The sequence below is a fragment of the Streptomyces sp. NBC_01241 genome, assembly GCF_041435435.1.
GTDB lineage: Bacteria > Actinomycetota > Actinomycetes > Streptomycetales > Streptomycetaceae > Streptomyces.
On the sequence record NZ_CP108494.1, the window covers coordinates 8,775,307 to 8,832,977 of the forward strand.

34 protein-coding genes and 7 pseudogenes (1 of these 41 running past the window's edge) are annotated in these 57,671 nt (G+C 68.7%); 27 read left to right on the forward strand and 14 right to left on the reverse strand.

The window, feature by feature from the left end; translation table 11 throughout:
- The 6 genes in view from OG306_RS39840 to OG306_RS39865 are tightly spaced (at most 56 nt apart) and all read left to right on the forward strand, a layout consistent with a single transcriptional unit that may run on beyond the window.
- A protein-coding gene (locus OG306_RS39840; protein ID WP_266751791.1) for an enoyl-CoA hydratase/isomerase family protein crosses the window boundary here: on the forward strand, window positions 1-711 show its 3' portion. Its footprint begins 60 nt before the window's first position; 711 of the gene's 771 nt are visible here — the last part of the coding sequence; the start codon falls outside the window, past its left edge; its stop codon occupies window positions 709-711.
- Complete coding sequence (locus OG306_RS39845) at window positions 708-1,913, forward strand: CaiB/BaiF CoA transferase family protein (RefSeq protein ID WP_266751793.1); 1,206 nt, start codon at window positions 708-710, stop codon at window positions 1,911-1,913. Before OG306_RS39840 ends, OG306_RS39845 begins: the two co-directional genes overlap by 4 nt.
- 43 nt (window positions 1,914-1,956) lie before the next feature.
- Window positions 1,957-2,727, forward strand: coding sequence for an enoyl-CoA hydratase/isomerase family protein (locus OG306_RS39850; RefSeq protein ID WP_266751795.1), 771 nt, complete (start codon window positions 1,957-1,959; stop codon window positions 2,725-2,727).
- Complete coding sequence (locus OG306_RS39855; protein ID WP_266907957.1) at window positions 2,724-4,343, forward strand: AMP-binding protein; 1,620 nt, start codon at window positions 2,724-2,726, stop codon at window positions 4,341-4,343. Before OG306_RS39850 ends, OG306_RS39855 begins: the two co-directional genes overlap by 4 nt.
- Entirely contained in the window at window positions 4,340-5,365 is a 1,026-nt protein-coding gene (locus tag OG306_RS39860) for an NAD(P)H-dependent flavin oxidoreductase (protein ID WP_266751798.1), read from the forward strand. Before OG306_RS39855 ends, OG306_RS39860 begins: the two co-directional genes overlap by 4 nt.
- A gap of 56 nt (window positions 5,366-5,421) precedes the next feature.
- Window positions 5,422-5,565 (forward strand): hypothetical protein, encoded by a 144-nt coding sequence (locus OG306_RS39865; protein ID WP_266751799.1) that lies wholly within the window; start codon window positions 5,422-5,424, stop codon window positions 5,563-5,565.
- 431 nt (window positions 5,566-5,996) lie between these two features.
- Here the strand turns inward: OG306_RS39865 and OG306_RS39870 are convergent.
- The 3 genes and pseudogenes from OG306_RS39870 to OG306_RS39880 form a co-directional block, all read right to left on the reverse strand.
- Window positions 5,997-6,467, reverse strand: a pseudogene (locus OG306_RS39870) (DUF998 domain-containing protein); the annotation flags it as partial.
- A 7-nt stretch (window positions 6,468-6,474) separates the two neighbouring features.
- Window positions 6,475-6,948, reverse strand: a complete 474-nt coding sequence (locus OG306_RS39875) for a DDE-type integrase/transposase/recombinase (RefSeq protein WP_266908127.1) — start codon at window positions 6,946-6,948, stop codon at window positions 6,475-6,477.
- Window positions 6,949-6,973: 25 nt separating this feature from the next.
- Window positions 6,974-7,600, reverse strand: a pseudogene (locus OG306_RS39880) (transposase); the annotation flags it as partial.
- A 54-nt stretch (window positions 7,601-7,654) separates the two neighbouring features.
- Between OG306_RS39880 and OG306_RS39885 the strand changes: the two are divergent.
- Entirely contained in the window at window positions 7,655-8,311 is a 657-nt protein-coding gene (locus OG306_RS39885) for a transposase (RefSeq protein WP_353963819.1), read from the forward strand.
- Here the strand turns inward: OG306_RS39885 and OG306_RS39890 are convergent.
- A pseudogene (locus OG306_RS39890) lies at window positions 8,221-9,377 on the reverse strand (IS30 family transposase). The gene OG306_RS39885 and the pseudogene OG306_RS39890 sit on opposite strands and share 91 nt — an antisense overlap.
- A 49-nt stretch (window positions 9,378-9,426) precedes the next feature.
- Here OG306_RS39890 and OG306_RS39895 point away from each other — a divergent pair.
- Window positions 9,427-10,161 (forward strand): annotated as a pseudogene (locus OG306_RS39895) (IS256 family transposase); the annotation flags it as partial.
- Here the strand turns inward: OG306_RS39895 and OG306_RS39900 are convergent.
- A complete protein-coding gene (locus OG306_RS39900) occupies window positions 10,047-10,391 on the reverse strand; it encodes a transposase (protein WP_353963846.1) in 345 nt (114 codons plus the stop codon). The pseudogene OG306_RS39895 and the gene OG306_RS39900 sit on opposite strands and share 115 nt — an antisense overlap.
- 196 nt (window positions 10,392-10,587) lie before the next feature.
- Window positions 10,588-11,979 (reverse strand): IS1380 family transposase, encoded by a 1,392-nt coding sequence (locus OG306_RS39905; RefSeq protein ID WP_266745780.1) that lies wholly within the window; start codon window positions 11,977-11,979, stop codon window positions 10,588-10,590.
- 281 nt (window positions 11,980-12,260) lie between these two features.
- Between OG306_RS39905 and OG306_RS39910 the strand changes: the two are divergent.
- The 3 genes and pseudogenes from OG306_RS39910 to OG306_RS39920 all read left to right on the forward strand — a co-directional run.
- Window positions 12,261-13,454 (forward strand): annotated as a pseudogene (locus OG306_RS39910) (IS4 family transposase); the annotation flags it as partial.
- A 2,015-nt stretch (window positions 13,455-15,469) separates the two neighbouring features.
- Window positions 15,470-16,099: a hypothetical protein gene (locus OG306_RS39915; RefSeq protein ID WP_266908923.1), complete on the forward strand. Its 630-nt coding sequence runs from the start codon at window positions 15,470-15,472 to the stop codon at window positions 16,097-16,099.
- A 193-nt stretch (window positions 16,100-16,292) separates the two neighbouring features.
- Window positions 16,293-16,718: a transposase family protein gene (locus tag OG306_RS39920; RefSeq protein WP_266908921.1), complete on the forward strand. Its 426-nt coding sequence runs from the start codon at window positions 16,293-16,295 to the stop codon at window positions 16,716-16,718.
- A gap of 93 nt (window positions 16,719-16,811) precedes the next feature.
- Here OG306_RS39920 and OG306_RS39925 read toward each other — a convergent pair whose 3' ends face one another.
- Genes OG306_RS39925 through OG306_RS39935 form a run of 3 tightly spaced genes read right to left on the reverse strand, consistent with a single transcriptional unit; the run spans window position 16,812 to window position 19,965 of the window.
- Window positions 16,812-17,345, reverse strand: a complete 534-nt coding sequence (locus OG306_RS39925; protein ID WP_266908919.1) for a flavin reductase family protein — start codon at window positions 17,343-17,345, stop codon at window positions 16,812-16,814.
- 5 nt (window positions 17,346-17,350) lie between these two features.
- Window positions 17,351-18,829, reverse strand: a complete 1,479-nt coding sequence (locus OG306_RS39930) for an amino acid adenylation domain-containing protein (protein WP_266908917.1) — start codon at window positions 18,827-18,829, stop codon at window positions 17,351-17,353.
- On the reverse strand, window positions 18,826-19,965 hold the full coding sequence (locus OG306_RS39935; protein WP_371666198.1) for an acyl-CoA dehydrogenase family protein: 1,140 nt from the start codon (window positions 19,963-19,965) through the stop codon (window positions 18,826-18,828). The genes OG306_RS39930 and OG306_RS39935 overlap by 4 nt, the downstream gene beginning before the upstream one ends.
- 225 nt (window positions 19,966-20,190) lie before the next feature.
- Between OG306_RS39935 and OG306_RS39940 the strand changes: the two genes are divergently transcribed.
- A complete protein-coding gene (locus tag OG306_RS39940; RefSeq protein ID WP_432762223.1) occupies window positions 20,191-20,769 on the forward strand; it encodes a TetR family transcriptional regulator in 579 nt (192 codons plus the stop codon).
- A 159-nt stretch (window positions 20,770-20,928) separates the two neighbouring features.
- Window positions 20,929-22,515: an alpha/beta fold hydrolase gene (locus tag OG306_RS39945; RefSeq protein WP_266908915.1), complete on the forward strand. Its 1,587-nt coding sequence runs from the start codon at window positions 20,929-20,931 to the stop codon at window positions 22,513-22,515.
- Here the strand turns inward: OG306_RS39945 and OG306_RS39950 are convergent.
- Entirely contained in the window at window positions 22,499-23,113 is a 615-nt protein-coding gene (locus OG306_RS39950; protein ID WP_266908913.1) for a TetR family transcriptional regulator, read from the reverse strand. The genes OG306_RS39945 and OG306_RS39950 overlap by 17 nt on opposite strands.
- A gap of 215 nt (window positions 23,114-23,328) precedes the next feature.
- On the opposite strand from OG306_RS39950, the gene OG306_RS39955 reads away from it, so the two are divergent.
- Together OG306_RS39955 and OG306_RS39960 are read left to right on the forward strand one after the other, a co-directional pair.
- Window positions 23,329-25,218, forward strand: coding sequence for a 2-oxoacid:acceptor oxidoreductase subunit alpha (locus OG306_RS39955; RefSeq protein ID WP_266908931.1), 1,890 nt, complete (start codon window positions 23,329-23,331; stop codon window positions 25,216-25,218).
- A complete protein-coding gene (locus tag OG306_RS39960; protein ID WP_266908911.1) occupies window positions 25,211-26,263 on the forward strand; it encodes a 2-oxoacid:ferredoxin oxidoreductase subunit beta in 1,053 nt (350 codons plus the stop codon). Before OG306_RS39955 ends, OG306_RS39960 begins: the two co-directional genes overlap by 8 nt.
- Before the next feature lie 95 nt (window positions 26,264-26,358).
- On the opposite strand, the gene OG306_RS39965 is transcribed toward OG306_RS39960, so the two are convergent.
- Window positions 26,359-27,672: a cation:proton antiporter gene (locus OG306_RS39965; RefSeq protein WP_266908909.1), complete on the reverse strand. Its 1,314-nt coding sequence runs from the start codon at window positions 27,670-27,672 to the stop codon at window positions 26,359-26,361.
- 248 nt (window positions 27,673-27,920) lie between these two features.
- Complete coding sequence (locus tag OG306_RS39970; protein ID WP_266908907.1) at window positions 27,921-28,478, reverse strand: TIGR03086 family metal-binding protein; 558 nt, start codon at window positions 28,476-28,478, stop codon at window positions 27,921-27,923.
- A gap of 406 nt (window positions 28,479-28,884) precedes the next feature.
- Between OG306_RS39970 and OG306_RS39975 the strand changes: the two genes are divergently transcribed.
- On the forward strand, window positions 28,885-29,160 hold the full coding sequence (locus OG306_RS39975) for a phosphopantetheine-binding protein (RefSeq protein WP_266908905.1): 276 nt from the start codon (window positions 28,885-28,887) through the stop codon (window positions 29,158-29,160).
- 60 nt (window positions 29,161-29,220) lie between these two features.
- Window positions 29,221-30,564 (forward strand): NAD(P)/FAD-dependent oxidoreductase, encoded by a 1,344-nt coding sequence (locus OG306_RS39980; protein ID WP_266908903.1) that lies wholly within the window; start codon window positions 29,221-29,223, stop codon window positions 30,562-30,564.
- Window positions 30,565-30,857: 293 nt separating this feature from the next.
- Here the strand turns inward: OG306_RS39980 and OG306_RS39985 are convergent, their stop codons facing one another.
- The gene (locus OG306_RS39985; RefSeq protein ID WP_266908901.1) at window positions 30,858-39,317 is read right to left on the reverse strand and encodes a type I polyketide synthase; all 8,460 of its coding nucleotides are present in this window, start codon (window positions 39,315-39,317) and stop codon (window positions 30,858-30,860) included.
- Between the two features lie 259 nt (window positions 39,318-39,576).
- On the opposite strand from OG306_RS39985, the gene OG306_RS39990 reads away from it, so the two are divergent.
- Window positions 39,577-40,326, forward strand: a complete 750-nt coding sequence (locus tag OG306_RS39990; RefSeq protein WP_266908899.1) for a thioesterase II family protein — start codon at window positions 39,577-39,579, stop codon at window positions 40,324-40,326.
- 37 nt (window positions 40,327-40,363) lie between these two features.
- Here the strand turns inward: OG306_RS39990 and OG306_RS39995 are convergent, their stop codons facing one another.
- Window positions 40,364-40,804 (reverse strand): MarR family winged helix-turn-helix transcriptional regulator, encoded by a 441-nt coding sequence (locus tag OG306_RS39995; protein ID WP_266908897.1) that lies wholly within the window; start codon window positions 40,802-40,804, stop codon window positions 40,364-40,366.
- Between the two features lie 174 nt (window positions 40,805-40,978).
- On the opposite strand from OG306_RS39995, the gene OG306_RS40000 reads away from it, so the two are divergent.
- The 9 genes and pseudogenes from OG306_RS40000 (at window position 40,979) to OG306_RS40040 (ending at window position 56,410) form a co-directional block, all read left to right on the forward strand.
- Window positions 40,979-42,511, forward strand: a complete 1,533-nt coding sequence (locus OG306_RS40000; protein WP_266908896.1) for an MFS transporter — start codon at window positions 40,979-40,981, stop codon at window positions 42,509-42,511.
- Between the two features lie 469 nt (window positions 42,512-42,980).
- Entirely contained in the window at window positions 42,981-44,267 is a 1,287-nt protein-coding gene (locus OG306_RS40005; protein ID WP_266908894.1) for a cytochrome P450, read from the forward strand.
- Between the two features lie 228 nt (window positions 44,268-44,495).
- Window positions 44,496-50,072 (forward strand): type I polyketide synthase, encoded by a 5,577-nt coding sequence (locus OG306_RS40010; protein WP_327258289.1) that lies wholly within the window; start codon window positions 44,496-44,498, stop codon window positions 50,070-50,072.
- A 5-nt stretch (window positions 50,073-50,077) separates the two neighbouring features.
- Window positions 50,078-51,760, forward strand: a complete 1,683-nt coding sequence (locus tag OG306_RS40015) for an NAD(P)/FAD-dependent oxidoreductase (protein ID WP_432762222.1) — start codon at window positions 50,078-50,080, stop codon at window positions 51,758-51,760.
- A 54-nt stretch (window positions 51,761-51,814) separates the two neighbouring features.
- A complete protein-coding gene (locus tag OG306_RS40020; protein ID WP_266908888.1) occupies window positions 51,815-53,506 on the forward strand; it encodes an NAD(P)/FAD-dependent oxidoreductase in 1,692 nt (563 codons plus the stop codon).
- Between the two features lie 42 nt (window positions 53,507-53,548).
- On the forward strand, window positions 53,549-55,204 hold the full coding sequence (locus tag OG306_RS40025; protein WP_266908886.1) for an NAD(P)/FAD-dependent oxidoreductase: 1,656 nt from the start codon (window positions 53,549-53,551) through the stop codon (window positions 55,202-55,204).
- 299 nt (window positions 55,205-55,503) lie between these two features.
- Window positions 55,504-55,842, forward strand: a pseudogene (locus OG306_RS40030) (hypothetical protein); the annotation flags it as partial.
- A pseudogene (tpg, locus tag OG306_RS40035) lies at window positions 55,773-56,060 on the forward strand (telomere-protecting terminal protein Tpg); the annotation flags it as partial. The pseudogenes OG306_RS40030 and tpg, both read left to right, overlap by 70 nt.
- Before the next feature lie 86 nt (window positions 56,061-56,146).
- Window positions 56,147-56,410 carry a hypothetical protein gene (locus tag OG306_RS40040; protein WP_371665017.1) on the forward strand — a complete coding sequence of 88 codons (264 nt, stop codon included), beginning with the start codon at window positions 56,147-56,149 and terminating at the stop codon, window positions 56,408-56,410.
- Window positions 56,411-57,671: the final 1,261 nt, after the last annotated feature.

Below are 57,671 nucleotides of genomic sequence, written 5' to 3' on the forward strand. Positions count from 1 at the left end.
CTCGTCGAGGACCGAGGACCCGTCCGCGTCCTCACCCTCAACCGCCCCGACAAGCTCAACGCCCTCGACACCGCGCTCACCCGCGCCCTGAGCACCGCGCTCACCGCGGCCGAGGACGACACCCAGGTACGCGCCGTCGTCCTCACCGGCGCAGGGCGCGCCTTCTGCGCGGGCGCCGACCTCTCGGAGTTCTCGGCCCTCACCCCCGATCAGCCGGAGGCCGTCCTCGAACGGGCGGCACTGACCGCCCACGTACAGACGCAGATGCAGCGGATGGGTACGCCGGTCATCTCCGCCGTGCGCGGTGCCGCCGTGGGCGGCGGCGCCGGACTGGCCATAGGCGCCGACATGACGGTCGTGGGCACGGACCTGAAGTTCGGCTATCCCGAACTGCGGCACTCCATCGTTCCGGCCCTGGTGATGACCGGACTCCAGCGGCATCTGGGCCGCAAGCTCGCCTTCGAGCTCGTCAGTACGGGACGGCTGCTGGCCGCCGCCGAGGCCCTGGAGCACGGCCTGGCCAATCGCGTCGTGGATCCGGACGACGTGGTCGAGTCCGCGCTCGGGACGGCGCAGCAGTGGGCCGCTGTCGAGCCCCGCGCCCTCCGCGCGGCGAAGGACCTGTTCTACCGTGTCGCGGACCTGCCCACCGAGGCGGCGATGCGGGCAGGCCAGGACGTCAACGCGCTGATGCGGGGGTTTCGCCGGTGAACGAGAGCACCACGCCCGGCCCACTCGACGGCATCACCGTCCTCGACTTCTCTCGCGTCCTCGCGGCCCCGATGGCCACCCAGATCCTCGCCGAACAGGGAGCCACGGTCATCAAGGTCGAACGCCCGGGCGGCGGCGACGAGACCCGCAGCTTCGAACCCCGCCTGCCGCACGGCGAGAGCGCCTACTTCTTCGCCTTCAACCGCGGCAAGCGCTCGGTCACCCTGGACCTCAAGGACCCCCGCGGCCGTGACGCCGCCCGCCGGCTTGCCGCCCGGGCCGACATCGTCGTGGAGAACTTCCTCCCCGGTGCCATGGCGCGACTGGGACTGGGATACGACGATCTCAGCGCCGCCAATCCGGGGCTCGTGTACATCTCCGCCACCGGTTTCGGACAGAGCGGCCCCGACCGCCTGCGCAAGGGCTACGACACCGTCTTCCAAGCGCTGTCCGGTGTCATGGCAATGACCGGTGAGCCCGACGGCCCGCCCAGCAAGACGGGGATCCCGGTGGCGGACATGACATCCGGTCTCTGGATCGCCATCGCCGCCCTCACCGGCCTGGCCGGCCGCGGCGTCACCGGACGCGGCCGCCACTTCGACGTCTCCATGATGGACGTACAGCTCAGTCTGCACGCCCTCAACGCGGCCCGGCTGTTCGCCCTCGACGAGGACCCGGTGCGTACCGGCACCCAGCACCCCGGGCGTGTCCCGTCCGCGGCCTTCCGCACCGCTGACGGCGGATGGCTGCACATCAGCGGAAGCGATCAGCACTGGTCGCCGCTGTGCTCCGTGCTCGGCCTGGCCGAACTCGGAGCCGACCCGGACCTGCGGCACAACACGGGACGTGTCGCCCAGCGCGACCGCGTCATGGACGCCCTGCGCACGGCCATCGCCGGACGGGACCGCGAACCGCTCCTGAAGGAACTGCGCGCCGCCGACGTCCCGGCCGGGGAGATCCGCGGCGTCCGCGAGGCCCTGACGGCCCCTCAAGCACAGGCACGGGGCGTGGTCACCGACTTCGAGCACCCCACCGAAGGCACCTTCAAAGCCCTGCGCACGCCGCTGCGAGAGACCGGCGGCGAGCCCGTGCCCGCCGGCACCCCACCACTGCTGGGCGCCGACACCGAAACCGTCCTCGCGCAGTTCGCCGGACTAGACGACCGCGAGATCGAGGGCCTGCGGGCCGCGGGAGTGATCTGAGATGACCACGGCCGACAAATCGTCCCGATCCGACGCACCGCGTGTGAGTTGCGTGGTCGCGGACGGCATCGCCCGCGTCGAACTGGCCCGGCCCGGCGCCCGTAACGCCGTCGACCTGCCGATGTGCCGGGAGCTGCGGTCCGTCTTCGAGGAACTCGACGCGGACGATGACGTACGCGTGGTACTCCTGTCCGCCCAGGGGCCCGCCTTCTGTGCTGGGGCCGACCTCAAGGAACGGTCCGGCCGGGACGCCGCCTGGGTCCGCCGCAGGCGGCTCGCCTCCTTCGCCGCCTACGAGGCCATCGAACAGTGCCGCCACCCGGTCGTCGCCCTCCTGCACGGTGCGGTCGTGGGATCCGGTGGTGAGATCACCCTGGCCGCAGACTTCGCCGTCGCCGCGGAGAGCACCACGTTCCGCTTCCCCGAACCGCACTGGGGCACGGTCGGCGCCACCCAGCGCCTGCAACGGGCCATCGGCAAGCGCCGCGCCAAGGAGCTCCTCTTCACCGGACGTGCCATGGCCGCCGCCGAGGCCCTCGACCTGGGCGTCGTCTCCCGCGTCGTACCCGATGACCTGCTGGCACAGACCGGTGCGGATGTCGCGGCCACCATCGCGAAGGCGCCGCCGCTGGCCATCGCGCTGACCAAGCGAGCCGTCGACCTCGGCGGCGAGACCGATCTCGACCGCGGCATCAGAATCGAGATGGCGGCCATCGAACAGTGCCTGTCCGACGGCGGCTGGCGCGACGGCGTCGACCGGTTCGCCCGCGGCGGCCTTGACAACTCCGTGACCAGCGAGGTGGAGCAGCGATGAACCTCAGGCAGACATGTCCCCTGACCGCCCACGAGGCACTGGAGCGCGCCGCGCTTCTCGCCCCCGACGTGGAGGCCGTGGTCACCGCCGAGGAACGCCTCACCTACGGTGCGCTCGCCGCCGAGGTCACCCGGATCCGGGCCGCTCTCGCCGCCGCCGGCATCGGCCCGGGCGACCGTGTCGGGCTGTGTCTTGGCAACGGCCCCCGCTGGGTCGCCCTGTTCGTCGCCCTGGGATCGGTCGGCGCGGTGACCGTTCCCGTCAACACCCGTTACACCGCCGACGAGGTGGAGCACACCCTCACCCACGCCAAGGTCTCCACCCTGTTCGTCGCCGACCGAGTGCTGCGCGTCGACTTCCTCGCCATCCTGAGCGCTCTCGGCCTCGGCGCGGACGGCACCGCCACCAGCGCCCGCCTGCCCGACCTGAAACGGGTCGTCGTGTGCGGGGAAGAGGTGCCCGGCTGGGCGACGCCATGGCCGCGGTTCCTGTCCGAAGCAACCGGCCAGGTCCCCGCGACCGGTACCCCGGACGACATCCTGCTCGTCCAATACACCTCCGGCACGACCTCCCGACCCAAGGGCGTACTGCTCACCCAGCGCAGTATGTGCGCCGACGCGTTCTTCTCCGGCGCCCGCCTCGGCCTGCGCCCCGGGGACCGCTTCCACAGCGCCCGGCCCTTCTTCCACGTCGCCGGGAGCACCCTGTCCGTGCTGGCGTCCATCCAGCACGCCACCACCCTGGTCACGATGCCGAAGTTCGAGCCGGCCGAGGCGCTGCGGCTGCTGGAGAGCGAACGGTGCACCCACTTCTCCGGCAACGACACCATCGCCCTCATGCTGCTCAACCACCCCGACCGCGCCCACCGCACGCTCCATCTGCGCGGCGCGTGGGTCGCGGCCTCCGCCACCGTCATCCGCAGGGTGATCGATGAGCTGGGCGCGGCCGAGTGCGTCGCCGGATACGGGCTGTCGGAAGCCTCTCCGAACGTCTCCCAGTCCTGCTGGTGGGAGGACGACGAGGTGAGGGCATCCGGCGCGATGCAGGTGCAACCCGGCGTCGAGGTCCGCATCCGCGCCGCGGACGGCACCCGGGACTGCGCTCCGGACGAGCCCGGCTCGATCCTGGTACGCGGATGGAACGTCATGCAGGGCTACCTGGACGCCCCCGAGGAGACCGCGGCGGTCATCGACTCCGACGGCTGGCTGGCCACTGGCGACGTCGGAGCGCTCGACGCCACCGGACGCCTGCACTTCATGGGGCGGACCAAGGACATCATCCGGGTCGGCGGCGAGAACGTCGCACCGGCCGACGTGGAGGACACCCTCCACCGCCATCCGCGTATCCGGCAGGCCGTCGTGGTCGGTGTTCCCGACGAACGGCTGGTCGAGGTGCCGTTCGCGTTCGTCGTCCTTACCGAGCCGGGCACCACCGAGGACGAGCTGATCGCCTGGGCGCGTACCCGCATGGCGGGCTTCAAGGTTCCACGGTATCTGCGCATCGTGGACGGCTTCGAGGACATCGGCATGACCGCCAGCTCCAAGGTCCAGAAGAACCGGCTCGCCGCACACGGCCGCACCCTTCTCGCCCAGCAGGACCACGAGGTATCGGCATGACCAGTATCCCCACCCCGGTCACCGGCCTGCTCGGCGTCCGTCTCCCGGTGATCCAGGCGGGCATGTCCTGGGCCTCGTCCAGCTCGGCCCTGCCCCTCGCGGTCACCCGGGCCGGCGGGCTGGGCGTCGTCGCCGCGGGACCCATGCGTCTGGACGACCTCGCTCGCGTGCTCGACGAGATGGCCGCGGGAACCGACGACCCCTGGGGGGTCAATCTGCCGCTCTACCGGGCGGGGGCCGACGACGTCATCGATCTGCTCCTCGAGCGGCGTCCACCGGTGCTGATCGCGTCCCAGGGCGGACCGCGCCGCTACCTGGAACGGTTCCACGACGTCGGTACCGTCTGTCTGCACGTCGTGGCCGGCGTCGAGCATGCCCGCAAGGCTGCCGACGCGGGAGTCGACGGTCTGGTCGTCGTCGGCGGGGAGGCCGGCGGGCACCCGCCGCCCGCGATGGTGGCCACGCAGGTCCTCGTGCGGGCTGTGGTCTCGGCCGTCGAGGGCCTTCCGGTGGTCGCCTCCGGTGGTGTGGCGGACGGTGCCGGGCTGGCCGCGATGCTGGCCCTGGGAGCGGGCGCCGCCCAGTTCGGCACACGGTTCCTCGCCACCGAGGAAGCGACCGTGCATCCCGAGTACAAGGAGGTGGTCCTCGCTGCCGGGGTGGAGGACACCCGCACGGTCGGACACGGCCTCGGCCTCATCCGCGCTGTCGAGAACGACTTCACCGTCCGCATGCAGCGTCTTGAGGAGTCTGCCGCCGAACTCGGCGTACGGCGCAAGGAGTTCCAGTCCGCCAGTCTCAAGGACGCCGCCCTGCACGGCCGCGTGCGTGAGGGCAAGGTCGAGGCAGGGCAATCCGCGGGTCTGATCGACGCGGTTCTCCCCGCCACCGCCGTCGTCGAGCGCATCGTCGCCGAGTACCGGACCGCGCTCACCCGTCTGCCTCTGCCTGTGGCCACCGAGGTGCGGCCTTTGATAGTCGAGGGAGCCGGGCACGGGCCCGCGCCGGCGTCAAGGGCCTGATCACCCGGGGTCTGTCGCGGGGGTCGAACGGCCGGTGGGGCCGCACTTCAGGGCTGTTGGCTCGTGCGGGTTGCGGCACGTTCCTCTGGTCCAACACCAACCCGCACGACACCTTCCGCCTGGTCACAGGGAAGCGTCTCGACGGTGTCGGCCCCGCAGCTGTGCCCCGCCCCCGCACCCCGGCGGGCGCCGACGACTGAGGCCTCATCTCCACCCAGCGCCGCCGTCGAGCTTCGGCTCGTACCACCAGCCAGGGCCGTCGGGCAGGGTCGGGACCGCTTGGGCCAGCGCCACCTTGATCGGGAACTCCACAGAACCGATCCTGCGAGCCCCGCGCTACAGCAGCGCGCCGAGGGAGGCCAACAGGGACCTGACCAGAGCTCTCAACCAGCGCGGCTGAGACGCTCCGCCGGCATCGCCTCCTGCAGACGAACTGCCCGACGGATGAGGCCACGAACGCCAACAGCGAGCGCCCAGAACAGGAGAGGAAGCGCGGCAACTCGCTCCATACCTCCCATGCCGAGACCGAGGTAGTGGTGGGAGAGGAAGAGCCCAAAAGCCGTGATCGCGGTGACGCCCAGCAGGCTGGTGCCCCACCGCAATGGGGCAGGAACGTGTTCTGCCATGCCGACCCTGCCAGGAAAAGACCGATGTTGCCCATCGCCATGATGAGAAGGGCGCCCAAGACGTGCTGGTTCTCGTTGACGTCCGCGGGAGCCAGCCCGGCCAACACGAATCCCACGCCGGCACCGGCGAGCAGCAGACGAGCCACGGCAGCGGCCGGGCCTCTGCGCCATAGGACACCACCGGTCAGGGCGGCGCCGACAACGAGCAGCGCTCCCAGGGTGAAGAACGAGGCATTCATAAGGCTGTGCTCGGGGGAGCAGATATACCGCGGCTCAGGCTCTGGCTGCAGGGCGCAGTGAGCGTTTCCTAAGTCGCTGATGTTGTTCCGTGCCCAGCTATATGGTCTCGCCCAAGCCGACTCGGCAATCCCGTGGATGACGAAGAACTGCACCACGCCCACGATCCAAGCCGAGTACCCGATCCGGACCCTCACCTGTCCACCTTCCGTCTGAAGTTTCCCCGTGATCCTGGACACGATCCTGTTATGCCGCGAGGGCTTGTTCCCGCTGGTGACGCAGGCGCGTTTCGTGGGGTGTGAGGTATCCCCACACGATGTGCTTGCGGAGCCTGCGGCGGTTGTAGAAGGTCTCGATGAACGCGAAGATCTCGGCGCGGGCGGTGGCCCGGTCCGGCCAGAAGCGAGTGCCGATCTCTTCCTTGAGGACGGCCCAGAAGCTCTCGGCGGCGGCGTTGTCGTAGCAGATTCCAGTCCGCCCCATGCTCTGGCGGCATTCCAACTGGCAGATTTTTGAGCCAAGTTGGGTGGAGGTGTACTCGGATCCGCGGTCCGAGTGGATCACGCAGCCGGGTTCCAGGCGGCCCAGGTTGGCGGCCATGTCCAGGGGGTCGACGACGAGGTCGGCGCGGTGGTGGTCGGCCATCGAGTAGCCGATCACCTCCCGTGTGGCCAGGTCGAGCCAGCCGGCGAGGTAGAGCCAGCCCTCGGCGGTGGGGATGTAGACACCTCAGGCGCGTAACTCGTCAAGCTGCGGCGGCAAGTTCGACGGGGAAGGCGGTGTGTTCGTCGAACAGCTCTTCGTGCTGGAGGCAGTGGTAGAGCTGGCCGATCATGCGGTTGAAGAGGTTGCGCTGGGCGGCGGCGTGCCAGTCTCCGTGGTCGTCGCGGCGCCGTCGGTAATGGGCTTTGGCGCCGGGCGAAGAGGTGAGGGAGGCGAAGGCCCAGAGGTAGCCGGCGTGGTTGAGGCGGTCGTTCTTGACCCACCTGCGGGTGATGCTGGATTTCTTCCCGGAGGCCCTGGTGATGGGCGAGGCGCCGGCGTATGCCTTCAGGCCGCGGGCATCGGCGAACCGTTTGCGGTCGTCGCCGATCTCGGCGAGCACCCGGGCGCCGAGCTGGGTGCCGAGGCCGGGGAAGCTGAGGATGATCTCAGCGTCCGGGTGTCGAGGGAACGTCTCCTCCACCGCCTTGGCGAGGTCGTCGGCTGCTGTGCAGGCGGCTTCCAGCTGGACCAGGAGGGCGAGCATCTGCTTGCCGAGCGCGTCTTCGACCAGCGGCGGCTGGTGGGCCCAGTCGGCCCGGAAGACCTCCCGGAGCCGTTCGGTCTCGGCGTCGATGCCGCGCTGGCGGCCGGCCCGCTTGAGTGCGGCTGCAGCGGGTCTGTACGGTAACCGGTGTAACTCCCGAGCTGGAAGCGACAGTTGATGACTGACGTGATGAGTGACATCAAGGCCGGGGAGGCCGCCGTGGGTGCGCTGGATGCTGTGGATGACAGTCTGGTTGCCGAACTGGTGGCCCGGGCCCAGGCCGGCGGAGTGAAGCTGACCGGCGAGGGCGGCCTTCTGGCGGAGCTGACGCGCAAGGTGCTGGAGTCCGCGCTGGAGGGTGAGCTGACCGACCACCTCGGACACGAGCCCGGTGAACGGGTCGAGGGCGGCCGGGAGAATTACCGCAACGGCCACCGGTCCAAGACCGTGACCACCGAGGTCGGCCCGGTGGAGATCGCGGTGCCGCGGGACCGGGCGGGCACGTTCGAACCGCAGCTGGTCAAGAAGCGCCAGCGGCGCCTGGGCGGCGTGGACGAGATGGTCCTGTCCCTGTCCGCGAAGGGCCTTACCCACGGCGAGATCTCCGCCCACCTGGCCGAGGTCTACGGCACGGAGGTCTCCAAGACCACTGTCTCCACGATCACCGACAGCGTGATGGCCGGCATGGCCGAATGGCAGAACCGTCCCCTGGACAGCGGGCGGTTTCTAGCGGTGATTGCGAATCACGGAAACTGTGATGCTATGCCCCAGTCTTGCATGACCTCGGACGGAGTACGGTCTCCCAGGACCATTCGGGGGCGCTCGTTGAGCTGACGGGCCACGGCCGTCAGGTTGCGCAGGGAGTGGACCGTAAGGTCGGTGCCCTTGGGGAAGTACTGCCGCAGCAGCCCGTTGATGTTCTCGTTGGTGCCGCGCTGCCAGGGAGAATGAGGATCGCAGAAATAGATCCGGAAGCCGGAGAGGGCCTCTATCTCTTCATGGAGGACGAGCTCGCGCCCCTGGTCCCAGGTCAGGGTCCGCCGCAACGCTCGTGGCAGATCGGCGGTCTGCGAGACCAGGGCGTCGCGCATCGGCTGGGCCTTCCAGCCGTGCGGCAGGTGGATCAGGCGAACGAAGCGGGTCGTGCGGTCGACGAGGGTGCCTATAGCGGACCGCTGAGCGCGTCCGATGATGAGGTCTCCTCCCAATCGCCGGGCGTTTCACGATCGTTGACCGTGGCGGGTCGGTCATGGACGAGCGTCATGTTCTTGATCTTGTTGGGTGAGACGACGCCACGGCGTTGCCGCTTGCGGCGGGTGCGTCCGGTGCGCAGTCGGCCCTCACGCTTGCCCAGAAGGCCAGCGAACAGGCCACGGTAGATCGTCTCCGGACAGGCCCGCATGCGAGGGTTGTCCGGGTGCTCGCGTGCGAGGTGTCGAGCAATCTGCTGCGGGGACCACTTCTCGTCGAGCTTCTCGCGCACTGCCGCGCGCAGGGGTCCGTGGTCGCGGAGTTTCTCTTCTTTGGGGCGTTGGCGACGCAGGAGCGCCTGGTTGTGTGCCCACCAGGGTTCGTACTCCCCGTTCTCCTTCCGGCCGCGTCCAATCTCCCGGTAGACCGTCGAAACGCTCTTGCCGATCTCGGCGGCGATGACGACCGGGCTCCGCCCGGCGCGCAGACCGTCGGCGATGGCGATCCGCTCGTCCTGGGTCAGGAAGCGTGGCGAGATGGGAGGGTCAGGAATGATCATGCTTCCAGCATCGATGAACCAGTTGGACCCGCAGCTCACCGATACGCCCACTTGGCGGGCGGCCGCTGCCCCCTTCAGGCCCTTGCGCCGCAGCTCGAAGTACCGCCGTCTGGCCGACGACGGCATGCGATTGGCTCCTCCACGAGGCATGCGAACCATCTCCCCTTGGATGTTCGCAACCACCGATCGAATTCAAGGCGTGTATCCGGTCGTCTTCATCGACTGCGTGAACGTGAAGGTCAGGGATGGGCAGGTCGCCAACCGGCCCGTCTACATGGCCTTGGCCGTGACGGCGGAGGGGCATCGGGACATCCTGGGCCTGTGGGTCGGCGACGGCGGCGAGGGCGCCAAGTACTGGCTGCAGGTCCTTACCGAGATCAAGAACCGGGGCGCCCGTGATGTGCTGATGCTGGTCTGCGACGGCCTGACCGGTCTTCCGGACGCGGTCAACACGGTCTGGCCTGCGACGATCGTGCAAACGTGCGTGGTTCACCTCCTGCGGAACAGCTTCCGTTACGCGGCCAGGCAGGACTGGGAGAAGATCGCGAAGGCGCTCAAGCCCATCTACACCGCGCCGACCGAGGACGCCGCCCTGGAACGCTTCATGGAGTTCAATGAGGCCTGGGGAAGGAAATACCCGGCGATCGTGCGGCTGTGGGAAAGCGCCTGGGCGGAGTTCGTCCCCTTCCTCCAGTTCGATATTGAGATCCGGAAAATCGTGTGCACCACCAACGCAATCGAGTCCGTCAACGCCCGTATCCGCAAGGCCGTGAGGGCCCGCGGGCACTTCCCCACTGAACAGGCCGCGCTCAAGTGCGTCTACCTCGCGGTGATGAGCCTGGACCCCAAGGGCACCGGAAGCAAGCGCTGGACCATGCGCTGGAAAGCCGCACTCCAAGCCTTCGACATCACCTTCGACGGCCGGCTCACTGCCGGACGCCGGTAGAAACAATCAACCGAGTCCCACCGTTCGCTGTACAGACCCTTTCCGCCGGTCTCCGTGACCTCGGCGGCCTTGGCCTTCTTGACCCAGGCGCGCAGGCTCTCGGCACTGACGTCGAGTTGCCAGGCGACGTCGGTCACCGTCCGCCCTGACGAGCACACGAGCTCGACCGCGTCCCGTTTGTACTCTTCCGAGTACCGCTTCGTGTACTTGCTTCCCACCTGGCACTACTTCCTCTGGAGCCGTTCAGGTTTCAGCCCGGATCCACCGGCTTGATTCCGGAGTGATCGTTTCGGGGTTGTCTTGGCGGTTGGCGAGATGATCTGGCTGTTCGGGCAGGGAGTATCCGCTGGTCTGTCCAGCTCTTCCACGTGTTCGGCGGTCTCGGGCCCTTGCGGGCGGGGTGGTCAGGGCTTCTCAGGCTGTGGGTGGTGGCGCGTGCACGAGGTCGAAGAGCTGGGTGAAGTCGTCGGCCCAGGGCCAGTGTTCGGGCAGGTGGAGGGTGAGGCGCCGGGCGGAGCGGGCCGGGCGGGCGGGCACGTTGATCAGGTGGTCGCGGATCGTTGCGGTGGTGGCCTTGGCGTGGAAGGCGGACGCCAGGGCGCCGGCGGCGCGGGTCAGATTGTGCGCGAGAGCGGCCAGCGCGAGCCAGGCGGCGTTCGCCTGGAAGTGCCCGGAGGGGGCGTGGGCGAACGGGCCGTTCTTCAAGTCCGCGATCACCTGTTCCACGACAGCGTGCCGCCTGTGCTCACGTTCGGCATCGGACAGGGAGAGCGGAGAGTCGGTGAACGCGGCGTGGTAGCGCCAGGTATCGAAGAGTGCGCCCTGTCCCTCGGGCACCGCTGCCGGGTTGAGCCGTTTGACGCGGCGCACGATCAGACGGGCGGTGGCCTGCTGCTTCTTCGGCTTGGAGGTGAAGGCGGTGTAGGTGGTCTCGGCTATCTCGGCGTCCGAGATCCAGCACTGCCCCTCCTCGTCCCACACGGCCTTGGGGTACTTGATCGCCTTCCACGCGGCTTCGTCGATGCCCGCGATCGCGGCCTTGACCGAGGCGTTCATCCGCACGGTGACCGAGAACCGGACGCCCAGGGCCCGGCAGGCGTTCACGATATTGGCGCCGTAGAACGCGGAGTCGGCCCGCACGACCAGCAGCCCGCTCGCGCCGCACGCTCTTGCGGTGCGGATCGATTCGGCGACGAACGCGGCCGCACCTCGGGCGGAGTTGGACGGTCCCTTGCGCAGGCGGGTGGCGACGATCACCGGAGCGGCCAGCGGGGTGGAGACGATCCCGATCAGCGCGTTCAAGCCCTTGACCTTGCTGTATCCGTAGCCGGCGCCCTGCTTGGCGTAGCCGTAGGTGCGACGGATCGTGTCGTCGATGTCCACGTAGGCCACTTGGTCGGCGCCGGGCAGCAGCGGGGTGTGCGCGGCCAGTTCGGGTAGGAACCGGCGGGCCACCGCGTGCAGTTGCTTCACGTGTCCGTGGCTGAAGGAGCGCAGGTACGAGCCCAGCGTGGACGGCGCCCGCACCCCGCTGAACAGCCGCGGCAGCCCACCGTGCCGCAGCCGGTCCATGTCATCGATGCTGTCCGCCCCGGCGACCATGCCGCCGACCAGCGACATCAGCTTCGCCGCGGGGAAGGCCCCGGTGCCGTCCGTCGAGGCCGGCAGCCGGACGTGCTCGTCGACGAGTGCGGGCAGTCCGCACCGCTCAGCCAGCCGCACCACCGGGGCCAGCCCGCCGTAGCCGACCAGATTCGGATCATCAAACCGTGCGGAGACCCTCGCTGCGGCATGGGAAGATTGCATCTCGGAAGTGCCCTCGTGGTCGTGCGTGCTGGAAGCGTGAAGAACTCCCATCATCGCAGGTCACAGGGCACTTCCTCGTTTCCGGAGAGGCTATCCACAGGCATCGAGCCGGTGGATCCGGGCTCAGTCTCCAGGTGTCCACGATCAAGGGGAAGCTTCAACAACAGAATCACCCCGGCCACCCAACAGTTGATAACCAACGCAGCCGCTCAGCCCAACCGAAACGGCGAGGTTAGGCGCAATACCGGTAACTTACGGAGATTCTGCTCGTTGTTGTTGGTATGCCAAGAGCGGGCCAACTGAAGTCATCTGGTGAGCGGTTGTCGGACCGGGTTGCGGTCGGAGTGCTGACGCAGGCGTTTCCTCGGTCGCTGGTGGACGAGGTACTGGTGGAGACGGGCCGGATGCAACTGCGGAACCGGTTGCTGCCGGCCCGGTTGGTGGTCTATTTCGTGCTGGCGATGTGTTTGTTCTCCGGGCAGAGCTATGAGGAAGTCGCCCGGCTGCTGACAGCTGGTCTGCAGGACGAGCGGCGTTGGCGTGGGACGTGGGTGGTGCCGAGTACGGCTGCGATCTGGAAAGCCAGGTCCCGGCTGGGTGTGGCGCCTCTGCGGCGGCTGTTCGCGCGCGTGTGCTGTCCGGTCGCCACACCCGACACGCAGGGCGCCTTCTACGGCGTCTGGCGGCTGACCGCGATCGACGGCACCACGTTTGACCTGCCGGACACGAAAGCGAACACGGAAGCGTTCGGCCGCCCGCCCCGCTCCGGGCGGGGCGAACTTGAGGTCGGCCGCCCGCAGTTGCGCATGGTCGGCCTGGTGGAATGCGGCACCCACGTCGTTTTCGACGCTGCGGTCGGAGGTCTGCGCGCCGGAGAGCAGACACTGGCCCGGGCGGTGCTGGGGTCCCTGCGGCCGGGGATGCTGCTCCTGGCCGACCGCGGTTTCTACGGCGTGGACCTGTGGTGCAAAGCGGCAGCCACCGGGGCGGACCTGTTGTGGCGCGTGCGCAAGGACCTGGTGCTGCCGGTGGTGGAGCAACTGCCGGACGGCTCCTACCTCACCGAAATTTTCGATCGGAGCGACATCCACCACACTCGTCGTGGGGTGCGGGTGCGCGCGGTGGAGTACACCATCGCCGGCCACGAGGGTGTCTACCGGCTCCTCACCACCATCCTCGACCCGTCCATGGCCCCAGCCGCGGAACTGGCAGCCCTTTACGCCCAGCGATGGGAGTTCGAGTCCACCCTCGACGAGATCAAGACCCACCTCGGCGGGTCGCACCTGGTGCTGCGTTCACAACACCCTGACGGAGCCGAGCAGGAACTTTACGGCTTCCTGCTCGTCCACCACGCTATCCGGCACCTGATGCACCAGGCCGCGAACCAAGCCGGTCAGGATCCCGACCGCATCTCCTTCATCCGTTCAGTGCGCGTCGTGCGCCGCCAGGTCACCGACCAGGCGGCATTTTCCCCCGGCAGACTCACCCGCGCGGTCAAAGCGACCCACGCTGAACTCATCGAGCGTCTCCTGCCACCGCGACGCCGCAGATCCAACCCCCGCGTCATCAAACGCAAAGTCCTCGCCTGGCCCCTCAAACGCGCCGCCCACCGTGTTACGGACCGTCCAGCTATCCCGACTCTCACCATCGTCAACGCCACCAAACCCAAACGGGTCAAGCGGACCAAAGCGCCCTAAGTTACCGGTATTGAGGTTAGGCGACCTCTTCCTTGAGGGCCTTGAGCTGGGCAAATTCCTCGGTCGTGGTCCCGGTTCGGGCACCGGCATCGACCTCGGCCTGACGCACTCAGTTCCGCAGGGACTCCAGCCCGATGCCGAGCTTCGCTCCGATCGGGCGGATCGCCGCGGACTCGGTCCTGTACTGATCACGAGTCTCCAGGACCGGGCGCACGGCCCGTTCCTTGAGATCCTTGAGGTATTGCTTCGCCGTAACGGACTCGATCCTTCCAAAAGAATCGAGCCTCGATCAAACCCGGAACGGTTCATCGAAGACGTATCTGCTCTCCTCGGCGGCCGCGATATTACGGGCACGAGATCATCCGGCCGCTGCGGTGGGACAATGAGGCAGGACGAGCGAAATCAGGTCCGTCGGAGTACCCCGTCCACAGAAAGGTGAGCTGTCCTGAATTCATACTCGGCACCCAGGCGAGGGTGACGCTGGGCCAGAACGGCAGGGGATACTCGCGTCCTGCGGGGCGGCTACGGTCTTCTTCGCCGCTGCGGCCGGATTGTCCGCCGTGGGCATGCGCTTCCCATACGGGATGGGTCCGGACGGTCTCCTCCGCTTGCAGGAATTCTATCGACACGTGGTGCTGACACACCGTAATCATCGACTGTGGGTCGTGGGTCGATTCGGGACGGTTTCATGGAGGCTGAAAACTGGGCGTGAGCAGTCAGTCGCCTGTTCTTTTGTCTGGTATGGCCGGGGGGATTGTGGATCAGGTCGACGCGGTGTCCGGGCGCTGTCGAGGAAGCGCGGTTCGTCCCGTCTTCCGTGTGTCGACCGTGGCGGTGCGGACATGACGCACCGGGGTTGGTGCTGACGAAGGTGGCCGGTCACCTGCCCCGGCACCAGCGACATTGTGGGGGGCGATGAGAGGTTCTCCGGCCGGGAAGCGATATCGCGGGCGTATCGAGGCCGACGCGGCAGAGCCCCCGGGGCTCTGTGTGATCCGCTGCGGAGGTCACAGCACTCCCGACGAGCGGGGGCTTGCGCGACACGGCCCCCGCATCACCTAATTCGGACACCTTGGAAGGTTTTTCAGGTTTGAGATCACGGTTGACTTGAACTGATTGGATACTGTCGAATCGACCGTGGTACGCATCGTTGAACAGTCCAAGATGCACACTGGCGTCGTAGGGCAAGGGGGGTTCGGCCATCGCGGGGGATGCTTGTACGCCAGTCGACGCTGCGCGCTTGAAGAAGCGAAGCAACGCAACCTCGACCTGTCGCAGCCATTCGGTATGGCTGCGAAGTGGTGGTCACGCGAGTCGGATTGCGATCACCCCGTCCGTAACGGGTGGCTCCGGCAAACCGTCAGAAATGAATTCGTCGGGCTGCGCGGAGCTCCAGTGGTCACGGCTGGGTGATCTTGGAGAATCGGCACGATGCGGATTCTCCGGCGCAGCTTCTCTCACGATGGTGTGAGGCCTCCCCTGCCAGGCCTTGACGCGGGCGGACGTCTTCGCGAATGGAAATTCAGGCCTGGTCGTTGTTGTCCATGACGCCCTGACGGTTGCTGAAGCGCCGGCCCCCTTGCGGGTCCGGTGCCCGAGCGGTTCCGGGAGGGAGCTGGAGGGGACGTCCGTGAGCAGCGTGGTGTGGTCCCTGATCCGCCGCGTCGTTGAGTTCGGGCGCCAGTGGGGCGCAACCGGATGGTCCGAGGGTGCCCCGGCCCGGCGTCGTGATCACCTCACCTGTACTGAGCGTTGCACATCGGACCCGGTAATTCCTGAATCTGGAGGCGGAAATGCGCACATCACTCATGGGTTGCGAGGGCGCGGCCACTCTCTTCTACGAGCCGGACGGACTCCTCCTGCGCTCCTGCCTGATCCCCAAAGATCGGCAGCACCGAGAACATCTGCTCACGTTCCAGCTCGGGTATTTGGGGCCCGGTGAGATCACGGTGCACGTCGGCCTCGAAAAGGATTCTTCCCGAGGCGGGCGGATCGTGGGGAGTCTCGGTGTCAGCACGGTGGTGCTCAGCGGCGTCGAGGCGGTCGATGAATTCCCTGAGAGATCACGTCAGCGAATACCGAGCGTGCAGCTGACGTACGTGACGCTACTGGATGAGCCAGTGGAGTACAGGTACGTGGTGTGGGGGCAGGCCGGAAGCAGTGATGACGATCTCCGCGGTGAGATCTCTACCGTGGTGTCGGGAAGTGCGCCCATGTTGACCACGACGACCCGGGTCGGTGCCACGCGCAAGGCGATATCGGATGCCGATTCCCTGGTGGAGGTCTCCTGCGGTGTGCCCCAGACAGGGGCATTGCGTGTTTGCGATACGCAAGGTCTGTCGCGGTCGTCCGGTGGAGTGGTACCGCGCCTGGTTTGCGAGGGTGGGGGAACGAGTGCAGGCACGGTACCGGTGATCATGTGAGTGTCTACGTCGCATGAGTACCGAGCGAGCCCGTGCCGGCATCCGTATCTTTTCCCATGCCTCGCGGCCTGGGCCAACTGGCCCGGTCGCAGCCGGACGCACCACTGCCCGTGGCGGTGGCGTTGTCCCCGTTCCTCCTCGCCGTTCCTGATCCGCGTGGTCTGCGCGGACGCCGCTACCCCTGGCCGCGCTGGTGGCCTCGGCCGCGGCAGCCGTGCTGACCGGGGCGAAGTCCCTGGCCGCGATCGGCGAGTGGCTCCAGGATGCTCCGGCCTGGGCGCTTCGTGTGCTGGGATTCTGGCCCGATCCGCTCACCGGAGCCGTCCCTGTTCCGCACCCGGCGACCGTGCGCCGACTACTGTCCCGCCTGGACGGTGACGGCTTCGACCAGGCCGTCGGCGCCTTTCTGGCCGCCCGCACCGCCACGGCGGAGGGCGAACGGCAAGCGATCGCGGTGGACGGCAAGACTTTGCGCGGCTCACGCATCCGGCAGCGGCCGGCCGTCGCCCTGCGAAGTGAACCCGGTAGTCTGCCCGCGCTTCGGTGCCAGCCCATCCGTCGTGGCCCAGGAACGGCTGAACCAGAGCCCGTTCTTTTCGAGGTGCCCCGGAAGAACTGAACGCCTGGACGGTGTGCCTGGTGTCCGGATTCGAGAGTGCGGTGCGACAGGGAGGCAGCGCCGATTCGGTTGTGGCGCTGCCCCCATAGTGCGTCAGGACCGTGCGGTGGCGGTCATGCGGAACAACCGGACGTAACTGCCGCGCCAGTAGCCAAGAGGGAACCTGGTGGTGTCGGTTCCCCCACCCACCAGCCGGCCGAGGACGATGACGTGGTCGCCGGCGTTGATGAGGTCGTGCACCTCGCACTCGGCGTGGGCCAGCGTGCGGTCGAGTATGGGCATACGGGCGGTGTCGCCGGGGCTCCACTGCACGGCGGCGAACTTGTCCGGGGTGCGGCTGGCGAACAGATCCGAGAGGTCCCGGGCCTGGGAGTCGAGGAAGTTCATGGCGAACTGCCCGCGTTTACGGACCGTGTCGAGGGTGCTGCTGGGTGTCCGTACACAGGCGAGGAGCAGCGGCGGGTCCGCGGAGACGCTGCACACGGCGGAGCAGGTCATACCGCACGGCTGATTGTCGTCGTCGAGGGTTGTCACCACGCTGATGCCGCTCGCGAACGAGCCCATGATGTTGCGGAACTCCGCGTACCCGATGCCCTCGAGCTCGGACTCCGTTGTCGTGTCTGTCATGCCGTTCACAAGGTCCCCCCTTCTATCGCCGCTACCAGCGCGGGTCGGTTGGTCTTGCCGTTCGGTGTCAGGGGCAGGCTGCCCACCACATGCACGGCGTCGAAGAGCATGTACGTGGGCAGGTGCCGCGCGCAGTGCTGCTTGAGGCCGAGCAGGCGCGGGCGCTCGGCCCCGGCGGGGACGACCACGGCGTGCAGCCGGCATTCCAGCGCGTCTCCTGTGACGACCACGACCGCGCCCGCCACCGAGGGGTGGCGGGCGAGCACGGCCTCGATCTCGCCGAGCTCGACGCGGTGACCGCGGACCTTGACCATGTGGTCGATACGGCCCACGTACTCCAGTTCACCGTCCGGGCCGATCCGTCCGATGTCCCCGGTCCGGTAAGGGCCAGCCTGTCGGGCGCGTCCCCAGTAGCCGAGCATCACCGTGGGCCCCGTCACCACGATCTCGCCTTCCTTGTCGGAGGGGTCGAGGGTGATCGAGTCCCCGGAGGCCGGGCTGCCGATGGGCAGCGGGCCTGTCCGCTCGAGATCGGCCTCCGTCACCTCGTAGGAGGTGCACACGTTCGACTCGGTGGGCCCGTACCAGTTGAGCAGCCGTACGTCGGGCCAGCTTCTGCGCATCGTCTGGGCCTGCGTGATGGCGAACGGTTCGCCGGCGAAGACGCAGGCGCGCAACGCGGGGGGCCTCGCTCCCTTGAGCAGCTCTCCCTCCCGCATCATCAGGGTCAGTGCGGAAGGCACCGAGTACCAGACGGAGATACGCCGCTCCCGGACGAACGCGACGAGTTGGGCGGGTGCGTAGGCCATCTCGGGTGGGATCAGGTGTACGGACGCCCCGGCACGGAACGCGCCGTACAGATCGAAGACCGACAGGTCGAAGTTGAAGGGGGCGTGGTTGGACAGGCGGTCTTCCGGACCGAGTCCGAGACTCTGAACCGCCCAGTCGACGAAAGCCAGCGCGTTGCGATGGCTGAGACAGACGCCCTTGGGCGTGCCGGTCGACCCGGAGGTGTAGAGGATGTACGCCATGTCGTCGGGGTGGCTGTCGAAGATCTCCGGCGCGGCGTCCTCGGACGCTTCGGCCAGCATGGTGTCCAGGGTGACGACGGCGGCACCGCCCAGCTCGCCGGGGGCCGGTCCGGAGGAGAGCGTGTAGGCGGCCGCCTCGTCCGCCACGACCAGGACGGCGTCGCTGTCGCAGGCGATGCGGGCCACCCGGTCGGGGGGATTGGCGGAGGCGACCGGCGCATATGCGGCTCCGATGCGCAGCGCCCCTTGCATGAAGGCCACGGCCAGGGCGCTCTTTCCGCCCCAGAGGATCACCCGGTCGCCGGGGCGCACCCCCCGGCTGCTCATGGCCAAGGCGAACCGGCCCGCCAGACGGTCGAGTTCCGCGTAGGTCAGGTCCACGTCCTGCGCCGAGACTGCGAGGGCGTCCGGCGAGCGCTGGGCGGCTTCGATGACGAGTGCGTGGAGTTTCACAGTCCGAGCTCCTCCGCGACGAGGAGCCGCTGTATGTCCGAGGTGCCGGAGAAGATCGTGCTGGGGACGGTGTCGCGCAGGAACGCCTCGATCCCGTGATCCCGCAGGTAGCCTCGGCCGCCGAATATCTGGATGGCGTCGAGCGCGGCGGCGACCGCTGTCTCGGAGACGGCGAGCTTGGACAGCGCGATGCTGAGCGCGGAGGCCTGTTGCTGGTCCATCTCCCAGCAGGCGCGGTACAGCAGCAGGCGGGCGCTCTCCGTCCGCAGCTTCATCTCGACGACGCGGTGCGCCACGGCCTGGAATCTGCCGATGCGCTTTCCGAACTGGCGTCGCTTCCGGGCATGTTCGACACACCTGTCGAGGAGCCGATCGAGGAGCCCGAGATAGCCGGCGAACAGGCAGGCCCGCTCCCAGCCCATGGAGTGCTGGAAGATCGCGCCGCCGCCGCCGCGTACCCCGAGGACCTGCTTGTCAGGCACGAAGCAGTCGTCGAAACGAACGGTTCCGGCCGGGCACGACAGCAGCCCGAGCTTGTCGAACGGGTCGCCCACGCTCAGGCCTGTTGCGCCCCGTTCGACCACGAAACCCGTCACGCCGAGGTGGCCCGCCTCAGGGTCCGTGGTCGCATAGGTGACATAGACGTCGGCGACCGGCCCGTTGCTGACGAATGTCTTCTCTCCGCTGAGGAGGAACCCGCCCTCCACCTCTCGCGCGGTCACGGTCAGCCGGGAGACGTCGGAGCCTGCTTCGTCCTCGGTCATGGCATTGCCGGCGATCAACCGCCCCGAGCACAGTGCGGGAAGGAGGCGTTCCTTCAGCCGTTCTTCGGCGAACTCGAGAATCGGCACCGTGCAGGCGAAGAGATGGGCGCTGGCGGCGAAGACCAGGCCGGTGTCCGGGCAGGCGCGCCCGAATGCCTCGACCTGCCGGGCGGTTTCCAGCGCCCCGAGGCCTTGGCCGCCGTACTGCTTGGGCACGCACAGCCCGAGCAGCCCCAGCTCGCCGAGGGTTTCCCATTCCTTGCGAAGATAGAAGGAGTCGGCCGCGCGAGCTCGTGTGCCGAATGCCCGCGCCACCGCTTCCAGCGTTCTGTCGTACCTGTCGACCTGATCGGAAGTCCAACTGAATTCCACGAGGTCTCCTGTCTTGTGGTGTGAGATCACCGTCATCAGTGGCGCAGGAACCGGGCCGCGCGCCGGCATCCGACCGTAGGCCGACAGCACTTCCCTCGTTTTCCAGGCGAGATCAAGGATCAAGAGGTCATCGGCCGTGGGACAATGCGGCCAGGTGAAACGATCAGAGGTGGTGCAGTGGAAACTAGTACGGCTGGCGGGCAGCCGATGCCCGCAATGCGGCAGGTGCTCATCGAGGCGGCGCAGCAGGAGATCTTCGACCGGGGCTACCACGGCGCCAGCCTGCGCGGCATCGCGCGGCGCGCGGGAGTCGACCCGAGCCTGGTGCGTCACTATTTCGGTTCCAAGGAGAAACTGCTCCTGCAAGCCGTCCAGGTCCGCGTCGATCCGAAAGAGTTCGCCGCCGAGATCCTGCGTGGCGCTCCCGGCGGGGTCGGCCGCCGGATCGTGAAGTTCATGCTGGGGTTCTGGGAAGACCCGGGCTCGGCGAAGTCCCTGGTCCGCCTGTCGGCGACGCTCAACAGTGTCGAGATCGCGGACCTCACCAAGGACGCCTTCGTCGGCCCGTTCTTCGGCACCGTCGCCCAGGCGGTCAGCCCCGACCGGCCCGAACTGCGGGCGTCGCTCGCCGCGTCGCAGATGTTCTCGTTGGCCTTCAGCCGGTATCTGCTGAACGAGCCCGCCCTTGCGGCGGCAAGCCACCAGGAGTTGATCCGCGTCGTCGGACGCAACATCCAGCGCTACCTCACGGAGCCACTGCCCGAGTCCGTCCTGCGGGAAGAGGGCGCCGCGGAGGTGGCCTAGCCGACGGCGTATGGGTCACCGTCCGACGTCCGGTCCGCGTGACGTCGGCCATGGACGGCTGTCCTCTCCGCTCGTCCAGCATCGTTCGCTCCCCACCGGCCAGAGCATCTACAGCATGTAGATTTCATCGCGTGTTGAAGTCTACGTATGATGAGCCGCATGGTCAACGGAGAACTGGCTGACTCCGCCGCGGCGTCGCGAGTCACGCCCGGACCCGACGTGCTCGTCTGGCTGGTCCATGTGGACGACGAGGCGGCGGCCCGTCGAGCACTGTCCGTGCTGCCGGCCGCCGAACAGGACCGGCTTGACCGGATGCTGGAACCGCATCGGCGGCGCGGTATCTGCGCGCAGGCCGCGTTACGCATCCTGGTGGCCGCCGCCACGAGCGCGGCCCTGCCACTGCCCGAACTGGTGCGCGGCCAGAACGGAAAACCCGTCCTCCAAGCATGGGGCTCTACGGGAGAGGAGTCGCCCGAGACCGGGCTCCGGGCCCACACGTCGCCCGCCGGGAAAGTACCGGCGCTGCGGGTGAACCTGACGCACTCGGGCACCCTGGCGGCGGTCGCCCTCACCACCGCCGGCGAGGTCGGGGTGGACGTCGAGAGGGAACGCCCGCTCGCCGAGCTCGACGGCATGGCCCGCATCGCGCTCTCCCCGTCCGAGTACCGGGAGTGGCATCGGAGCGACGAATCTGCTCGCCAGGGCCTCCTGTTCCAGTCCTGGACACGCAAGGAGGCGGTCCTCAAGGCGCTGGGTACGGGGCTGGCCGGCGACCTGCGGTCCGTGGCCACCCGACTGCCGAGGCGGGCCGGTGCGGCGGTGCGCGTGGAAGGACTGCCAAAGGAGGCCGGCGCGATCCCATGCTGGACCGTGCGCGATCTGGAGGTCGCCGCGGGGTACTCCGGATCCGTCGCCGTCCATGCACCGCGAGCACGGGTTCGCCAACGCCAGGTGTCTATAGGCGCATTGCTGTCGACCGTCGGTCCGCCGCCGGCTGCGGACCGGCCGGCAGGGGAGGGGGGCGGCTCGCGGCTGAAGCTGTTCTGTCTGCCCCCGGCCGGCAGCAACGCCGAAAGTTACCGTCTCTGGCACCCCCGGCTGCCCCGCGGTGTCGACGTCGTCCCGATCGACCTGCCCGGACACGGCACCAGGCTCCGCGAACCACTGATCGACGAGTGGGACGCGCTGGTCCGGGACTTGTCCGAGCGGCTCGTGCGGCAGATCGACGGGCCGTACGCGGTGCTGGGACACGGCCTTGGCGCCCTGCTGGCGTTCGAGGTCCTGCGAGCTCTTGCCGGACGCGCCGCCCCGCCCGAGTTGTTGGTCGTGGTGGGCCGGAACGGGCCCTCCGCCCCGCTGTCGTGCACCGCGGTCCATGAGCCGGCGAGCACATGCCTGCCTGGTCTCCCGCGCCTCGGCGACCTGCCGCACGCGACGGATGTGGCACGCATGTTTCGGCCGGAACTCCGTGCGGATCTGCGGCTCGCGGAGCGGTATGTACGCCGGTTCGGACCGCGCCTGTCCTGCCCCGTCCTGGCGGTCGCCGGGCGACAGGACCGGGCGGCCGACGGCGTGGGCATGGAGGTGTGGAGGCAGGAGACTGCCGGCGGCTGCGAGGCCGTGTGGGTCGACGGCGGTTGTTCCCTCCTGGAAGGAGGCGAGTTCATGTCCGTACTGAACGCCCGTCTGGCCCGCCTCAAGGGACTGATCCCGGCGCCCAGCGGGTACGTCAGAGGCGATCAGTGAGATAGCTCTGGCACGTGTCCGCCACGCAGGCGACCAACTCTTCGGCGCTCAAGGACGCGAGCGGTTCGAGTCTCAGCACCCACCTCGCGTAGGCCACGCCGAGCAGTTGGGTGCCGACGAGCGAGGCCCTCAGCTCGGGCCTGCCGTGCCCGACAGCGGCCGCGACCGGCAGGAGGATCTCGGCGCCGAGGAAGTCGAGCAGGGCGGCGGTCGCGCCCTCGAACGATCTCGCGGAGCGGATCAGGCTTTCCAGCCGGGGCTGGATCTCGGGATCCTCCCAATGCGTGATGAACGCGCGGGCCAGGCGCTCACCCACGTGCTCCATGTCGCCCGAGACGACCGTCGGGAGAAGGTCCTGCACGGTGAAGGCGTCGTGGGCCGCCGCCATGAACAGCCCTTCCTTGGACAGGAAGAAGTGGTGGATCAGAGCCGAGTCGACATTGGCCGCGTCGGCCACCGCTCGCATCGTGGTGCCCTCGAAGCCGCGCTTGCTGAACGCCGAGCGGGCGGTCTCCAGGATCAGATCGTGACTGCTTGTCGGGCCCGTCCGGCGTCCGCTGCGCTTCTTGTGGGAGGGGTGCCGGGCTTCCTGCTCCACTGCCGCTCCTCTGTCGATGGATTCCTCCCGTGCGCGGCTCATTTTACGGCACGGCGGATCGCCGGTCCGACCGCCCCGTCTGCACTCCACCCCACTCTACACTCATTGAAGTCATCGAGTGTTGAGTATACGATCTGTGCGGGGTGTTGGATCGCCCCGGCGGAGTGTCGAGGAGGTCTCTTGTGAACCCCACGCCCCAGGGCGAGAGCCCGCCCCTGACCAACACCACTGACCGGCCGCTGCCGGGTCGTCACAAACCCGTGGCCCGACTCGATCGGGTGATCATTCGCTTCGCCGGTGACTCCGGTGACGGTATGCAGCTCACAGGTGACCGGTTCACTTCGGAGACCGCGTCGTTCGGGAACGATCTCTCCACGCTGCCGAACTTCCCGGCCGAGATCCGCGCCCCCGCAGGCACCCTGCCGGGTGTCTCGTCGTTCCAGCTGCATTTCGCCGACCACGACATCCTGACCCCGGGCGACGCCCCGAACGTGCTGGTCGCGATGAACCCGGCCGCCTTGAAGGCGAACATCGGCGATGTGCCGCGCGGCGGTGAAATCATCGTGAACACCGATGAGTTCACCAAGCGCCCGATGGCGAAGGTCGGCTATGCGACCAGTCCGCTGGAGGACGGGTCGCTGGAGGCCTACAGCGTTCATCCGGTGCCGCTGACGACGCTGACGATCGAGGCACTGAAGGAGTTCGGGCTCTCGCGCAAGGAGGCCGAGCGTTCGAAGAACATGTTCGCGCTGGGGCTCCTGTCCTGGATGTATCACCGGCCGACGGAGGGGACCGAGGCGTTCCTGCGGGCGAAGTTCGCGAAGAAGCCGCAGATCGCGGAGGCGAACGTGGCCGCGTTCAGGGCGGGGTGGAATTTCGGGGAGACGACGGAGGACTTCGCCGTCAGCTACGAGGTGGCACCCGCCTCGCAGGCCTTCCCCGCGGGCACGTACCGCAACATCTCGGGGAATCTGGCCCTGTCCTACGGGCTGATCGCCGCATCCCGGCAGGCGGACCTGCCGCTCTACCTGGGGTCGTATCCGATCACCCCGGCTTCGGACATTCTGCATGAGCTGAGCCGGCACAAGAACTTCGGTGTGCGTACGTTCCAGGCCGAGGACGAGATCGCGGGGATCGGGGCGGCGCTGGGGGCCGCGTTCGGCGGGTCGCTCGCGGTGACGACGACGTCCGGGCCCGGGGTGGCGCTGAAGTCGGAGACGATCGGGCTGGCGGTCTCCCTCGAACTGCCGCTGATCGTCATCGACATCCAGCGTGGCGGCCCGTCCACGGGCCTGCCGACCAAGACCGAGCAGGCCGACCTCCTCCAGGCGATGTACGGGCGCAACGGTGAGGCGCCGGTCCCGATCGTGGCGCCCAGGACCCCGGCGGACTGCTTCGACGCCGCACTCGACGCCGCCCGGATCGCCCTCACGTACCGCACCCCGGTCTTCCTCCTCTCCGACGGGTATCTCGCGAACGGGTCCGAGCCCTGGAAGATCCCCGACGTCGATGACCTCCCGGATCTGCGGGTCCGGTTCGCGACCGGTCCGAACCATGAACTGGCCGACGGCACCGAGGTGTTCTGGCCCTACAAGCGCGACCCGCAGACCCTCGCCCGGCCGTGGGCCGTGCCCGGCACCCCGGGTCTCGAACACCGTATCGGCGGGATCGAGAAGCAGGACGGCAGCGGCAACATCTCCTACGACCCCGCCAACCACGACTTCATGGTCCGCACCCGCCAGGCCAAGACCGACGGCATCGAGGTCCCCGACATCCAGGTCGACGACCCCGACCAGGCGAGCACCCTGGTGCTGGGCTGGGGCTCCACCTACGGGCCGATCACCGCGGCTGTGCGCCGCATCCGCCGCAACGGCCTGCCGATCGCCCAGGCACACCTGCGCCACATCAGCCCCTTCCCGAAGAACCTCGGGGAGGAGTTGAAGCGGTACGAGAAGGTGGTGATCCCGGAGATGAACCTCGGGCAGCTCGCCACCCTGATCCGCGCGACGTACCTGGTCGACGCGGAGTCCCGCACCCAGGTCAACGGCATGCCGTTCAAGGCCGAGCAGCTCGCCGCCGTCCTCAAGGAGGCCATCGATGCCTGAGCCGCTCCTGAACCTGGTGCCCAAGGCCGAAGCCGAACAGTCCATGAAGGACTTCAAGTCCGACCAGGAAGTGCGCTGGTGCCCCGGCTGCGGCGACTACGCCGTCCTCGCCGCCGTCCAGGGCTTCATGCCCGAACTCGGCCTGGCCAAAGAGAACATCGTCTTCGTCTCCGGCATCGGCTGCTCCTCCCGCTTCCCGTACTACATGAACACCTACGGGATGCACTCCATCCACGGCCGCGCCCCCGCGATCGCCACCGGACTCGCCAGCTCCCGCCGCGACCTGTCCGTCTGGGTCGTCACCGGCGACGGCGACGCCCTGTCCATCGGCGGCAACCACCTCATCCACGCCCTGCGCCGCAATGTGAACCTCAAGATCCTCCTCTTCAACAACCGGATCTACGGGCTCACCAAGGGCCAGTACTCCCCCACCTCCGAAATCGGCAAGATCACCAAATCGACGCCGATGGGCTCCCTCGACGCCCCGTTCAACCCGGTCTCCCTGGCCCTCGGCGCCGAGGCGTCGTTCGTCGCCCGCACCATCGACTCCGACCGCAAACACCTCACCAGTGTCCTGCGCGCCGCGGCCGACCACCCCGGCACGGCGCTGGTGGAGATCTACCAGAACTGCAACATCTTCAACGACGGCGCCTTCGACGCCCTCAAGGACAAGGACCAGGCACAGAACGCCGTCATCCGCCTCGAGCACGGACAGCCCATCCGCTTCGGCACCGACAACACCAACGGAGTCGTCCGGGACCCGGCCGCCGACGGCCTGAAGGTCGTCACCGTCATCCCCGAGAACCAGGCCCACGTCCTGATCCACGACGCGCACGCCACCTCCCCGACAACCGCGTTCGCGCTCTCCCGCCTCGCCGACCCCGACACGCTCCACCAGACCCCCATCGGCGTCTTCCGCTCCGTGCAGCGGCCCGTCTACGACACCCTCATGGCCGACCAGCTCGACACCGCCATCGAACAGAATGGCAAGGGCGACCTGGGACAGCTCCTCACCGGCAAGGACACCTGGACCGTTACCGGCTAGTCACACCCGACGTCGAAGGCCCCGGACACCATGGCGGTTTCCAGGGGCCTTCGACGTCACCTCTGCCGTTGCCGGCCCGTCTCACCGAGAGGCGTTCACTGGACGCTCCCGCTCGGGACGGTCTCCTGCTGCACGGTGCCAGAGACGGGGGCCGCCGTGTCGGTCTTCGGCTTCTTGACCAGCGACGGGAGCAGGGGGCCTGCCATGCCGGTCGTGATGAGCGCGACGAGAACCATGATGGTGAAGAGCCGATCGTCGAGGATGTCGAGACTCAGACCGACGTTCAGGATGATGAGTTCGGTCAGTCCGCGGGTGTTCATCAGTACGCCGACGCCCAGCGACTCCCGCCAGGGCAGTCCGGTCCAGCGGGCGGGGAGGGTTGCGCCGACGACCTTGCCGACGCAGGCGACCGTCAGGAGCAGCCCCAGAACCAGCCAGTCGTTCGCGCCCAGGGCCCGGACGTCCACGGAGAGCCCGGTGACGACGAAGTACACCGGGAGCAGGAACCGCGCGATGTTCTGCAGTGGTTGCTGCACGGCCGGCTCCAGCGTGCGCCGGGGATGACGGGGCATCACGATGCCGAAGGCGAAGGCACCGAAGATGGCATGAATGCCGATGAGCGAGGTTGCGCAGGAGGAGAGGAAGACGCCGGTCGCGACCAGCGCCACCAGGTGCAGGGTGCGACCACGCTCTACCAGCCGGCTGGTCACCTTCGCGAGCAGAGGCCGGACCAGCACGGCCATGCCGATGATGTAGACGGCCGACCAGCCGATGATGACGGCGAACCCGCCCGTCGCGCTGCCGGTCGTGGCCAGGCCGATGATGACGGCGAGAAGACACCAGGCGACGATGTCCCCGAGAGCGGCGCTTGCCAGGGCCAGGACACCTACCCGGGTCTGCCCGAGCCCGCTGTCCGTGAGGATTCGGGCGAGAACCGGGAACGCGGTCACCGACATGGACACACCGACATAGAGCGCGAACGCCAGGAACGGCACCTGCTTGCCGGCGACAATCGAATGATCTCCGTAGCACATGGCTGCCGCGCCGATGCCGAGGGCGAACGGGAGGACGATACTGCCGACGGTCACCGCCGCCACGGCTTCTTTCGACTTGCTCAAGAGCCTCGGATCGAGCTCCCACCCGAGGATGAACATGAACAGGAGTAAGCCGATCTGAGCGATCGCCGACAGCAGCGGGCGCGCTTCGGTCGGAAAGACACGTGCGGTGAGATCCCCGGGCAGGAGTCCGAGAAGACTCGGTCCAAGGGCGATGCCCGCCAGGATCTCGCCGATGACAGTGGGCTGCCGCAGGAACCGCGAGACGGACACGAACACGACTCCGGCCGCCAGAATGATGGCGACGTCCGCTAGGACGGTGGTCTGCAGCATTTCCGCCTGTTGGCTGGTCATTACGCACTCCCCCTCGCGACTCAACGTTCGATGAAATCGGCGATGTTGAGTATGCCTGCGGTCGCTGACCGGATGCAAGCGACGAAGTCATCATGTGATGAGCCGGTCGCCCGACTCTCGGGGATGGAGAGGGTCCGTGACGAAAAAAGGCCGACGACGCGCTCGGGTGAGCGTGTCGTCGGCCTGTGGCGCGTGGAATCGCTTCTCGGAACAGTGGCCCGGTGTGGCGACCGGTACCTGGACAGGTGTTACACGATGACTCGACCCGCGAACGCCGCGAGCCGGTCAACAGAGGCCGCGCCCTTTGCGGCAGGCTGCTCGTTCCCGAACGGCAGTCCCTGACGTTCGGCCGGCAGCATGGCGCGAAGCTGGTTGAAGCAGGTGTCGACAACGTCCTGCGGCAGGTCGATGGACTGCCCCGTGGCCTTGGCCAGGTCCCAGCCGTGAAGGCTCATTTCGACAATGCGCGTGGTGACGAGGCGGGGGGCGGGGCGCTCACCCATCGGAGTCTGGAAGACCTTGTCCATCACGCCGTCGGCCGAGAACGCCTCGCGCAGCGTGGCGCGGGAACTCTTGAGCGCCTCCAGTGGATCGTCGCCCGGCTCCTGCTCCGGGGCCGGTCCGCTGCCGGTGACCAAACCGGTGAACATGCGGTTTCCGCCGACGACGTGGTTGATCAACTGTCGAACCGACCACTCGCTGCACGGCGTCGGGGCATCGAAGGGAAGAGGCTTCACGCCGGCGACCACGTTCTCCAGGGCCGCCGCTGCCTGGTCGAACTGTTCAAGAACCTTGTCTTCTGTCATGTCGGTCTATGTATCACCCCACCACGGACTGCGACAACCAACTCTCCTTTGAGCAACAGGATTTCGGGCATCCAGATGCACGCCTCCGACACCTGGAACTGCTGGTCGAGAGGGGAGTGACCTCTCTGTGGCGGTGGGTGAAAGATCAGGTGCTGCGTTGACAGCTCATCGCGAGGGCGTACCCTCCAACGGTCGATGAACTCATCTGATGGTGAGTCTTGGTTCCGTCGCCCGCGCACCGATCTCGACTCCTGCATGGGTCAGCACGACTCCTCGACGAGTTGTCCTTGACCAACAAGTCATCGACTGTAGAATTCATCATCAGGAGAATGGTGAATGGGTCGCAGCGGGCGGCCATGTCCTGTCGAGGACGCGTGGTGCCTGCGGCCGATACGAGGAGGAATCCGTGACAACCGCCCCTCTGACCGAAAGTAAGGTCCTCCTTGCGATCACGGGATACGTGAGCCGGACGTTTCTGGAGGAGACCGAAGGCAGTACTGAGCTGACTGCGGCCACGCCGCTGCTGCAGCTGGGGATCCTCAACTCCCGGAACACCGGACAGCTCCTCGCCTACATCTACGAGGAGTTCGGCGTCACCGTGCCGCCGACCCGGATCACCGGCAACCACTTCGCGGACCTTGACAGCATCAGCGCGATGGTTGTCGAGCTCCACGCAGGGTGACTGACGGCGCGTCCGTCCACCCCGAACTCGACCACCGCCCCGATGGAGCAGGAGAATGACATGAGTCCAGACTTCGATGTTGCGGTCATCGGCGGCGGACCCGCCGGCTCCACCATCGCCTCATACCTGGCGCGAGGTGGAATGTCCGTCGTGGTCTTCGAGGCCGAGAACTTCCCTCGAGAACATGTGGGGGAGTCCCTGGTGACGGCCACGACCCCGGTGCTGCTCGAGATAGGAGCGATGCCGGCTGTCGAGGCCGCGAACTTCCCGAAGAAGTACGGAGCGGCCTGGACGTCCGCCGAGACCCGCTCGATCGACGCGCTCGGCTATGGTGCCGGCCCGCACGACTTCCGCACCGCGGAGATCCGCTTCGACGAGAGGGACCAGCCCGGGGTGGACCGGGACTACACCTTCCATGTCGACCGCTCCAAGTTCGACCTGATCCTGCTCAAGAATGCCGAGAGCCTGGGGGCCACGGTCTACCAGGGCGTCCGGGTCGGCAAGGTCGACTTCGACGGCGAATTCCCGGTGGTGCGGGCGCGTATGGGCGGCCAGTCGGTCGACGTGCCCGTACGCATGGTGGTCGACGCCAGCGGCCGGCGGACGATGCTGGGCAACCAGCTGAAGGTGAAGGTCAACGACCCGGTCTTCAACCAGTACGCGGTCCACACCTGGTTCGACAACTTCGACCGCCAGGCGCTGAACCCCAAGGGTGACCAGGCGGACTTCATCTTCATCCACTTCCTGCCCCTCACCGACACCTGGGTGTGGCAGATCCCGATCACCGACACCATCACGTCGATCGGCGTGGTGACCCAGAAGAAGCGTTTCCAGCAGGCGGAGGGCACCCGGGAGGACTTCTTCTGGGAGACGGTCGCCAGCAGGCCCGACCTGCTCGACGCCCTCAAGAACGCCGACCAGATCAAGCCCTTCAAGGTCGAGGGCGACTACAGTTACGGGATGGAGCAGATCGCCGGGGACAACTTCCTGCTGGTCGGCGACGCGGCACGTTTCGTGGACCCGATCTTCTCCAGTGGCGTCAGTGTGGCGCTCAACAGCGCTCGGATCGCGGCCGCGGACATCCTCGCGGCGCACCAGGCTGGAGACTTCCGCAAGGAGCGGTTCGCGAACTACGAGGCGAAACTGCGCAAGGCGGTGAACAACTGGTACGAGTTCATCTCCATCTACTACCGCCTCAACATTTTGTTCACCGCGTTCGTCCAGGATCCGCGGTATCGACTCGATGTGCTCAAGATGCTTCAGGGCGACGTGTACGACGACGAGGAGCCGCGTGCGCTCGCCGCGATGCGAGAGGTGATCACCGCCGTGGAGAACGATCCGACCCACCTGTGGCGGCCTTTCCTCGGCGAGCTGAAGGCACCGACAGCAAAGGCCAGTTTCTAGACAGAGGCACAGCCGCAGGCGGTGATGGCGGGTGCCGAGCCCCCAGCGCCGCCTCTTCGCGTGTCCGGGGCGGACGGTGTTCCTCTCCCTGTGCGACGTACCGATCCGGCGTCGGCGTGCCCCCGGATTCCCCCGGGCGTCGGGCCGGCCGGGAGCACGACGGCATCGGCTCGCCCCCGTCCACGCACGGTCATCCGCTCCCGTAGGAGAACAGCCGCCGCCAATCCGACTGCGACGTGACATGACAGCGGTCCCCAAGCCCGTTTCCGGGCTCGGGGACCGCTGTCGTCGTCTCAGGCCTCGCCCGCGAGCAGTTGCTCGGAGGTGGCCAATGCGGCCATCAGCCGGTCCAACAGCTCGTCGTCCGGCAGACTTTCCAGGTTGTCACCCGCCGGCGAGAGGTCCGCCTGTGCCTCCTCGTCGGCTCCTTCGGGGCTGTCGTCCATGGCGAGACCGTCCAGCAGATGACGGGCCAGCGCCCGCGCTGTGGGGAACTCGAAGGTCAGCGTGGCGGGAAGGTCTACGCCCAGTTCCGCGTCCAGCCGGGCCTTGAGCGCGACCGCCATCACCGAATCCATACCGAGCTCGAAGAAGCCTCGCTCCGGGGCGACTTCGCTGCCCGTGTCCCCGCCCAGCACGTCGGTGACATGGTGCAGTACCCGCCCCAGCAGGACGTCGCCGCGCAGCTGGGGGCTGAGGGCGAGCAACTCGGCGACCAGCGGCGGCCCATCCGCCTGCGCCACCTCCTCGGGCGCCCGCGCTCCGTCCTCGGCCGCCGGGCCGCAACCAGGCCGGTTCAGCAGGTCGAAGAAGCCGCGGGCGGTCTGCTTGCGGCAGACCTCGGTGAACCGCTGTTCGTCGACCCGGGCCACCGCGGCGTCCGTGTACCCGCCTCGCAGCAGCAGGCCGACGGCCTCGGAGACGTCTTTGGAAGTGAGTACGGTCAGGCCGCTGCTCTCCATCATCAGTTGGTCCCGGCGGGTCAGCGTGCTGTCGTCCGCGGAGGGCATCCAACGGATGACGGCGCCCGCGTACCCGGCGGCCCGGCGGGCGGCGGCCACCGAGGCCAGCGCCCCGTCCACCGCGCCGGGCACGGCCATGCCGACCGAGCCCCAGGAGGCGGCGGCCGAGCCGAGGACGTAGAAGAACTCCAGCGGCATGGAGCGCACAGCGAGTTCGACCTTGGCGGCGAGGCCGACGAGAGCCTGGCCGACTGCCAGGTGAGCCGGCTCTGTCGCGGCCAGCGGCCGGCCGGGCAGCGGGACCGAGGCGACGACGACGCCCCCGATCGGTTCACCGCCGCTGACGCCGGCGAGCACGTCGTTCTCCGGGCCGGTGCCGTCGTCGTCGAAGTCGGAGGCCGACAGGTCGACGACCTTGATGGTCACTCCGGCCGCTGACGTCTCCCCGGCCCACGCCGTGTCCTGGGGCCAGGCCACCTCCTCGCGTGGCTGGAGCACCAGGAGCCGCCGGGCACCCGCGGTCACGAGACGGTCGACCACGGGACGGACGGCCGAGGACAAGGCGCCGACGACCACATACCAGCGGTTCTCGTCGCAGTGGAGTGCGGGCAGGATCTCCGTCGGTGCTTCGGCTCGCATCAGGCGAGGCGCGTACCAGCTGCCGTCCCGCAGCGCGAGCTCGTCCTCGACCGTGTCGGGGGAGGTCCGGGCCGTCAGCGCCGTTGCAGCGGCATCGAAATCCCGCTCGGTCAGGCCCGACAGGTCCAGGCATCCACCCCAGGCACTCGGCGCCTCCATCGCCAGCACCCGCGCCAGGCCCCACGCGGCCGCCTGGCCGTGGTCCACGGGCAGCACGCCCTCGGGGCCATGAGCCCCCCGGGTGACCAGCCACAGCCTGGGCGGCGTCCCGCCGGCCCGCTCCGCTGCGGCGGCCGCACGGGCAGCAGCCAGTGCCGGGACCACCGGGGAATCATCAGGTTTCTGCCCGGTCACCGCGGTGGTCGCAGCGAGCACGATCCCCCCGACGGTGTGATCCGCGAGCAGCGCCGCCCAGTCGGGTTCCTGCCCCACGACCTGTGCGTCCGCCCCCGCTCGGGCGAGTGCCGCTGCGAGCCCGCCCGCCGCGCTCACAGCCTGCGAGCCGGCGACGACCAGCCACCGTCGGGCAGAGACCGAGGCGGGCGCGGATTCCGGGTCCTGCGGCACTGGCAGCTCCACGGGCTGCCATCGCACGGTGTAGAGACGCTGCGCGATCCTCCGGCGTTCGGTGTCGGTCACCGCGGAACCGGCCACGGACGCGTACCGCACTGCGGTCAGCTCGGCCAGGACCCGGCCGTCGCCGGCGGCGAGCACCCGTACCAGCCCGGTGTTGTCGCCATCGGCCACGGCGTGCAGGAGCACGGTCTCTCCATGGGGCGCGCCATGGACCCGCACCGCTCCGACGCCGGTCACGACCAGGTCCCCCTGCGGCAGGCAGGAGGCGAGCAACCCCAGCCCGGCCGTCGGCAGCGGGCCCGACAACCAGGCCCTCCGCTCCGTCCCGGACCGGTACGTGTCATCGGACGAGCCCGTCGAGCCCGTTGGCCGCAGCGAAGCGAGCCGCTCGAACCGGCGGCCCGGCTCCTCGGTCACCTCGGTCACCTCGAAGGAGGCGTCCAGGGGCGAGGCCTCCGGACCCCCGGCCGACCATCCCCACCGGACCGTCGGACCGGACAGGCGCGGTGTCGTCCCGCTGTCGTCAAAGCCCTCACGAACGGGGGCCACCAGCCGCCCGCGCAATGCCGCCGGCTCGACCCGGGCCGGGGGCTCGTTCACGGGCCGCACCAGAGTCGCGCGAGCCACCGGCCGCGCGTCACGAGCACCGTGGCGGCCGGCGACGAGGGTGAGGTGCCAGACGGTGTCGGTGGCGTGCGCGACGAGTTGGGCGCCCGCGGTCGCGGAGAGAGCCGCTGCCGAGACCACGGGCACCGCGAAGTCGACGTCGCGCAGTTCGACAGCACCGCCGCCCAGCAGGTCACTGCCCGCGGCCAGCAGGAGCCCGGTCAAGGCGGCAGCACCGACCGGCTCCCTCGCATCGCCGGGAAGGGCCACCGGGTAGTAGCGCACTGCCGGCGCGTCGAAGGGGGTGACGGGGACGCCGAGCGCCGCGTGCTCCGCGGCGGTCGCTGAGGACGTGGGCGCTCTGGAGGGCGCGGTCGCCGCGAGGGCCGGTGCGTCGATCCAGTGCCTGCGGTGCTGCCAGGGATATCCCGGGGCGGAGATGTGGCGGCCGCGCCCGGCGAGCAGCGCCGTCCAGTCCACGGTGCAGCCGGCCACGTGCAGGGCGGCCGCGGCCCGTACCGGCGCAGCGGCATCCAACCGGCCGTTCACTCCGGCATGTGTCAACTCAGGGGAGAGGGCGGCAAGTTCGTCGGCAGCGTCGGCCAGGCTCGCGTCCAGGACCATCTCGATGCCACGGTCCGAGAGCTGCCGGACCAGGACCGGTCCGAAGGCGGCGGCAGAGCCGGGTGTCCACGCCCTCAGATCAGCGGGCGCCGACGCCAGGTGCAGCGCGACGGCAGGCCGGCCGGACAGGCGGACAGTCGTCGTACCTGCCGCGGCGGTGATGGCCTCACCCAGCCCCAGTACCTCCGCGACGTGCGCGGCGGCGATCTCCCCGGAGCCGCGTCCGGTCACCACGTCCGGCCGCACCCCATGGTCGGACCACAGGGCGGCCATCGCGATCTGCGCGGCGACCGTCGTCACTGGATCCGTGGCGCCACGCAGCACAGCGGCGCGCACCGAACGTCCGAGCACCGCACGGCACTCGGCGTCGACGGTGTCCAAGGCCGCGGCGAAGGCGGGCTCCTGTTCGTACAGCCGCTCCCACGGAAGCCCGCCGACCGTCGGGCCGAACACCAGGGCGAACTGGACCGGTTCGCCTACCTGGGCGATTCCGGTGACCGGCGTGCCGCTCAGAGCGGTCAGCAGCTCCTCACGATTCCTTCCGACGGCCACGAGGCGGTGCTCCAGGTGGCTGCGGCGGACGCCGAGGGTGTGGACCAGATCCTCCGGCCCGGCATCCGCCGCGTTCTCGAGATGGGCCGTCACGCGCTGTACGGCCTCATCGAGTGCAGCAGCACTCGCCGCAGAGACAGCCAGTGCGTAGGCTCGCGCGCTGCCGCGCACGGCCTCCGGCGTCGGCGTCGGCGTCGGCGGCTCACTCAGCACCACGTGGGCGTTGGCGCCGGTGAAGCCGAAGGCGCTCACACCCGCGGTACGGGGATGGCTGGAAGCGGGCCAGGCCGCGCCCTGCGCGGTCACCTTCAGCCGCAGTCGGTCCCAGGGGACCTCCGGGCTGGGCTGTTCGAAATGCAGGTGGGGCGGGATCTCACCGTGCTTGAGCGCGAGCACCGTCTTGATCAGGCCGGCCACGCCGGCCGCGGCCTCCAGATGCGCGATGTTCGTCTTCACGGAACCGACCAGCAGCGGACGGTCGCTTGGCCGGTACGCGCCGATCGTCCGGTCCAGTGCGGTGAGCTCGACGGGGTCTCCCAGCGGGGTGCCGGTGCCGTGTGCCTCGACGTAGTCCACCTCCGCCGGGCCGATGTCGGCCTGAGCGAGGGCCGCGCTGATCACCTCGGCCTGCGCGTCGGCGCTGGGGACGGTCAGGCCGCCGGAGGCGCCGTTGTGGTTGACCGCGCTGCCGCGTATGACCGCGTGGATCCGATCGCCGTCAGCCTGAGCCCGCGACAGTGTCTTGAGTACGAGCACACCGGCGCCCTCGCCGCGACCGTAGCCGTCCGCGGAGGCATCGAACGTCTTGCATCGACCGTCGGGGGCGAGTGCGCCCCCGGCCGACATCGACTGGTACACCGTCGGGGTCAGCAGTGCGTTGGAGCCGCCGACCACCGCGATGTCGCACTCCCCGGAGCGCAGGCTCTGGCAGCCCAGGTGTACGGCGGTCAGTGACGAGGCGCAGGCGGTGTCCACTGCCACGCTCGGCCCGCGCACCCCGAGGAAGTACGACATACGTCCCGCGCTGCCGGAGAAGGTGTTGCCGGTGCCGTAGTAGAGGTCGACCTGCTCGGGATCCCGGGAGAGCATCTGCCCGTAGTCGACCGTGTTGAGGCCCACGAACAGGCCGGTACGGCTGCCGCGCAGCGCCTGTGCGCCGAGTCCCGCGTCCTCCAGCGCCTCCCACGCGACCTCGAGGAAGATGCGCTGCTGAGGGTCCATGCTGCGGGCTTCTCGCGCGGAGACGCGGAAGAAGGCGTTGTCGAACTGGTCGATGTCTTCGATGAATCCTCCGCGGCCGGTGGCCACGTGCCCGGGCGCCACCCGCTCGGAGTCGTCCAGCAGCGCGGCCGCGTTCCACCGGTCTGCCGGAACGTCCCCGGTCGCGTCCACTCCGCCGGACAGCAACGACCAGTAGGAGTCCAGACCGACGGCGCCCGGCAGGCGGCAGCTCATGCCCACGATGGCGACCGGCTCGCAAAGCGCGGGAGGAGCCATGGATCGCGGTGCGGCGGACAAGGTGTCGGCTGCAGGTCCGCAGAGGGCGGGTTCGGCGGCGGCTTCGGGGGCAGGCCGCGCGTTAGCCGAGGACGGGGCCAGCTGCGCCACAGCGACGGGGCGGGCAGCGGCCTCGCCGAGGATCCGATCGGTCATCGCCTCGATGGTCGGGTTTTCCACGCCGGCGCGAGCAGGCAGGTCGACACCGAACTCCGTTCCCAGCCGCGTCACCAGCTCGACAATGGAGAAGGAGTCGAAGCCGAGCTCGTAGAAGCCCCGGACGCGCGACAGCCGCGGGTCGGGCGCACCGAGAACCTCTGCGGCGATCCGCGCGACGGTCCGGGCAGCCTGCTCGTGGCCGAGGCCGGCGGTCTGTACGTCCGCGGGTGATGACGTGGGTAAGGGCGCGGGCGCCAGGGCGGGAACAGGGGCAGGGGCGGGGACGGCCGAGGGAGCGGACACGGGCGGTCGTTGCGAAACCTCTGCCGAGGGAACCAGGGACAGCTCCTCGACAGCGGCCACCAGGCGGTGCTCGGCGTCGAACAGGCGTATCTCGGCGCGCAGGGGGAGGGGCCGAGCAGCTGACGCGGCCGGGTCGCCCTGCTCGCCACGGACGAGGCCGGGGAGCCAGTGGCGGTCTTTGGCCAGCGCGACCGGCGGCAGCGCGCGATGTCCGCCGCGTGCGGGGTGGACGGCTTGCCAGTCGGTCGGCGCACCAATCGTGTAGAGCGAGGCAAGCGAAGCCGCCAGGGTCGACGGCCCGGACTTGCCTCGGGCAAGCGAGGGGACGACCAGGCCCGAGCGGCCACGGTGAGCGAGCGCGTCCCGCAGTGGCCGGCTGAGTACGGGGTGGGGGCCGATCTCGATGAACAGCGCGTCCCGTTCGGTCAGATACTGGTCCACCGCGGGCCAGAACCGGACCTCCTCTCGCACGTTGCGGCCCCAGTACGCGGCGTCGGTGACCGGCTCCGAGTCTTCCGGGTCGACGCTGGACAGCAAGGGGATCCGGGCCGGCTCGGGCACCAGGCCCGACAGCGACGCCTCGAGTTCGTCGCCGTGCCGACGGACCGCGGGGCTGTGGAAGGCGTAGTCGACGCCGAGTGGCATGCACGGGGCGCCGATCCGCTTCAGGTGGGCGACTGCCTGTTCCATCGCGTCCGCCGGGCCCGCGATCACGACCGAGTGCGGACCGTTCACGGTGGCGACGACCACGCTGCCGCCGAACGGCTCCAACGCGGCACGTACCTTCTCGGGTGGTAGTTCGACCTGGGCCATCCGGCCGGATCCGGTGGCGTCCTGCATGATGCGGCCGCGCCGCACCACCAGCCGTACGGCGTCACGCAGCCCGATGGCGCCGGCGGTGTGAGCGGCGGCGATCTCGCCAACACTGTGCCCGACCACAGCGGTGGGTGCGGCGCCCCATGCCGTCCAGAGGCGGCTGAGCGCCACCTGGACGGCGAAGATGGCGGGTTGGGCGAACTCGGTGTCCGCGAGCCGGCTGCCACGCGTGCGGCCGATCTCCTCCACCAGTGACCAGCCGGCGAACTCCCCGACCAGCGCGTCGCATTCATCCAGCGCACGGCGCACCAGGGGCTGACTGTCGTACAGGTCCAGGGCCATCCCCGGCCACTGCGATCCCTGTCCGGAGAACGCGTGGACGATGCGGGGCGCGCGTCCACCGAGCACGTCGCCGGACGCGCCCGAGCCGTCCGCTCGACCGGCGTGGTGGGCGTCGAGCGCCTCCGCCAGCGCGGCGCCGGTCTCGCCGGTCACGGCGAGCCGGTAGTCGTGGTGGGTGCGGCGGACCGAGGCACTGTGCAGGAGGCCGGGCAGTGTGTCGGGTTCGGCCGCGGCGAACACGTCCCGGTAGGCGGCCGACTGCGCGGTCAGGGACTCCGGAGTGGGACCGGAGAGCACGAGTACGGGCAGCGGCTCGGCTTGCGGGGTGCTCGCCTCGTCGACCCTCCCAGCGGTGTCGGCCGGCGGGGACTGGAGGATGACGTGGACGTTGGTGCCGGACAGGCCGAAGGCGCTCACGCCCACCAGCCGGGGCCGGTCGCCCGGCAGCGTGGTCGCCTCGGTGTCGACCCGCACACCGCTGTCGGTCAGCAACTCCATGGGGGTGTCGACGTTGATCTGCGGCGGCGCGACACCGTGCCGCGCCACCAGGATGCCCTTGAGCAGGCCGAGCACCCCGGCAGCGGAGTCGGTGTGGCCGAAGTTTGCCTTGTGGGAGCCGATCCGCAGCGGCCGATCCGGGTCGCGTCCGGCACCGAACACCGATGTCAGGGCGCTGACTTCGAGATGGTCACCGAGCGACGTGCCAGTGCAGTGGGCCTCGATGTAGTCGACGTCCTCGGGCGCCACGCCGGCGGCGGAGAGCGCGGAGCGCAGCAGCATCTGCTGCGCCTCGGCGTTGGGCGCGATCAGCCCGGCGCTACGGCCGTCGTGGACGGTGGCGCTGCCTTTGAGCACTGCGTGGATCCGGTCCCCGTCGGCCACCGCGTCCGCGTACCGCTTCAGTACGACGATGCCGCATCCCTCGCCGCGCACGACGCCGTCGGCGGCGGCGTCGAAGGGGCGGCAGGTCTCTGTCGGGGAGAGCGCCTCGATCCGGCTCATGAAGATGCTGAGCTCAGGGGCGAGCATGAGGTTGACGCCACCGGCCAGCGCGGCATCGCACTCGCCGGCGCGCAGCGCCTGTGAAGCGAGGTGCACCGCCAGCAACGAGGAGGAACAAGCCGCGTTGAGCATCATGCAGGGGCCGTGCAGACCGAAGGTGTACGCGATGCGCCCGGCGCCGAAACTGGCTTCCTTTCCACTCGCGTAGTAGGGGCCCACACCGGCCGGGCCCTTGGCCCTGGCCAGCAGCAGGGTGTAGTCCATACCGAGGATTCCGGTGAAGACGCCGGTCCGGCTGCCCTCCCAGCGGTCCCGGGGGATGCCGCTGTCCTCCATCGCCTCCCAGGCGGTCTGCAGCAACAGCCGGTGCTGGGGATCGATCTCGGCGGCCTCACGCGGGGTGATGCCGAAGAAGCGGGCGTCGAAGACGTCGATGTCGTAGATGAAACCGCCTCGCCCGCAGTACATGGTCCCCTCGGCACGGCCCCGGTCGAGGAACTGCTCAGCCCAGCGGTCGGCGGGGACGTCGGACGTCACGTCCAGACCCTGTGAGATCACCTGCCAGAGGCCGTCCAGATCGCGTACGCCGCCCGGATACCGGCAGCCGACGCCGACGACGGCGATGTCGCCGCGGTAGGCCGCTTCAGCGGAGCTCGAGTCTTCGCGATTGCCCACGGTCATTCCCCCTCGCTCGATGTGGCAGCCGGACCGGAGTGACCGACTGCCCCGCACGGATTTTTCCGAGGCCCGGATGCCCTGGCCGCCACGCATCGACTCACCATATGATGACTTCATCGACTGTGGAGTTTATGTTTGTTGCCGAGAAGTGGTCAACGGCGACAGGTCGCGGCGCCGAGACGGCCCGCCGCCCTTCACGCCACACCCGTACAGGAATTGATCGCCCGCAGGAAACCCGAAACGAGGGAAACGGCCCATGACCTCCGCGCCTCCAGGCGAAGACCAGACCGTGCCCTTCGTGGCCGGACTGCCGCTGTTCTGCCTGCCCCACGCGGGAGGCAACAGCGTGCACTTCCGGAGCTGGAAGTGGCTGGCCCCCTATGCCCGGGTCGTCCCGATGGAGCTGCCGGGACACGGCACCAGGCTCCAGGAGCCACTGCTGGAGGACTGGCAGCGGCTCGTTACCGAGCTGACCGAAGCTGTCGCGACCAAGGCTGACGGCCCGTACGTGCTGTTCGGGCACAGCCTTGGCTCACTGCTCGCCTTCGAGATCAGCCACCGGATGCTGGAACGAGGCCGGCCGCCCGCTCTGCTGGTGGTGGCCGGCCGGAACGGGCCGGGCGTCAACCCGGCCCACCCGCCCATGCACGAGCTGCCGGACGCGCAGCTCGTCGCCATGCTGCAGAGGCTGGGCGGCATGCCGGACGGCATACTGCGGCAGCCCGAACTGCTCCAGATGTTCCTGCCGGCGCTCCGCGCCGATCTACGGCTTGCGGAGCGCTATGCGCGTCCCGGGGTTCCCGCGCTGCCCGTGCCCGTGATGGCCTTCGCGGGTGAGGGCGATCCGATGACGGACGACCTGGGCATGCTGGCCTGGAAGCGTGAGACCACCAAGACGTGCGAGCTGGTCTTCCTGGACGGCGGCCACTTCTTCCTCGGCAGCCCGCAGTTCGCCGGCGCCCTCACCGAGCGGATCGCGCGGCTGGCCCACCCGATCGCCGTGTGAGGCCGCACGCCGCCTGCGGGCGAGTGCCGGCCTTCGCTCAGCCGGCCTCGGGGGCCGTGTCACCCAGAGCCTGGGCGTTGTCCGCGACCCGCGTCAGTATGTCCATGAGGTGGCGTACCTCGTCGAGGCTGATGCCCTTGGTCAGATGCTGCTCCAGCTCGAGCAGCTCCTGCTCGACCGGCTCGTGCAGGAGCCGCCCCTCGTCGGTCAGGTAGAGCCGCACCAGCCGGTTGTCACGATCGTCGCGGCGGCGGGTGAGCAGTCCTGCCGCGGTCATCCGGGTGGCCATCTTGACGATCGTCGGAGTCGTGACATTGACCGCGGCGGCGATCGCCCCGGGCGTCTGACCGTCGTTCTTGTGCAGCGCGGCGAGCACCAGATTCTGCCCCAGGTGCAGTCCGTGGCGTCGTAGAGCGGCGTCCGTGACGGCGCGGAACGTCTTGGAGGCGCGGGTGTACACATCCATGAACTCGCTCACGCTCTACCTCCGATGGCCGGGCGACAGGTGCGCCCGCGTCCGCAGTCTAACCGCCGGGCAGGTAAGTCACTAGCCAGCGAATGACTTGACGGCTATCGATCCCGGTCCCTACAGTCGGCGGCAGAACGTTAGTCGGCAAGTGATGTTCTCTCGTCCCCATCCAGGAGGCACCCAATGAGTTCACCCAGCGCGCCGACGGGGGCGCCTGCGGCCGAGCTGAATCCCCGGCGCTGGGCCATGCTGGCCGTGGCCCTGGTGGCCATGTTCATGGCCATCTTCGACTTCTACGTCATCAACATCGCGACCCCGTCGCTGCAGTCCCAGCTGAACATCGGTGAGGCAACGCTCGAGCTCATCATCGGTGGCTACACGTTCACCTACGCCAGCCTGCTGGTCGCCAGTGGCCGATGGGGTGACATCTTCAGCTACAAGCGGATGTTCATGATCGGCATGGGGCTGTTCACCGTCGCCTCGCTGTTCTGCGGGATCGCGCAGACGGGTTCGCAGCTCGTGGTCGTCCGTCTGATCCAGGGCGTCGGTGCCGCGCTCATGGTGCCGCAGGTGGTGGCCTTCATCACCGTGACCTTCCCGCCGCCGGAGCGACCCAAGGCGCTGTCCTGGTTCGGCGCCACGATCGGTCTCGCCGTGGTCGCCGCCCAGATCCTCGGCGGTGTGCTGCTGTCGGCCGACGTCGCCAGCCTCGGCTGGCGGGTGATCTTCCTGATCAACATTCCGATCGGTCTGGTCACCATGCTGCTCGCGGCCAAGCTGCTCCCCAACGCCAGGGCCGCCCGCAAGCCGAAGCAGGACGTGATCGGCAACATCGGCATCTCGATCACTCTCGGCCTCGCCATCCTGCCTGTCGTCCTCGGCCGCTCCGAGGGGTGGCCGGTCTGGGGCTGGATCATGCTGGGCCTCTCGGTGCCCTTCGCGATCGGCACCGTGATGTACGAGAAGGCGTTGCTCGCCAAGGGCGGCGAGCCGATGCTGAACCTGTCGCTGTTCCAGAACAAGTCCTACGGCGTGGGCATCCTGATCATCGTCGGCGTGATGACCTTCTATTCCGGGTTCATCTTCGGTATGACGATGTTCCTGCAGTTCGGCCTGGGGCTGTCTCCGCTGAGGGCCGGTCTCACCTTCGGGCCGATGGGCCTCGGCTTCGCGCTCAGCTCTCTGATGGCCCGTCCGATGCTGATGAAGTACGGCGTCAAGGTCATCACCATCGGTCAGGTGCTCCTGGTGCTGAGCACCGTGGTGCTGCTGTTCCAGCTGAACTTCTCGGGGACGGACACGTCCGCCTGGGAGATGGTCGTGCCGATGGTTCTCGGCGGCCTCGGTACGGGTGTCACACTGCCCGCGCTCACGGGCGTGGTCATGTCCAAGGTGGCGCCGCAGCAGGCGGGTGTCGCCTCGGGTCTGCTGAGCACCGCCCAGCAGTTCGCCAACACGATCGGTGTCGCCGTCTTCGGCGTGTTCTTCTTCAACGCGCTGGGCAGCGGCCCGACCAAGGGCGACTACGTGCAGGGCCTGGAGGTCGTGGGCTGGTACGGCATCGGGCTCAGCCTCCTCACGCTGGCGGCCACCTTCCTGCTGCCGCGTGGCCCGATGGGCCCGCCGCCGGGGGCCCGTCCGCCGGCCGGCGCCCCGGCCGTGGACGCTCAGGCCCAGGCCACCCCTTCCGTCGGCGCCAAGGCGGGCGGCCAGTAGTCCTGCGGTCCGCGCCCGGGACGGTTGCCCGGGATCGCTTCCCCGGCAACCGTCCGCATCCAGCCCGGCTCTGTCGCAGGTCACCCCCCCGCCCTGGAGCAGAGCCGAACCCCACACCGTCTCACCGGTGTTGGTGCACAACCCGGCGCCCCGTCTCCCTGCTTCGGCCGGAAGGCGGGGCGCTCGGCGTGTGCCGCACCCGCCCGTCGCGTGGAGCCCCTGGCCCCTCGTGGCCCCCGCCGGACGGGACGACATCCCCTCCTTGTACGGCATTCCGTTGACACGCCCGCCCAGACGCGTATCCTTCAACGGGCAGTGAAATCATCAAGTGGTGAGTGGCGGGCTCTGGGGCAGCCCGGTCGGCGTACCCCGATCCGGCGCCGCGGCAGTCCACGTCCCAATCCGTTCTGCCGGGCCTGTCGCACCGGCCACCCCGGGCGGCCTCTGGCTCCAGTGTTTGGAGGGCTGAATGTCAACTGAAGGCGTGTCGGTGGGCGCGGACGAAGCGCCGATATCCCTTGCCGAGGCGGCTGCCGCGGCGGGGTGTCCGGTTCATCTGGGCAACGAGTTCGGAAACGCCCCGTACCCCGTGTACAAGGAAGTGCAGGAGGCCGGGCCGGTACGCCCGGTGATCCTCCGTGATGGCTCCGAGGCGTACATCATCACCCGCTACGACGACGTACGGGCCTGCTACGCCGATCCGCGGCTGAGCAGCAGCCTGGACGACGCCCCCAAGCCGAAGGGGGCCGGCTCTCTCGCGGCCCCGCCGGTCGGCGGCCTGGTGCTGCGGCGCGACGAGGCCTCCGGGCACATGATGATCAATCAGGACCCGCCGGACCACACCAGGCTGCGCAAGCTGGTGGTGCCGTCGTTCGCGGCCAAGCGGGTCAACGCGATGGAGCCCCACATCCTGCGCATAGCCGACGAGTTGCTGGGCCCCCTCGCCGGCGAGGACCGGGTGGAGCTCATCGAGCGCTATGCCAAGCCGCTGCCGGTGATGGTGCAGTCGCAACTGCTGGGCGTGTCGCCGGACAAGCACGAGGCGTTCACCCGGGGCATGGACGAGCTGACCGGCGGCAAGGACGTCGAGGCGGCCCAGGGCGGGCTGGACCTGATCAAGGAGCTGCTGGCCGAGCAGATCGCCCACAAGCGTCTTCACCCTGCCGAGGACCTGCTGACCACTTTGGTCCAGGTGGCCGAGGAGGAGGGGCGGATGGAGGAGATCGAGCTCCTCGCCTCGGCGATCCAGGTCATGCTGGCCGGCTACTTCGGCATTCAGAGCATGATCGGAAACTGTGTGTACTGGCTGCTCAAGTACCCGGAGATGAAGGAGAAACTGCTCGCCGACCCGTCGCTGATGCCTGCCGCGATGGACGAGATCTTCCGCTTCGACGGGCCCCAGCAGCCCGGCTCGAACCGCTACGCGACGGAGGACATCGAGGTCGGCGGTGGGGTGATCCCCAAGGGCTCGCTCGTGATCTTGTCCGTCTCGGCGGCCAACCGCGACCCGAAGAGGTTCCCCAACCCCGATGTGCTGGACTTCGAGCGGGAGAACGCCGCGGACCACATCGCCTTCGGCTCCGGGATCCACTTCTGCGTCGGCTCGCGGCTGGCGCTGAAGGTGGTGGGCCTGGCAACCCTGTCCCTGCTGCAGGAGTTCCCCCACATGCGTCTCGCCATCCCCGAGGAAGAGCTCAACTGGGAGCTGCGCACCCCCTTCCGCGGCCTGGACTCGCTCCCCGTCTTCCTGCGCTGAACCCTGCGGGCGCGCCGCCAGGAGCCGTCCGGTCGTGTCGCCGTGCCGCCCTGCGTCCGGTTCCCGGGGTTGTTTGACTTGCCCTCGCGCTTGACGCGGCGACTCGGCCGGACGGTCAAGTCGCGTTCTGGAGAGGTGTGTTGACACACCACCGTAACATCGTCGAGCATTCATCAAGCGTTGAATTCATCAACTGTGGGTTCCCGTCATTCTGGAGGTCCAGAGTCCATGGCACTCGACAGTGCTCCCGCGAACAACCCGGGGAGCCCCACCTCGCTCGAGGCCGGGACCGGCGAGAACGCAGGCAAGGGACGGCGGTTGCTGGTTGAGGCGCTGCGGCGGATCGAGCAGCTCAACGCTGCCACGGCTGCGGGTGCCTTACGGCCGGCGGAGCCGATCGCCATCATCGGCCTGGGCTGCCGGATGCCCGGCGGCGTCAGCTCCCCCGAGGGCTTCTGGCAGCTGCTGCGGAACGGCGTGGACGCCACTCGCGAGTTCCCCGCCGACCGCGGGGACGCCTCCCAGCTGCACGACCCCGACCCGGAGGCGCCAGGGAAGGCCTATGTGATCCGCGGCGGATTCCTCGACGAGGTCGACCGGTTCGAACCCGGAGTCTTCGGCATCTCGCCCCGCGAAGCGGTCGGCATGGACCCCCAGCAGCGGATGATCCTCCATGTCGTCTGGGAAGTGCTGGAACGCGCCGGCTACGCACCTGACAGCCTCGAAGGCAGCCAGACCGGCGTATTCATCGGGGTGTCGACCACCGACTACGTGCGCGCCCGTCAGGAGGTCGGCGACATTCGCGACGTGGACGGCTACCAGCTGATCGGTGAGCCGTCGTTCGTCGCCGGCCGCGTCTCGTACACCTTCGGTCTGATGGGACCGAGCAAGGTCGTGGACACCACCTGCTCCTCCTCCCTCGTCGCCCTGCACGACGCGTGCCAGTCGCTGCGGCTCGGTGAGTGCGATCTGGCGTTGGCCGGCGGTGTCAACCTGATGCTGACGCCGTACAACTTCGTGCTGCTCAGCAAGTTCCGGGCGCTGTCTCCCGACGGCCGCTGCAAGACCTTCGACGCCTCCGCCGACGGCTACGCCCGCGGCGAAGGGGCCGGTGTCGTGGTCCTGAAGCGCCTCTCGGACGCGCTGGAGGCGAACGACAACATCCTCGCGGTGGTCCGTGGAACCGCCGTCAACCACGACGGCCGCTCCAGCGGGATCTCGGTACCCAACCCGGCCGCCCAGCAGGCCGTGATCCGTTCGGCCCTGGAGCAGGCGAAGCTCGACCCCGCCGAGATCGGCTACGTCGAGGCACACGGAACCGGTACCGCGCTCGGCGACCCCATCGAACTACGCGCCCTCCAGCAGGCGGTGGGCCAGTACCACAGCAAGGACAGTCCGCTGCTGATCGGTTCCGTGAAGACCAACATCGGCCACCTGGAACCGGCGGCCGGCGTCGCCGGACTGCTCAAGCTGGTGCTCTCGCTGCAGCACGACGAGATTCCGAAGCACCTGCACATGACCGAGCCCAACCCCAACGTGGACTGGAACGCCCTCGACATCGAGGTCGTCACCGAGCGCCGCCCCTGGCCCGGCGACAAGCCCGCCAAGATCGGGGCCGTCAGCAGCTTCGGCGCGTCCGGCACCAACGCGCACGCGATCATCTCCGAACCGCCCCGGCCGCCCGAGCCGTCCGAGCAGGCCGACTCCTCCAAGGCCCTGGCCCGCGACGTCGACGTGCTAACCCTCTCCGCCCGCAGCGAGAGCGCGCTGCGCGAGCTGGCGAGCAACTACGCGGCCGCCCTGCGGGAGAACCTCGGCCTGTCGCTCGCCGATGTCTGCTTCACCACACACCTCGGACGGTCCCGGCTGTCGACCGGCGTCGCGGTGGCCGCCACCAACACCACCGCGCTGGCCGACGCCCTCGACGCCTTCGTCGCCGGCCGGCGCGAGGACCGCACGGTGACGGAATCCCTCGCCCCGCACCGGCAGCGCAAGGTGGCCTGGCTGTTCACCGGCCAGGGCTCGCAGTACCCGCGGATGGGTGAACTCCTGCGCTCCGAACCGGTGTACGCGACCGCGATCGACGAGGTCGCCCGCCACCTCGACCCGCACCTCGACCGTCCCCTGGCCGACCTGCTCGCACAAGCGTCCACCGACCCCGACCCCGTCGATCCGTCCTCACCGCTGCACCGCACCGGGTACACGCAGCCCGCCCTGTTCGCCATCGAGTACGCGCTTGCCCAGCTGTGGAAGTCGTGGGGTGTCACTCCCGCCGCCGTGATGGGGCACAGCGTCGGCGAGATCGCCGCCGCCACCGCGGCAGGCGTCATGGACCTGGCCGACGCGTGCAGGCTGGTCGCCGCCCGCGGCCGCCTCATGGAAGCCCTTCCCGCCGGCGGTGTCATGGCCACCATCGTCTGCGACGAGACCAGGGCCCGCGAGGCGATCGCCGACTTCCCGGGCACCGTCGCCATCGCCGCCGTCAACGGCCCCGCCGACACGGTCATCTCGGGCGCGGCAGACGACGTTGCCACCATCACCACCGCGCTGGAGAAGGAGGGGATCAAGCACCGCCTGTTGACCGTGTCGCACGCCTTCCACTCCCCTCTGATGGCGCCGGCCCTCGCCGAGCTGCGTGAGGTGGCCGGGTCGATCACCTACCGGGCACCGAACATCCCGCTGGTCTCCAACGCCACCGGCAGGTTCGTGCGCCCCGGCGAGATCGATGCCGACTACTGGATACGACATGCAGCGGGCGCGGTCCGATTCGCCGACGGCATCCGGGCCCTGTACGACGACTCCTTCCGCACCTTCCTGGAGATCGGCCCCCAGCCCGTCCTGTCCGGTCTGGGCTCGCGCGGCCTGGACGACACGGCCTGCCGGTTCATTCCCACACTGCGCCGCCGTCTGGACGACCGGCAGTCGGCTTACAGCGCGCTCGGCGCGCTGCACCTGCGCGGGATCTCCGTCGACTGGGCTGCCTACCACGACGGCGACCGGGGCCGCCGCGTGCCCCTGCCCACCTACGCCTGGGAAGGCGAGTCCTACTGGTTCTCCCCCGTATCCGAGGCACGTGTCGCACCCGCCGGGGACCCGGTACCGGGTCTCGGACAGCGACTGAACTCGGCGCACCCGGCCTACCAGCTCGATCTGACCGAGCCCCGCTGGGAGCGCGAGGCCCAGACGCGAGCCGAGGGAGGTTCCCGGATCTCGGCGGGCTCGCTCCTGGACGCGGCGCTGGTCGCGGCGAGTGACGGGTTCGGTGGTAACTGGGCCGCGGCCGGCGACGTGGTGGCCGACGAGCCGCTCCCCCTGGACGGAGAGCGGACCCTGCACCTCACCCTCACCGACGAAGGCATCTCCGCCGCCTTCCAGATCCGCAGCACCTCGAAGGCGGAGGAGGCCTCGGCCGCACCCTGGCGACTGCACCTGAGCGGCAAGCTGCGCCGGCGCCCCAGCCCGAACGGACGGGAGTACGTACCCTTCGCCGCCAAGGGCCGCACCGGAAGTGAACTCGACTGGAAGCAGGCAGGGTTGTCGTTCGCCACGGCTGACGTGGTGCTGCATGCCGAGCGTGGCACCGGCGGCACCGAGCTCAGGCTTGCCGGGGGCGGACAGGGGCGGGCCGTCGTCATCGACGCGGCCGTCGCCGCCGTCGCCTGGGCAGCCGGGGGAACGGTCATCGGCGGCCCGGGAGCGATCGCCGAGGCGCTCTGCGCCGACCCCGGCGCCGTGCACTACGTACAGGCCACCGCCGAGACCGCGGCGGACGGTGCGGTCCGCGGCCGGGCCGACCTCTACGGCGCCGATCGCGACTGGCTCGGTACGGTGGACGGCATCGAGATCGCTCTCCCCGCGCCCGGCCCCGCCCCCGAACCATGGAGGGATCCGAACGAGCTGCTCTACCGCATGGTGTGGCAGCCCGCCGAGACCGAAGGGGGCGCTCCCCAGGCCGACCTGCGGGGCACCGAGGTGCTGTTGATCGCCAACGACGGTGGGGCGGCCGAGCGGCTCGCGGCGGCCCTGACTGAGGCCGGCGCAGCACCGACGGTCGTTCCCGCTCCCACAACGGAACCCAGTGACGTGGCAGGCCGGGCCCTGCACAACGAGGCGCTGTCGAACCTGCTGGGTGAGTGGCGACGCCGGCGTACCGCACGTGCCGATCGAGGCACGGCCACGGGCCGGGTTCCTGGCAGGGTGATCGTCCTGACCGGCCTCGACGCTCCCGCGCCAGACGCCACCGACGCCCGCTCCCTGGTCACCTTCCGCGACCGGGCGGAGCTGCTCGCGGTCGGTGTCGTGCAGGCCCTCAACGCCGAGCCCGCAGACGAGCAGATCACCCTCACTCTCGTCACACGCGGGGCGGTCGCCACGGGGGAGGACCAGGTCCGGCACACTCCGGCCGCGGCCCCGCTGTGGGGACTGAGCAGGGTCGTCGCCCTGGAGCACCCGCAGCACTGGGGCGGCGCGATCGACCTCGATCCCGATGCCGAGGACCCCGCCGAGGCGCTCGTCGAGGCGCTGTCCTGGAGCGGTGCCGAGGACCAGCAGGCGCTGCGAGGCGGCGTCCGCCTGGCGGCCAGGATCGTTGCCAGTCACCTCGACGGTGACATCCTGCGCCGAGAGATCGCGGTGCGTCCCCACGGCACCTATCTGCTGACCGGTGCCTTCGGCGGGATCGGCCAGGAGGTGGCACGCTGGCTGGCGCTGCGCGGCGCCGGAAAGCTGGTGCTGCTCGGCCGCACCGAGCTGCCGGACCGCAGGCGTTGGAACCACGCGAGGCTGAAGGAGAGCGCCAAGGAGCGGATTCGGGTGGTCCGCGAGCTGGAGGGCATCGGTGCCGAGGTCGAGGTCATCGCCGCGGACGTGGCCGACCAGGACGCGATCACCACGCTCATCGAGCGGCTTGCCCAAGACGCGGCCCTGCCCCTGGCCGGAGTCGTGCACGCCGCGGGCGTCTCCGGGCCCCAGTTCGTCCGTGAGGTCAGCCGCCTCGAGTACGACAAGGTGTGGCGGCCCAAGGTGGTCGGCGCCTGGGTGCTGCACCAGGCCACCGAGAACGTCCCGCTGGACTTCTTCCTCGGCCTGTCCTCGATCGCGGCGACCTGGGGTTCGCAGCACCTGACGAGTTACGCGGCCGGCAACGCCTTCCTCGACGGGCTGGCCTGGCACCGCCACTCCCGGGGCCTGGCCGCGCTGACGATCGACTGGTCCTCCTGGGAGCTGGAGTCGGCGCTGTTCGACGGGGAGATCGCGGCCTTCCTGGCGGCCACCGGTCTGCGTCCCCTGTCCGCGCCTCAGTCGCTGCGGCTGATGAGTGCACTGCTGGGCAGCACGGAGACGAACCACATCGTGTGCTCGGCCGACTGGCCGACGTACAAGTCGATCCTGGAGGCTCGGGCGGAGCGTCCCGTGCTGCGCCGGATCGAGATCGCCGCCCCGGACGGCGAAGAGGGCGAAGAGGCCGCCCCGATTCTGGGTGAGCTGCTCGACGCGGCGCCCGAGGAGCGGCTGGACATGCTGGGCGTCTACCTCCGTGAGCAGCTCGCGCAGTTGCTGCGGCTGCCGGTGGCCGACCTGGCGGGAGAGTTCCACCTGCTCGACATGGGCCTGGACTCGCTGATGGTGATGGAGCTGATCAGCCGTTGCCGCAAGGACCTCGCCGTGGAGATCAAGAGCCCCGAGTTCTTTGCGACCGACGCCAACTACTGGGCGGTATTCCTCCTGGAACGGATCGAGTTGCGGTACCCCGAATCCGAGATCGCCGACTCCGCGGACGGCACCGCGACTGAAGAAGGCTGGTGAGGTACATGAGCATGCCCATGAAAACGCCCATTCCACGGGAGCGGTACGACGTGGCGATCCTGGGCGCCGGCATCGCCGGGTCCATGCTCGCGGCGGTACTCGCCCGCAACGGGGTGAAGGCACTGCTGCTGGACGCCGGCACGCATCCGCGGTTCGCGGTCGGTGAGTCCACGATCCCGTACACCTCGGCGCTGGTACGGCTCATCTCCGCGCGGTACGACGTGCCGGAGATCGCGTCCCTCGCCACGTACAAGGACATCCGCGACAACATCTCCCGCAACTGCGGCTGGAAGAAGAACTTCGGCTTCGTCTACCACCGCCCCGGACACGCCCAGAACCCGTCCGAGGCCAACCAGCTGGTCCTGCCGGTGGCGCTGCAGACCGAGACGCACCTGTTCCGTCAGGACGTGGACGCGTCCATGTTCAACGTCGCGCTTCAGTACGGCGCGGACGCCCGGACCGGGGTGCGGATCAATGACATCGACATCGACGGTGGCACCGGTGTGGTCCTGAGCGCCGAGTCCGGCGAGGAGTTCCACGCCGAATACATCGTGGACGCTTCCGGATTCCGCTCGCCGTTGGCCAACCGGCTCAGTCTGCGCGAGGAGCCCACCCGCGCGCGGACGCACTCGAGGTCGGTCTTCACACACATGGTCGGGGTCAAGCCGTACGACGAGACGATGTCGGGAGGCCTGCACCGCCAGCCCAGTCGGTGGCACGACGGCACGCTGCACCACGTCTTCGACGGCGGGTGGCTGTGGGTGATCCCGTTCGACAACAACAAGGACTCCCTCAACCCCCTGTGCAGCGTCGGCCTAACGCTGGACCCGCGGGTCCACCCGGCCGGCGACGCCTCACCGCAGGAGGAGTTCGACGCCTTCCTCCAGCGTTTCCCGGATGTGGCCACGCAGTTCGAGGGGGCCCGGGCCGCCCGTCCGTGGGTGGCGACAGGGCGACTGCAGTACTCATCCAAGCAGGTCATCGGCGACCGGTTCTGCCTCACCTCGCACGCAGCCGGCTTCATCGACCCGCTCTACTCCCGTGGCCTGACCAACTCGTTCGAGGTGGTCAACGCCCTCGCCTGGCGGCTCATCGACGCCGCCCGGGACGGCGACTGGGCGATGGAACGGTTCCAGTACGTCGAAGAACTTCAGCAGGGCCTGTTCGACGTGCACGACGACCTCGTCTATACCTCGTTCGTCGCCTTCCGTGACTACGACTTGTGGAACGCGGTCTTCCGCACCTGGGCGCTGAGCACCGTTCTGGCGGCGCTCTCGCTCGAGAACGCGTACTTCGCGTTCGCCACGCACGGCCGGGACGAAATTTTCCGCGACCTGGAGCAGACCCGGTATCCGGGATCACCGTTCCCGATCAGCGAGACGTACAACCAGATGCGCTTCACGGCGCTGGAGCTGTGCCTCCAGGTGGACGAGGGGGCGCTGGCCCCGAAGGACGCGGCGGACCGATTGTTCGGCGTGCTCCAGGAGGCCGACTACGTACCCGCGGCGTTCCGGATCGGTGACCCGAAAGAGCGCTACGTCTTCATCACGCCGCCCAAGATGGCCCAGGCCGCCCGCTGGGCGGGCACCGAGGCTCCCAAGGAGGTCGGCGAGCTGATGCACGGCGCCATGAGCGGGCTCGTCAAGGAACGTCTTCGGAACATGGTGTCCCGGCCCGGCCGCCGGTGATCCCGCTGCCTACCACGACCGACCACGACGGAACGAAGAACGAGGAGAGCTGACGTGATCACAACAACAGGCGAGGGTGTGGACGGCGGCGCTGCGGAGACCGTCACCTATGACGTGGCGATTCTCGGCTCCGGCCTGGCCGGCTCGCTCCTCGCGGCGATCCTGGCGCGGCAGGGCGCCAAGGTCCTGCTGCTCGACGGTGGACAGCACCCCCGGTTCGCCATCGGCGAGTCGACCATCCCGTACACGCTGCTGACGCTGCGGACCCTGGCCGAGCGCTACGACGTTCCGGAGATATCCGCGCTGGCGTCGTTCACCGAGACGACCAAGACCCTGGGCGCACGGTTCGGCGTCAAGCGTCACTTCGGGTTCCTGCTGCACCGCGAGGGCGCCCCGCAGAATCCTCGTGAGGTCAACGAGTTCGGCACCCCGCCGCAGGTCCTGCACGAGGCCGCGCACTACTTCAGGCAGGACGTCGACGCGTATCTGTTCCATGTGGCCGCCAAGTACGGCGCGAAGGTGCGGCAGAACTTCCTCGTCGACGACATCGACTTCGACGGCTCGGGCGTGACGCTCAGCGGCCGACGCGGCGAGTACCGTGCGCGCCACATCGTGGACGCCTCCGGCTTCCGCTCGCCGGTGGCCGAGAAGTTCGGGCTGCGCGAGGACCCGGTGCGCTTCAAGCACCACTCACGGTCGCTGTGGAACCACGCGCTGAACGTCACGCCCACCGACCAACTGTTCGACCACATCCACCCCGAGCTGCGGCCGCCACTGCCCTGGTACGAGGGCACGGTCCACCACATGTTCGAGCGGGGTTGGGCCTGGGTGATCGGCTTCGACAACAACAAGTGGTCGACGAACCCGTTGTGCAGCATCGGCATGACGGTCGACCCGCGCGTCTACCCCAAAGTGCCCGGGATGAGCCCCGAGGAGGACTTCGCCCGGCTCTGCGCCCCCTTCCCGGACATCGCCCGGCAGTTCGAGAGTGCCATCCCGGTGCGCGAGTGGGTTTCCACCGACCGCCTGCAGTACTCCTCCAGCGCCACCGTGGGTGATCGCTGGACGCTGCTCTCGCACGCGGCGGGGTTCATCGACCCGCTGTTCTCGCGGGGCCTGTCCAACACCTGCGAGGCGATCAACATCCTCGCCTACCGGCTGTTGCGAGCGTTCAAGGACGACGACTTCTCCGCAGAGCAGTTCGCCCATGTCGACCGGCTCCAACAGTCGATGCTCGACGTGAACGACGAACTCGTCAACGCGGCGTTCATTTCCTGGGCCGACTACGGCCTATGGAGCGCGATCTTCCGGATCTGGGGCTGGGGGGCGAACGCCGGCACCTACCGGATGCAGGAGTCGCTCACCAGGTTCCGCGAGGACGGCCGTGACGAACACTTCGTCAACCTGGAGGACGTCCCGCACGTCGGCCTGTACTGGCCCGACAACGACGGCTTCGCCGAACTGCACAACCTGATGGTCAAGCAGACCGACGCATTCGAAGCGGGCACCACATCCGCGGCCGAAGCTGCCGACGTGCTGTACGAGGAGATCCAACAGGCCGACTACTTCCCCAAGGGCTTCGGACTGGCCGAGCGCGAGGTCCGCTTCATCGTTCCGACGCCGAAGAAGATGTTCAACCTCGTCCGTTGGGCCGTGAAGGAGGGGGATCCCCAGGTGGCCCGCATGCTCACCGCGAACGCGCGTGCGGTGGCGAAGGCGAGGCTTCGGGGGAAGAAGCTGTTCTGATCTCGCTCAGTCCGTCATCGGCGACCTAGTGGAGGAGAACACATGAATATCGGCCGGCAGGAGTTCGCCGACCCTGAAGAGAAGTACGACATCGCACTCGTCGGAGCCCATCTGGCGTCGAACCTGCTGGCGGCCGTCCTGGCCCGGCACGGACTGCGAGTCCTGCTGGTGGACGCCGAGGTAGACGCCGTGACCCCGGCCGGGGAAACCACCGTCCCGTACACCGCCGAGGTCTTCTTCACCCTGGCCAGGCGGTTCGACGTCCCAGAGATCGCGTCGTTCGGGCTCACCTGCGACCTGCCCGACTCGGTGAGGCGCACCAGTGGTGTCAAACGCAGCCTGAGCTTCCTGCACCACCAGCCCGGGCAGCTGCAGAACCCCGCTCACACGGTTCAGTTCAACGTGCCCGGTGAGCACTCCGAGTGGCACATGTTCCGCCCGGACGTGGACGCGTACGCACACGAGGTGGCGCGCAAATACGGCGCCCGCGTGCCGCGGCACCGCAGCAGGATGACCGACATCGCGCCGCTTCCCGGCAACACGGGTGTGAGCGTCACGACCGCGGACGGAGTCCGCTATCAGGCCCGCTATCTGGTGGACGCGATCGGTATGGAGTCGCCGATCATCGCCAGGCTCGGTGGACCGGATCCGGTGGCGGACATGCGTGCCCGTTCCCGTGTGATGACCGCGCACTTCAGCGGGCTGCGACAGTTCGAGGACGCGGTGCCGCTGGAGAACTACCCCAAGGCGTCGCCCTGGTCGGCGGGCACGATCAGCCACTTGTTCAACGGCGGCTGGATCCAGGTCGCCCACTTCGATAACCACCCCGAGGCCGGCACTCAGCGGGCCTCGGTCGCCGTGAGTGTCGACCCCGATGTCTTCGGCGACCTCCCGAAGGACCCCGAGGCCGGGTTCCGGTCACTGATCGATCGGTTCCCGCAGCTTCGGGAGACATTCTCCGGCGCGGTCGCCACGACACCGTGGAGCACCGACGACGTGTGGCAGCGCACCGTCTCCCCGACGGTGGGCGGTCGGCACTTCCTGTTCGAGCGCTCGGCCAGCCGCAACGACATGTTCCTCTCCCGGGACGTCACGATGGCGGCCGAGTTGGTCTATGCCCTTGCACCCGTACTGCTCCAGGCGGCCCGGACGGACGACTGGTCCCCGCAGCGGTTCGCTCCGGTGGCCGCCTTCCAGGCGGAACTGATCGCCTTCAACGACCGGATCATCGCTGCCGCCCAGATTGCCGCGCGAGACTTCCGACTGTGGAACGCGTTCAGCCGGGTGTGGCTGCTGTGGTCGATGCTGGCGGCCCTGTCGCTGAAGAGCACCCGCAACCACGCTCTCAGCAACGGCGACTGGCGACCGACGCATCGGCTGAGCGAGGGTGCATTCTGGTTCGCACTGCCCCGCGGCCTGCCAGAGCTGCTGGAGCAGACCTTCGCGTGGACCGAGGAAATCCGCGCGGGCCGACTCGCCACGAGCGCCGCCGCCAGCCGGATTTGGCAGGCTCTGGAAGATGCGCCGTTCACGCCGCCTCTTTACGGCTTCGCCGACCCCGACGACCGTTACTACCACTTCACCCTCACCAAGCGGCTCAAGGCGCTGGCCTGGACGAAGACGGTCGCCCCGGCGGAGTTCCGGACGATGCTGACGAAGGAGAACCTGACCAACGTTCCGCCGTCGGCTATGCACTGACGCCCGGGCGCATCATCCCCCAGCAGCATGTCCCAGAGGGTTGAAACCTCTGGGACATGTTGCGCCCGGCTCTGCCGATGGTGATCCGCAGGCGAATACAGGCCAGGCTCGGCGGAGACGGTGAACCAGCTGTTCGAGGCGATCCGCCGCGATCTCACCGGGTGGGCGACAGGCTGCCGAGGTTCCTGGCCGTCTCGGCACGGCGTGGCCCGCCAGACGGTCATGGAGACGATCTCGACGGTGCTGCCCCTGACACTTGACCTCCCGGCTGGCGAAGAGGAACGGGGCGAGGCCCGTCAGTTGTCATCAGTAAGGCGCGGGTGAACATGCATCGCAAGATGTTCAAGATGGCGGAGTTCACCGGCCTGTTCCCGCTCGCGGTGCTGTCCGACTGCGTCGTCTACCCGAGCCCCGGCCCCTCCCCGCTTAACTTCCTGCCCTACAGCGCCTCCGGCAAGCCGATCCCGGGCGCCTTCCGCCTCGGTCCCACGCCGGGCCTGGCCAAGGTCGAAGGCGTCCATCAAGGGCGACGGCCACGACGCCAAGTTCGACGAAGGCGAGTAGAGCCGTGGACGCCGGCAGCGCCGGCCAGGAGACGTTCACGAAGGAACCGTCCAAGACCCTCAAGGGCCAGATAGGCTACCTGATAAAGCAACTCAAGAGCACGCGGGCCGTCGCCCAGGAACTCGGGGTCAGCCAGCGGTCGGTGGAGCGCTACCTCAAAGGCGACCGCAAGCACCCGCCCAAGGCCATCGCCGACAAGATCAACGCCGCCGTACGCTCGCGTCGGCAGTCCCAGGTCCGCAAGCGCCGCCGAAAGCAGGCCGCCGAGACCGGCGGGATCACCGTGGAAACGGCTCCTCCCACCGCGGGCAGAAGGCCGCCGACCGGCTGACCAGCGCTTTCCCAAACGCGGTCATGGTGCACACCCCGATCGGCCGCATGTCCTACGAATCAGCTCGCGATCTTCCCTCATTCCTCGAACTGGACCGGCAGCTGAAGTTGCTGCGTCTGCTCGGGAAGGCCGGCCGGGAACAAGCAGCGTCGATCGAGACGCAGATGCGTGAGTTGGCGGACACCGTCGATGCCTTCTACCAGCTGCTCGGCGACAAGCACTGGATCTTCCACGACCGGCTTTCCCTCACGGCGGTGCGTGCCGTCCTGGAGACCGCGGGCGGCGACGTGGACCGGCCGAGCAGCTGCTGATCGAGCACTACCACGACCCCGAATGCCTGACGCTCATGCTTCTTCCCCTGCGGAAACTGCCTGATGATCTGCGATTTTTTGGCGGTGGTGGTTCGGCATTGTGATGTCAGTGCGGTAGCTGCGGTGTTTGTGCTGTTCAGATGGTCGCGGTGAGTAGTTCGGGTGGTGACACAGTTGCCGATTTCGTGCTGACGTTTTTGGTGATGATGCGGGTCGGTTTGTTGCCGGTCGGTACAGCATGGGTGTGTTGTTGCTGGTCAGGGCTGTGCTGGCAGGGGGTGGGTGCTGAGAGTTGGGGACGGGTGTCCTGTCTCTGTGAGGTGTAGGCAGTCCCGCTTTTCTGTAGGCGTGTACGGCTCTGTCTCGGTCATGTGTAGGCACAGCGACGACCTCCACGTCGTCACACAGGCCATCGCCGAATTCCACCGCTGCTTCCCGGTGCAGGCGCCCCTCCGAGGCACCAGCCGCACATGGCTCAGCACGACCACCGAGGCCACAGCAAGACAGATCGAGGCCCTCCTGAACCCTCCGAGAGACACAACCCGCGTCCACGGCCAGATGAGACATCGAGGCCCATCGACAGATCGGCGTCCTCGACTGATCACTCAGCCCCCGAGCGAGTGGGAGACCATATGACCGAGCCGAACAGGACCCCTGGTTGACCTTCACCTTGGGGGAGGCCACGATGTCTGCCCCGGTGACCGCGTGGATGGTCAGCGCTGTGGCGTGCAGGGGGTGTGCCACCGTGGTCAGCCGTGCGGCGAGAACGTCTGCTGGTGTGTGGTCACGCCCTCGCGCGGACGGTGCGCCGCTCGTTGTGGAGGCGAGCTCGGGTGCGCTTTGGCACCGGGCGCGTGCGGGACGGTCTATGACCATGCCGGCGGGCGGCGTCTGAGGGCTGATCCACTGCCCGTCGTCCTGGCGAGGGGTTGGTTCGATGTGCCGCTGCTGTCCGATGTTTCGCGTGCCGGTCAGTGAGGGGTCTGTCCGGTCAAGAGCGATACGGGCCTGGGGGAGGGTCTCGATGATGTGGTGCGGGGTTTCTTCGAGGAGCGTTCTCAGGGCCAGGCCGGCCGGTCGGTGCCAGAGGAGGGTGAGGCGGATACCGCACCGTTCCCGCAGGGTCAGCAGTTGTCTGAATCGGGTGGTGGTGAGGCGGTCGGTGCGGCAGACGATGAGGTGCCCGGTGCGGTGGGTGAGTATCCAGGTGGCGACGGCGTCCCAGGCGGGGCGCTGGGAGTCGGCCCATGTCCCGTACGTT

Coding starts and splice junctions, on each gene's coding strand:
- OG306_RS39855 (WP_266907957.1), top strand. CDS start 2,724: ATGAACCTCAGGCAGACATGTCCCCTGACCGCCCACGAGGCACTGGAG.
- OG306_RS39860 (WP_266751798.1), top strand. CDS start 4,340: ATGACCAGTATCCCCACCCCGGTCACCGGCCTGCTCGGCGTCCGTCTC.
- OG306_RS39885 (WP_353963819.1), top strand. CDS start 7,655: ATGACTGACGTGATGAGTGACATCAAGGCCGGGGAGGCCGCCGTGGGT.
- OG306_RS39905 (WP_266745780.1), bottom strand. CDS start 11,979: ATGCAATCTTCCCATGCCGCAGCGAGGGTCTCCGCACGGTTTGATGAT.
- OG306_RS39915 (WP_266908923.1), top strand. CDS start 15,470: ATGCGCACATCACTCATGGGTTGCGAGGGCGCGGCCACTCTCTTCTAC.
- OG306_RS39925 (WP_266908919.1), bottom strand. CDS start 17,345: ATGACAGACACGACAACGGAGTCCGAGCTCGAGGGCATCGGGTACGCG.
- OG306_RS39945 (WP_266908915.1), top strand. CDS start 20,929: ATGGTCAACGGAGAACTGGCTGACTCCGCCGCGGCGTCGCGAGTCACG.
- OG306_RS39960 (WP_266908911.1), top strand. CDS start 25,211: ATGCCTGAGCCGCTCCTGAACCTGGTGCCCAAGGCCGAAGCCGAACAG.
- OG306_RS39965 (WP_266908909.1), bottom strand. CDS start 27,672: ATGACCAGCCAACAGGCGGAAATGCTGCAGACCACCGTCCTAGCGGAC.
- OG306_RS39970 (WP_266908907.1), bottom strand. CDS start 28,478: ATGACAGAAGACAAGGTTCTTGAACAGTTCGACCAGGCAGCGGCGGCC.
- OG306_RS39980 (WP_266908903.1), top strand. CDS start 29,221: ATGAGTCCAGACTTCGATGTTGCGGTCATCGGCGGCGGACCCGCCGGC.
- OG306_RS39990 (WP_266908899.1), top strand. CDS start 39,577: ATGACCTCCGCGCCTCCAGGCGAAGACCAGACCGTGCCCTTCGTGGCC.
- OG306_RS40000 (WP_266908896.1), top strand. CDS start 40,979: ATGAGTTCACCCAGCGCGCCGACGGGGGCGCCTGCGGCCGAGCTGAAT.
- OG306_RS40005 (WP_266908894.1), top strand. CDS start 42,981: ATGTCAACTGAAGGCGTGTCGGTGGGCGCGGACGAAGCGCCGATATCC.
- OG306_RS40010 (WP_327258289.1), top strand. CDS start 44,496: ATGGCACTCGACAGTGCTCCCGCGAACAACCCGGGGAGCCCCACCTCG.
- OG306_RS40015 (WP_432762222.1), top strand. CDS start 50,078: ATGAGCATGCCCATGAAAACGCCCATTCCACGGGAGCGGTACGACGTG.
- OG306_RS40025 (WP_266908886.1), top strand. CDS start 53,549: ATGAATATCGGCCGGCAGGAGTTCGCCGACCCTGAAGAGAAGTACGAC.
- OG306_RS40040 (WP_371665017.1), top strand. CDS start 56,147: ATGTCCTACGAATCAGCTCGCGATCTTCCCTCATTCCTCGAACTGGAC.